Annotated in this window: 52 protein-coding genes and 1 riboswitch (1 of these 53 cut by a window edge); of the genes, 20 read left to right on the plus strand and 32 right to left on the minus strand. The window is 68.7% G+C overall.

What is annotated here, in order from left to right:
- Positions 1-335: 335 nt before the first annotated feature.
- From ACIQ1T_RS15560 to ACIQ1T_RS15570, 3 genes are all read right to left on the minus strand, one after another.
- Positions 336-2,837, minus strand: coding sequence for a TonB-dependent receptor domain-containing protein (locus ACIQ1T_RS15560; protein ID WP_395945460.1), 2,502 nt, complete (start codon positions 2,835-2,837; stop codon positions 336-338).
- 96 nt (positions 2,838-2,933) lie between these two features.
- The gene (locus ACIQ1T_RS15565; RefSeq protein ID WP_395945461.1) at positions 2,934-3,935 is read right to left on the minus strand and encodes a FecR family protein; all 1,002 of its coding nucleotides are present in this window, start codon (positions 3,933-3,935) and stop codon (positions 2,934-2,936) included.
- Positions 3,935-4,498 carry an RNA polymerase sigma factor gene (locus ACIQ1T_RS15570; protein ID WP_395945462.1) on the minus strand — a complete coding sequence of 188 codons (564 nt, stop codon included), beginning with the start codon at positions 4,496-4,498 and terminating at the stop codon, positions 3,935-3,937. The genes ACIQ1T_RS15565 and ACIQ1T_RS15570 overlap by 1 nt, the downstream gene beginning before the upstream one ends.
- Before the next feature lie 321 nt (positions 4,499-4,819).
- Here ACIQ1T_RS15570 and ACIQ1T_RS15575 point away from each other — a divergent pair, with 321 nt between their 5' ends.
- On the plus strand, positions 4,820-5,935 hold the full coding sequence (locus tag ACIQ1T_RS15575) for a glycosyltransferase family 4 protein (protein WP_395945463.1): 1,116 nt from the start codon (positions 4,820-4,822) through the stop codon (positions 5,933-5,935).
- Between the two features lie 146 nt (positions 5,936-6,081).
- Positions 6,082-8,229: a glycogen debranching N-terminal domain-containing protein gene (locus ACIQ1T_RS15580; RefSeq protein WP_395945464.1), complete on the plus strand. Its 2,148-nt coding sequence runs from the start codon at positions 6,082-6,084 to the stop codon at positions 8,227-8,229.
- Positions 8,230-8,270: 41 nt separating this feature from the next.
- On the opposite strand, the gene ACIQ1T_RS15585 is transcribed toward ACIQ1T_RS15580, so the two are convergent.
- The 11 genes from ACIQ1T_RS15585 to ACIQ1T_RS15635 are packed head-to-tail and all read right to left on the minus strand — an operon-like array spanning position 8,271 to position 19,113.
- Positions 8,271-8,765, minus strand: coding sequence for a tyrosine phosphatase family protein (locus tag ACIQ1T_RS15585; RefSeq protein WP_395945465.1), 495 nt, complete (start codon positions 8,763-8,765; stop codon positions 8,271-8,273).
- Positions 8,762-9,529 (minus strand): adenosylcobinamide-GDP ribazoletransferase, encoded by a 768-nt coding sequence (gene cobS / locus ACIQ1T_RS15590; protein WP_395945466.1) that lies wholly within the window; start codon positions 9,527-9,529, stop codon positions 8,762-8,764. Before cobS ends, ACIQ1T_RS15585 begins: the two co-directional genes overlap by 4 nt.
- Position 9,530: 1 nt before the next feature.
- On the minus strand, positions 9,531-10,535 hold the full coding sequence (gene cobT / locus ACIQ1T_RS15595) for a nicotinate-nucleotide--dimethylbenzimidazole phosphoribosyltransferase (protein WP_395945467.1): 1,005 nt from the start codon (positions 10,533-10,535) through the stop codon (positions 9,531-9,533).
- Entirely contained in the window at positions 10,532-12,016 is a 1,485-nt protein-coding gene (locus ACIQ1T_RS15600) for a cobyric acid synthase (RefSeq protein ID WP_395945468.1), read from the minus strand. Before ACIQ1T_RS15600 ends, cobT begins: the two co-directional genes overlap by 4 nt.
- Complete coding sequence (cbiB, locus tag ACIQ1T_RS15605; RefSeq protein ID WP_395945469.1) at positions 12,004-12,930, minus strand: adenosylcobinamide-phosphate synthase CbiB; 927 nt, start codon at positions 12,928-12,930, stop codon at positions 12,004-12,006. The genes ACIQ1T_RS15600 and cbiB overlap by 13 nt, the downstream gene beginning before the upstream one ends.
- Complete coding sequence (locus ACIQ1T_RS15610; RefSeq protein ID WP_395945470.1) at positions 12,923-13,693, minus strand: ABC transporter ATP-binding protein; 771 nt, start codon at positions 13,691-13,693, stop codon at positions 12,923-12,925. Before ACIQ1T_RS15610 ends, cbiB begins: the two co-directional genes overlap by 8 nt.
- The gene (locus tag ACIQ1T_RS15615; RefSeq protein ID WP_395945471.1) at positions 13,690-14,676 is read right to left on the minus strand and encodes a FecCD family ABC transporter permease; all 987 of its coding nucleotides are present in this window, start codon (positions 14,674-14,676) and stop codon (positions 13,690-13,692) included. Before ACIQ1T_RS15615 ends, ACIQ1T_RS15610 begins: the two co-directional genes overlap by 4 nt.
- A complete protein-coding gene (locus ACIQ1T_RS15620; RefSeq protein ID WP_395945472.1) occupies positions 14,673-15,557 on the minus strand; it encodes an ABC transporter substrate-binding protein in 885 nt (294 codons plus the stop codon). The genes ACIQ1T_RS15615 and ACIQ1T_RS15620 overlap by 4 nt, the downstream gene beginning before the upstream one ends.
- Positions 15,554-16,165, minus strand: coding sequence for a cob(I)yrinic acid a,c-diamide adenosyltransferase (gene cobO / locus ACIQ1T_RS15625; protein ID WP_395945473.1), 612 nt, complete (start codon positions 16,163-16,165; stop codon positions 15,554-15,556). The genes ACIQ1T_RS15620 and cobO overlap by 4 nt, the downstream gene beginning before the upstream one ends.
- Positions 16,162-17,139: a threonine-phosphate decarboxylase CobD gene (cobD, locus tag ACIQ1T_RS15630; RefSeq protein WP_395945474.1), complete on the minus strand. Its 978-nt coding sequence runs from the start codon at positions 17,137-17,139 to the stop codon at positions 16,162-16,164. The genes cobO and cobD overlap by 4 nt, the downstream gene beginning before the upstream one ends.
- 6 nt (positions 17,140-17,145) lie before the next feature.
- A complete protein-coding gene (locus ACIQ1T_RS15635; protein ID WP_395945475.1) occupies positions 17,146-19,113 on the minus strand; it encodes a TonB-dependent receptor plug domain-containing protein in 1,968 nt (655 codons plus the stop codon).
- A 150-nt stretch (positions 19,114-19,263) separates the two neighbouring features.
- A riboswitch (cobalamin riboswitch) is annotated at positions 19,264-19,471 on the minus strand.
- Between the two features lie 39 nt (positions 19,472-19,510).
- Here ACIQ1T_RS15635 and cobU point away from each other — a divergent pair.
- From cobU to ACIQ1T_RS15670, 7 genes are all read left to right on the plus strand, one after another.
- Positions 19,511-20,053, plus strand: coding sequence for a bifunctional adenosylcobinamide kinase/adenosylcobinamide-phosphate guanylyltransferase (gene cobU / locus ACIQ1T_RS15640; RefSeq protein WP_395945476.1), 543 nt, complete (start codon positions 19,511-19,513; stop codon positions 20,051-20,053).
- 114 nt (positions 20,054-20,167) lie between these two features.
- On the plus strand, positions 20,168-20,476 hold the full coding sequence (locus ACIQ1T_RS15645) for a hypothetical protein (protein ID WP_395945477.1): 309 nt from the start codon (positions 20,168-20,170) through the stop codon (positions 20,474-20,476).
- Between the two features lie 405 nt (positions 20,477-20,881).
- The gene (locus ACIQ1T_RS15650) at positions 20,882-21,541 is read left to right on the plus strand and encodes a hydrolase (RefSeq protein WP_395945478.1); all 660 of its coding nucleotides are present in this window, start codon (positions 20,882-20,884) and stop codon (positions 21,539-21,541) included.
- A gap of 58 nt (positions 21,542-21,599) precedes the next feature.
- A complete protein-coding gene (locus tag ACIQ1T_RS15655) occupies positions 21,600-21,809 on the plus strand; it encodes a DUF1427 family protein (RefSeq protein ID WP_395945479.1) in 210 nt (69 codons plus the stop codon).
- The gene (locus ACIQ1T_RS15660) at positions 21,806-23,800 is read left to right on the plus strand and encodes an amidohydrolase (protein ID WP_395945480.1); all 1,995 of its coding nucleotides are present in this window, start codon (positions 21,806-21,808) and stop codon (positions 23,798-23,800) included. Before ACIQ1T_RS15655 ends, ACIQ1T_RS15660 begins: the two co-directional genes overlap by 4 nt.
- Positions 23,800-24,225, plus strand: a complete 426-nt coding sequence (locus ACIQ1T_RS15665; protein WP_395945481.1) for a DoxX family protein — start codon at positions 23,800-23,802, stop codon at positions 24,223-24,225. The genes ACIQ1T_RS15660 and ACIQ1T_RS15665 overlap by 1 nt, the downstream gene beginning before the upstream one ends.
- The gene (locus ACIQ1T_RS15670) at positions 24,222-25,808 is read left to right on the plus strand and encodes an MFS transporter (RefSeq protein WP_395945482.1); all 1,587 of its coding nucleotides are present in this window, start codon (positions 24,222-24,224) and stop codon (positions 25,806-25,808) included. Before ACIQ1T_RS15665 ends, ACIQ1T_RS15670 begins: the two co-directional genes overlap by 4 nt.
- Before the next feature lie 3 nt (positions 25,809-25,811).
- Here ACIQ1T_RS15670 and ACIQ1T_RS15675 read toward each other — a convergent pair whose 3' ends face one another.
- Positions 25,812-26,375 (minus strand): helix-turn-helix domain-containing protein, encoded by a 564-nt coding sequence (locus ACIQ1T_RS15675; RefSeq protein ID WP_395945483.1) that lies wholly within the window; start codon positions 26,373-26,375, stop codon positions 25,812-25,814.
- A gap of 197 nt (positions 26,376-26,572) precedes the next feature.
- Here ACIQ1T_RS15675 and ACIQ1T_RS15680 point away from each other — a divergent pair, with 197 nt between their 5' ends.
- Positions 26,573-28,237 (plus strand): FAD-dependent oxidoreductase, encoded by a 1,665-nt coding sequence (locus tag ACIQ1T_RS15680; protein ID WP_395945484.1) that lies wholly within the window; start codon positions 26,573-26,575, stop codon positions 28,235-28,237.
- Between the two features lie 2 nt (positions 28,238-28,239).
- Here the strand turns inward: ACIQ1T_RS15680 and ACIQ1T_RS15685 are convergent, their stop codons facing one another.
- The 3 genes from ACIQ1T_RS15685 to ACIQ1T_RS15695 are packed head-to-tail and all read right to left on the minus strand — an operon-like array spanning position 28,240 to position 29,483.
- Positions 28,240-28,539, minus strand: coding sequence for a UBP-type zinc finger domain-containing protein (locus ACIQ1T_RS15685; protein ID WP_395945485.1), 300 nt, complete (start codon positions 28,537-28,539; stop codon positions 28,240-28,242).
- Between the two features lie 13 nt (positions 28,540-28,552).
- A complete protein-coding gene (locus ACIQ1T_RS15690; protein ID WP_395945486.1) occupies positions 28,553-28,918 on the minus strand; it encodes a response regulator transcription factor in 366 nt (121 codons plus the stop codon).
- 43 nt (positions 28,919-28,961) lie between these two features.
- Positions 28,962-29,483, minus strand: coding sequence for a Dps family protein (locus ACIQ1T_RS15695; RefSeq protein WP_395945487.1), 522 nt, complete (start codon positions 29,481-29,483; stop codon positions 28,962-28,964).
- 185 nt (positions 29,484-29,668) lie between these two features.
- Here ACIQ1T_RS15695 and ACIQ1T_RS15700 point away from each other — a divergent pair, with 185 nt between their 5' ends.
- Positions 29,669-31,600, plus strand: a complete 1,932-nt coding sequence (locus ACIQ1T_RS15700; RefSeq protein WP_395945488.1) for an ATP-binding protein — start codon at positions 29,669-29,671, stop codon at positions 31,598-31,600.
- Here the strand turns inward: ACIQ1T_RS15700 and ACIQ1T_RS15705 are convergent.
- The 3 genes from ACIQ1T_RS15705 to ACIQ1T_RS15715 form a co-directional block, all read right to left on the minus strand.
- Complete coding sequence (locus ACIQ1T_RS15705) at positions 31,597-32,223, minus strand: response regulator transcription factor (protein ID WP_395945489.1); 627 nt, start codon at positions 32,221-32,223, stop codon at positions 31,597-31,599. The genes ACIQ1T_RS15700 and ACIQ1T_RS15705 overlap by 4 nt on opposite strands.
- Before the next feature lie 28 nt (positions 32,224-32,251).
- The gene (locus tag ACIQ1T_RS15710; RefSeq protein WP_395945490.1) at positions 32,252-33,475 is read right to left on the minus strand and encodes an MFS transporter; all 1,224 of its coding nucleotides are present in this window, start codon (positions 33,473-33,475) and stop codon (positions 32,252-32,254) included.
- Positions 33,476-33,585: 110 nt separating this feature from the next.
- On the minus strand, positions 33,586-33,807 hold the full coding sequence (locus tag ACIQ1T_RS15715) for a hypothetical protein (protein WP_395945491.1): 222 nt from the start codon (positions 33,805-33,807) through the stop codon (positions 33,586-33,588).
- Between the two features lie 213 nt (positions 33,808-34,020).
- Between ACIQ1T_RS15715 and ACIQ1T_RS15720 the strand changes: the two genes are divergently transcribed.
- Positions 34,021-35,574 (plus strand): alginate export family protein, encoded by a 1,554-nt coding sequence (locus ACIQ1T_RS15720; RefSeq protein ID WP_395945492.1) that lies wholly within the window; start codon positions 34,021-34,023, stop codon positions 35,572-35,574.
- Positions 35,575-35,773: 199 nt separating this feature from the next.
- Here ACIQ1T_RS15720 and ACIQ1T_RS15725 read toward each other — a convergent pair whose 3' ends face one another.
- Genes ACIQ1T_RS15725 through ACIQ1T_RS15735 form a run of 3 tightly spaced genes read right to left on the minus strand, consistent with a single transcriptional unit; the run spans position 35,774 to position 38,726 of the window.
- Entirely contained in the window at positions 35,774-37,534 is a 1,761-nt protein-coding gene (locus ACIQ1T_RS15725; RefSeq protein ID WP_395945493.1) for a sulfatase, read from the minus strand.
- A gap of 28 nt (positions 37,535-37,562) precedes the next feature.
- The gene (locus ACIQ1T_RS15730; protein ID WP_395945494.1) at positions 37,563-38,528 is read right to left on the minus strand and encodes a formylglycine-generating enzyme family protein; all 966 of its coding nucleotides are present in this window, start codon (positions 38,526-38,528) and stop codon (positions 37,563-37,565) included.
- A 12-nt stretch (positions 38,529-38,540) separates the two neighbouring features.
- Complete coding sequence (locus ACIQ1T_RS15735; protein ID WP_395945495.1) at positions 38,541-38,726, minus strand: hypothetical protein; 186 nt, start codon at positions 38,724-38,726, stop codon at positions 38,541-38,543.
- A 184-nt stretch (positions 38,727-38,910) separates the two neighbouring features.
- Here ACIQ1T_RS15735 and ACIQ1T_RS15740 point away from each other — a divergent pair, with 184 nt between their 5' ends.
- Positions 38,911-39,936 carry a LacI family DNA-binding transcriptional regulator gene (locus tag ACIQ1T_RS15740; protein WP_395945496.1) on the plus strand — a complete coding sequence of 342 codons (1,026 nt, stop codon included), beginning with the start codon at positions 38,911-38,913 and terminating at the stop codon, positions 39,934-39,936.
- On the opposite strand, the gene ACIQ1T_RS15745 is transcribed toward ACIQ1T_RS15740, so the two are convergent.
- The gene (locus tag ACIQ1T_RS15745; protein ID WP_395945497.1) at positions 39,933-41,852 is read right to left on the minus strand and encodes a glycoside hydrolase family 3 protein; all 1,920 of its coding nucleotides are present in this window, start codon (positions 41,850-41,852) and stop codon (positions 39,933-39,935) included. The two genes, ACIQ1T_RS15740 and ACIQ1T_RS15745, sit on opposite strands and share 4 nt — an antisense overlap.
- Before the next feature lie 359 nt (positions 41,853-42,211).
- Between ACIQ1T_RS15745 and ACIQ1T_RS15750 the strand changes: the two genes are divergently transcribed.
- A complete protein-coding gene (locus ACIQ1T_RS15750; protein WP_395945498.1) occupies positions 42,212-42,811 on the plus strand; it encodes a winged helix-turn-helix domain-containing protein in 600 nt (199 codons plus the stop codon).
- Positions 42,812-42,934: 123 nt separating this feature from the next.
- Here ACIQ1T_RS15750 and ACIQ1T_RS15755 read toward each other — a convergent pair whose 3' ends face one another.
- Positions 42,935-43,723: an SDR family oxidoreductase gene (locus tag ACIQ1T_RS15755; RefSeq protein WP_395945499.1), complete on the minus strand. Its 789-nt coding sequence runs from the start codon at positions 43,721-43,723 to the stop codon at positions 42,935-42,937.
- On the minus strand, positions 43,720-44,049 hold the full coding sequence (locus ACIQ1T_RS15760; protein ID WP_395945500.1) for a nuclear transport factor 2 family protein: 330 nt from the start codon (positions 44,047-44,049) through the stop codon (positions 43,720-43,722). Before ACIQ1T_RS15760 ends, ACIQ1T_RS15755 begins: the two co-directional genes overlap by 4 nt.
- Before the next feature lie 126 nt (positions 44,050-44,175).
- Here ACIQ1T_RS15760 and ACIQ1T_RS15765 point away from each other — a divergent pair, with 126 nt between their 5' ends.
- On the plus strand, positions 44,176-45,129 hold the full coding sequence (locus ACIQ1T_RS15765) for a LysR substrate-binding domain-containing protein (RefSeq protein ID WP_395945501.1): 954 nt from the start codon (positions 44,176-44,178) through the stop codon (positions 45,127-45,129).
- 258 nt (positions 45,130-45,387) lie between these two features.
- Here the strand turns inward: ACIQ1T_RS15765 and ACIQ1T_RS15770 are convergent, their stop codons facing one another.
- From ACIQ1T_RS15770 to ACIQ1T_RS15790, 5 genes are all read right to left on the minus strand, one after another.
- Positions 45,388-45,765 carry a DUF1801 domain-containing protein gene (locus ACIQ1T_RS15770; protein WP_395945502.1) on the minus strand — a complete coding sequence of 126 codons (378 nt, stop codon included), beginning with the start codon at positions 45,763-45,765 and terminating at the stop codon, positions 45,388-45,390.
- Positions 45,766-45,998: 233 nt separating this feature from the next.
- Positions 45,999-47,393: a carbohydrate porin gene (locus tag ACIQ1T_RS15775; protein ID WP_395945503.1), complete on the minus strand. Its 1,395-nt coding sequence runs from the start codon at positions 47,391-47,393 to the stop codon at positions 45,999-46,001.
- Positions 47,394-47,448: 55 nt separating this feature from the next.
- Positions 47,449-48,996, minus strand: a complete 1,548-nt coding sequence (locus ACIQ1T_RS15780; protein ID WP_395945504.1) for a NosD domain-containing protein — start codon at positions 48,994-48,996, stop codon at positions 47,449-47,451.
- A gap of 47 nt (positions 48,997-49,043) precedes the next feature.
- The gene (locus ACIQ1T_RS15785; protein WP_395945506.1) at positions 49,044-50,402 is read right to left on the minus strand and encodes an MFS transporter; all 1,359 of its coding nucleotides are present in this window, start codon (positions 50,400-50,402) and stop codon (positions 49,044-49,046) included.
- Between the two features lie 24 nt (positions 50,403-50,426).
- Positions 50,427-51,197 (minus strand): IclR family transcriptional regulator C-terminal domain-containing protein, encoded by a 771-nt coding sequence (locus ACIQ1T_RS15790; protein WP_395945507.1) that lies wholly within the window; start codon positions 51,195-51,197, stop codon positions 50,427-50,429.
- A gap of 202 nt (positions 51,198-51,399) precedes the next feature.
- Here ACIQ1T_RS15790 and ACIQ1T_RS15795 point away from each other — a divergent pair, with 202 nt between their 5' ends.
- The 5 genes in view from ACIQ1T_RS15795 to pcaG are tightly spaced (at most 49 nt apart) and all read left to right on the plus strand, a layout consistent with a single transcriptional unit that may run on beyond the window.
- The gene (locus tag ACIQ1T_RS15795) at positions 51,400-52,155 is read left to right on the plus strand and encodes a CoA transferase subunit A (RefSeq protein WP_395945508.1); all 756 of its coding nucleotides are present in this window, start codon (positions 51,400-51,402) and stop codon (positions 52,153-52,155) included.
- Positions 52,155-52,817 (plus strand): CoA transferase subunit B, encoded by a 663-nt coding sequence (locus ACIQ1T_RS15800; RefSeq protein ID WP_395945509.1) that lies wholly within the window; start codon positions 52,155-52,157, stop codon positions 52,815-52,817. Before ACIQ1T_RS15795 ends, ACIQ1T_RS15800 begins: the two co-directional genes overlap by 1 nt.
- 49 nt (positions 52,818-52,866) lie before the next feature.
- The gene (gene pcaF / locus ACIQ1T_RS15805) at positions 52,867-54,060 is read left to right on the plus strand and encodes a 3-oxoadipyl-CoA thiolase (protein WP_395945510.1); all 1,194 of its coding nucleotides are present in this window, start codon (positions 52,867-52,869) and stop codon (positions 54,058-54,060) included.
- Between the two features lie 2 nt (positions 54,061-54,062).
- Positions 54,063-54,767 (plus strand): protocatechuate 3,4-dioxygenase subunit beta, encoded by a 705-nt coding sequence (gene pcaH, locus ACIQ1T_RS15810; protein ID WP_395945511.1) that lies wholly within the window; start codon positions 54,063-54,065, stop codon positions 54,765-54,767.
- Positions 54,768-54,769: 2 nt separating this feature from the next.
- Positions 54,770-55,393, plus strand: partial view of a protocatechuate 3,4-dioxygenase subunit alpha gene (gene pcaG / locus ACIQ1T_RS15815; protein ID WP_395945512.1) — the 5' portion only. 15 nt of this gene lie beyond the right edge of the window; only the first 624 of its 639 coding nucleotides appear in the window; its start codon is at positions 54,770-54,772; its stop codon lies beyond the right edge, outside the window.

Raw genomic sequence — 55,393 nt, forward strand, 5'->3', positions numbered from 1 at the left:
CGCAGAGGCCTTCCTCTTAACCGTTCGGCGATTCGATTGGAGCGCGGAACCTATTGAAACCAACCCAGGAAAGCAAGAAGTTTTTCAACTCTTTCTTCCCCCGATTTCCCCGGAAACCTCAGTCTCCAGAGCCCTCCGGGCCGGCCCGTTTCCGAGCGAGGCGGCTCTATACGGGCCACCCTTTTTGACCGCAACCGGATTCTGACCAATCAATGAAAAAACTGACGGAACCCGAGTCGACGAACGGCGAAGCCTGTCCTCCGCCCCGTATTTCCGGGCCTTTGGTCCCACACCCGCGCCGCCGCCCCGAAAACCGGACGGCGGCGCAGTCCCGGTCAGAAGGCGTAGCGCAGCCCCACGCCATAGGTCGCCGGGGCGCCGACCAGACGCGAGGCGCCGTTCAGCTCGGGGAAATAGACCTCGTCGGTGATGTTGCGGCCATAGGCGTAGAGCGCCCAGGCGGCCGAGGTCTCCAGCTCGATCCGCGCGTTCAGCAGGGTGTAGGCCTCGGCCGTATTGTTCGGGGCGGCGTTCAGACGGTTGGACTCCTCGCCGTGATGCGAGACCGACAGGCGCGAGTCGAGGCGCCAGCCGTTGTCCAGCACCAGGCCATGGTTGAGCGAGACGGTGGCGGTCACGTCGGGCGCGCCCGGCAGGGGATCGCCGACAGTCGACAGCACCTCGGCGACGCGGGCCGAACTGAACGAGATGATCTCGGTGTCCAGGAAGGCGGCGGCGACATCCAGATCCAGGGTCTGGCGGGCGGTCTCGAACAGGACGGCGTTGACGGCGAACTCTATCCCCTGACTCTCGGCCTCGCCGACATTGGCCCGGCCATTGGTGTCGTTGGCCAGACGAGTCGTCGCCTGCAGTTCCTTGAACCTGTAGCTGAAGGCGTCCAGCGACACCCGCAGGCGAGGCGTGGTCCAGCGCAAGCCGGTCTCATAGGCGGTGACCGTTTCCGAATCGAACGGCAGGGTCTCCGCCTGGGTGAAGATCGAGGTGCCGTCGAAGCCGCCGCCGCGATAGCCGGTTCCCGCCGAGACAAAGACATTCAGGTTCGGGGTGAAGGCGTATCTGGCCGTGCCCCGGCCTGACACATTGTCGTCCTCGAACGACCGGTCCCAGACGAAGGGATTGGTCGTGGCGAAGGTGGTGGTGAAGGTCGAGACGCCCCACGGGTTCAGGTCGTCGTTGCGGCCGCTGAAAGTGGCCTCGTCGCGGGTGTAGCGCAGGCCGCCCGAGAGGGTCAGCTTCTCGGTCAGATCATAGTCGACTTGGCCGAAGACGGCGAAGCTGTTGCGGGTCTGTTTGTGCAGATTGTCGTATTTGGTCCGGGCCGTGTAGCTGGTCCAGTGGGTGTCGAAGTCGATGTCGTCCGAGACGTAGAAGGCGCCCGCGATCCAGTCCAGACGACCGCCGGTGTCGTCGCTGAGACGCATCTCCAGCGAGGTCTGGCTCAGCTTCTCGTCGGCGTCGAAGCGCGAGGCGGGATAGGGCGAGCCGTCGCCATTGCCCTGGACCGAGCGGGTCGTGCCCTGGACGTTGCCGATCACGGCCAGGTTCAGGTTGTCGCCCAGGGCGTGGTTCAGCAGGGCCGAGACGCCATAGATGTCGATGCTCTGGGTGGGATATTCCGACGAATAAAACTCATAGGGATCGTCGTTCTCGCCGGCGTTGGCGATATTGCTGTCCAGGGCGGCGGAGATGCGGTCGTACTGGCGGGTGTCGCCGCGGTCGCGGCTGCCGAACAGTTTGACGGTCAGATTGGTCTCGGGGGCGAGATCCATCGACACGGTGGCGCGGCCGGCGAACAGGTCCTTGTCGCCGAAGCCTTCGCGACGGCCCGGATCGACGATGGCCGGAACCTGGGTCTGGGTCACCCCGCCGATGACCGGCTGGAAGCCCGCCAGATCGCCGGCGCCGGCGCCGGTCATGAAGCCGCCGCCCTGTTCGGCCAGGACGGCGAGGCGCACGCCGACCGTGTCGCTCAGCGGACCGCCGACGGCGGCCTCCATGGCGGCGTAGTCATAGGAGCCGACCTCGATCCGGCCCGAACCCTCGACCGTGTCGCCGGGCCCCTTCGTTATGGCGTTGATCACGCCGGCCGTGGTGTTGCGGCCGTAGAGCGTGCCCTGCGGGCCCTTCAGGATCTCGACCCGGTCCAGATCGAACAGGGGCATGCCGAGATAGGCGTTGGAGGTCTGATAGACGCCGTCCACGTGCAGGGCGACCGACGGGTTGCCGTTGGGCTTGTAGTCGTCGGCGCCGCCGATGCCGCGGATGCTGATCAGGCCGTAGTTGGTGCCGCCGAAGGCGTAGTTGACCGAGACGCCCGGAACCTCGTCGACCAGGCCGACGACGCTGTCGATGCCGCGACGCGCCGCGTCGTCGCCGTCCAGCACGGTCACGGCCAGAGGCACGTCCTGAATCCGCTGGGCGCGCTTCTGGGCGGTGACGATCACCTCGTCGAGAGTGGCGGCGTCGGCGGAGACGGCTCCGGCTTGCGAAACAGAAAAGGTGCGCTCGCCCACCTGGGTCGCCACCAGGCCCGATCCGGCCAGGATCTGGCGCAGGGCCTGGGCGGGCGGCATCATGCCGGCGACGCGGTTGGCGCGCTTGCCGCGCACCAGTTCGGGCGAAAAGACCACCTGGACGTCGGCGGCCCGGGCGAAGCCGGTCAGGGCCGTCTCGAGCGACTGGGCTTCGATGGCGAAGGCGATCGGCGCCGTCGCGCCCTGGGCCAGAACCGGCGTCGCGACCGCGACGGCGGCGACGGCGCAGCAGGCGAGCAGGCCGCGCTTGAAGGCGCCGGCGAACGGCGAGGAATTGGTCATGTGGCAGCCCCGAGGATGGATGGCCGGCGTTCTCGCCGGTTCGCTCTCAGGAACGGAAGCGACCGCGCCACTCCCCACCCCGTCTTGGAAATTTCATCAAGCCGTCTTCGATCCGTCAGGGGCGCTGATGCGCCAGACCCCGTCCGGCCGATGCAGGACCACCAAGCCGAAACCATCCCTCAGCGCCAGGACGAACTCGCGCGATCCGTCATAGCGGAAGGAGCCCGAGATACGGACCTCTCCCGCCCGGTCGTCGGCCAGGGCCAGACGGTCGGACGAATAGAGGTTGAAGGCCTGAACCACCTCGCGCAGCGGGCGGTCGCGCACCACCAGCCGGCCCAGCCGCCAGGCCGTGGCGGCTTCCAGATCCACCGGCTCGATGCGCAGCCCCGCCCCGGCGCCGACCGCCCTCTGGCCCGCCTGCAGTCGGGTCTCGGGCCCGGCGCGACCTTCGGTCAGTTTCAGCCCGCCCGCCTCGACCACGATGTCGGGCCGATCGTCCTTCAGGGTCACCTGGAAACGACCGGCGTCGACGGTCAGGGTCTGATCGCCGGCGCGCACCGAGAACGGCCGCCTGTCCCCCGCCGCGACGTTGAAATAGGCCTGACCGCTGTCCAGCCTGACGCCGCGCCGCCCACGCCCATAGTCCAGTCGGAGCCGCGTCAACGGCGCCAGGGTGACCTCGGACCCGTCCGGCAGGGGCGCCGTCAAACGTTGCCCCGCCTCGGTGGAGATCGTCGCCCGCGCAGGCGAGGAGGCGGTCACGACCCAGACGCCGGCGGCCGCCGCTGCGACGGCGCCGCCCGACAGGCCGAACAGCGCGCGCCGGCGCGTCATCCCATGCGCCCCGGCTCCGCCCCTCAGGGCCGCCGCGCGCAGGGCCAGAACCTCGGGCGCAGCCGCGTCCAGGGCCAGGGCGCGCCAGGCCTCCTGGCACAGGCGATAGGATTCGATGTTGGCGGGATCGGCCTCGATCCAGGCGCGGAAGCCGATCTCGTCTTCCAGGCTGGGCGTCAGGCCGCTGTTCATGCGCGCGAACCAATAGGCGGCGGGATCCGCGTGGTCGTCGTTATCGGCTTGGGGAACGACAGGATGCATCAGTCGGCGGCTTCCAGGTCGAACCTGAGCGCCGACATCGCCCGCACCATATGCTTCTCGACCGCGCTGACGGAAATCCCGAGACGGTCGGCGATCTGGGGATAGGTCAGGCTTTCGAACCGCCGCAGGATGACGATAGTCCGCGCCCGCGGCGGCAGGGCGTCCAGCGCCGCCAGCATCCGGTTCAACCTCTGACGTCCCGCCACGATCCGCTCTGCCCCGGGCGCCTCGCATTCCGCGGCCAGGCCGTCGATATCGACATGGCGTCCTCCGCCCCGCGCCTGTTCGTACCGACCGCGATCGCGCGCGACATTGGCCGCCGCCTCGAAGACATAGCCGTCAACATTGTCCAGCGTCATCAGGTCGCCCCGCCGCAACAGCCGCACGAAAAGATCCTGGACCAGTTCCTCGGCGTCATTCCGCGACGCGGCCCGGCGCATGAAGAAGCGCAACAGCGGCGTCCGCAGTCGGCGGACGAGGGCGGCGAACGCATCGTCGCCCTTGAGGTCGCCCCCGACGGCGGCCCGCATCTTCTCACTGCCCTGGTCCAGCGCATTCGTCACGAAGGCTGCTGATGACCTCGAACCATCACAGGTCCATGTCGATCCGGCGACAATCCGAAGTCTTTCAGGCCGCGACGATGATTTTCAACCTGACCGCGCAGCCGCTCGCGCAAGCTTTCCGATCAATCACTTAGACTGGATGCGTTGTCGTCGCCGGGGGCGGCCGAAGACGGGAAGTGAGCGATTTCGTACAGAGACCGCCGTTTACCTTCGCCGTAAGTCACCGGAACTTTTAAAGAAATCCGCGCCTGCGGCGGAACCTCGCAGTTGCGAGAACATTGATGTGTACGGCCCGGCTCAGCGGGTCGGAGCACACACATCATGAAGATCGCGCAGGTCACCCCGCTTTACGAGGCCGTTCCTCCGAAGCTGTATGGAGGGACTGAGCGCGTCGTCGCTCACCTGACCGACGCCCTGGTCGATCTGGGCCACGACGTCACCCTGTTCGCCAGCGCCGACGCCCAGACCCGGGCGCGCCTGATTCCGGTCCGCGACCAGGCCATCCGCCTGGACCCTGCACCGCTGAAGTCCGACCTCGCCGCCCACCTGTCCATGCTGGGCGAGGTGCTGGACCGGGCCGACGAGTTCGACGTCATCCACTTCCACACCGACATGATCCACTTCCCCCTGTTTCGTCAGTGTGCGGACAAGACCATCACCACCCTGCACGGGCGGCTGGACATGAAGGATCTGCCCGGCGTCTACGCCCGATGGAGCGAATTCGGCCTGATCTCCATCTCGGACGACCAGCGCACGCCGCTGCATTTCGCCAACTGGAAGGCGACCGTTCATCACGGCATGCCCGGCGACCAGTATCGCTTCTCGCCGAAGTCCGAGGGTTACCTCGCCTTCCTGGGCCGCATCTCGCCCGAGAAACGCCCCGACCGCGCCATCGAGATCGCGACGAAGCTGGGCCGTCGACTGAAGATGGCCGCCAAGGTCGACGCCGCCGACAAACGCTATTGGGAAGAGACCATCTGCCCGATGGTTGAGGGCAATCCCCTGATCGAGTTCATCGGCGAGATCGGCGACCATCAGAAGTCAGCCTTCCTGGGCGGCGCCGACGCCCTGCTCTTCCCCATCGACTGGCCAGAGCCCTTCGGACTGGTGATGATCGAGGCCATGGCCTGCGGCACGCCGGTCGTCGCCTTCCGCTGCGGCTCGACGCCCGAGATCATCGAGGACGGCGCCACCGGTTTCCTGGTCGACACGATGGAACAGGCCGTCGCCGCCGCCGACCGCGTCCAACTGCTGGACCGCGAGGCGATCCGCGCCCGATTCGATCTGCGCTTCTCCGCCACCGCCATGGCCCGCCGCTATCTGGACGTCTATGGCGACCTGCTGGCGCGTCGCCCGTTCGCCGAGGCGCCCCTGGCCAATGTGGTCACACCGCTTCGCCCGCTCGACGAGGAACGCAGCTTCGCCCTGATCGGCTAAGCGTCGCCGGGTGCGATTTCCGAAGAAAATCAGGCGGCGGAGGTGAACCCTCCGCCGCCTGCGTCATTGATCTCTCAAGCGGCTCCTGAACGCCGCATTCTGGGCGGATCGTTCGGCCAAGGCCTCAATCGCGGCGGAGAGACCTGATGGACGACGCCTATTCGACCCAACTGACGGCTGGAGAGTCGGTCGAGGCCTCCGGCCTTGAGCAGCTGATGGCGCTGAAGGAGGGCGACACCTTCCTGGTCGCCGACGGCTGGGGCGACATGAGCGGCGGCGCGGACGGCCTGTTCGCCGGCGACACCCGCGTCCTGTCGCGCTGGACCATGACCGTCGGCCTGCTGAAGCCGTCGCGCCTGTCGTCCGGCGTCAGCCAGGACAATGTCTTCTTCTCCTGCCACACCACCAACCGCCCGCTGCCCCCGATGGGCGGCCGTTCCGCGCCGGCGGGCGTGCTGCATATCGAGCGCCGCCGCTTCCTGTGGGGCCGGCGAATGTTCGAGCGCATCCAGATGCTCAATCACGGGGTGGAAGACATACTGCTGCCCCTGGCCTTCGACTTCGGCGCCGACTTCCACGACATCTTCCAGGTCCGCGGCACGCACAGGGCCAAGCGCGGGACCGTCCACACCCCGACCACCGACGGCCGCCGCGTCACCTTCCGCTACACCGGCCTGGACAATGTCGACCGCTCCAGCTGCCTGGCCTTTTCCGAACCGCCCGCCCGGCTGACCGCCCAGCGCGCCGAGTTCATGTTCAGCCTGCCCAAGGGTCGGCAGGTCGATCTGTTCATCGAATGCGGCGTCGATTCCTGCGAGGCCCCCGACGCCCGACGCTGGCGCGAGAACGCCGTCCACGCCCGTCTGGCCATGCGCGCCAAGCGTCGGCGCGGCGCCTCGGTGCGCGGACCGCGCAGCCCTCGGTTCAACGACTGGCTGGACCAGTCGCGCGCCGACATGGCCCTGTTGACCACCGACCTGCCGACCGGCCCCTACCCTTATGCCGGCACGCCCTGGTTCTCGACGCCGTTCGGGCGCGACGGCATCATCTCGGCCTGGCAGATGCTGTGGCTGGATCCGTCCCTGGCCCGGGGCGTCCTGACCTATCTGGCGGCGCGCCAGGCGACCGAGACCTCGCTGTTTCAGGACAGCCAGCCCGGCAAGATCATGCACGAGACGCGCGGCGGCGAGATGTCCGCGCTCGGCGAGGTGCCGTTCGGCCTCTACTACGGCGGGGTCGACACCACCTGCCTGTTCACCGCCCTGGCCGGCGCCTACGCCAGTCGGACCGGCGACCTGGATCTGATCCGCAGGCTGTGGCCGAACCTGATCGCCGCCGCCGACTGGATGCGCGACTATGGCGACTCGAACGGCGACGGGCTGATCGACTACCAGCGCGGCGCCGACACCGGCCTGTCGAACCAGGGCTGGAAGGACTCGGAAGACTCCATCTTCCACGCCGACGGGCGTTTCCCCAAGGGGCCGATCGCCCTGCTGGAGGTCCAGGGCTACGCCTTCGCCGCCTGGAAGGCGCTGGCCGACCTGGGCGAACGGCTGGGCGACGACCGCGCGCCCGAATGGCGCGACCGGGCCGAACAGGTCCGCACCCTGGTCGAGGACAGGTACTGGATGGAGGACGAAGGCTTCTACGCCGTGGCCCTGGACGGCGACGGACAGCAGTGCCGCGCCATCGCTTCCAACGCCGGCCATCTGCTGTTCACCGGCCTGCCCTCGGTCGAGCGCGCCCGGCGGGTGACCAAACGCCTGCTGTCGGCCGAGTTCCGCACCGGCTGGGGCATCCGCACCCTGGAGCTGGGCCAGGCCCGGTTCAATCCGATGAGCTATCACAACGGCTCGGTCTGGCCCCATGACACGGCCATGGCCGCCGCCGGCATGGCCAACTACGGCGAACGGGAGGCCGTGGCCAATATCCTGGCCGAGATCTACGCCGCCGCCGCCCATTTCCACCTGCGCCTGCCCGAGCTGTTCTGCGGTTTCCCGCGCGCTCCGGGCGAGCCGCCCATCGCCTATCCGGTCGCCTGCCTGCCCCAGGCCTGGGCGGCGGGCTCGGTCTTCCTGATGCTGCAGGCGACGCTGGGCCTGTCCATCGACGCCTGGACCGGGACCGTGGACATGGCCGACCCCGTGCTGCCCGGCGGACTGGAACGGCTGAACATCACCGGGCTGGAGGTCAATGGCGCCGTCGTCGACCTGACGATCCGCCATGTGGACGGCCGCGCCGTGGTCATTCCGACCCACCGCCAGGGCAGGGTCGCCGTCCGCACCCTGCGCTGAGACGTCGGGGGCGGACTCGGCGCGCGAGGCGTCCCGGCCCGTCACAGATCGAATGTTGCGCCGGTGAATGTGTCAGCGCCGCGCGCAATGGCGGCGATCGCCGCGACCATGGCGCCCTGTCGTCCCAAGATCTGGTCGGCGAGGGCGACCAGCCGCCGGTTGGGCGTCGCGAACGGCGCGGCGCGGCGCAGTCGCCAGGCCAGGGCTTCCGTCTCGCCCTCGCCCCGGATCATGCAGGCGATGGCGTAGGCGGCGGCGGGCGAACGACTGACGCCCGCCCAGCAATGCACCAGCAAGGGCGCGGTGCGCGGCCAGGCGGCGGCGAACGCCAGCAGGCGCTCCACCTGCTCCTCCGTCACGGGCTGGAGGCCGTCGGCCGGTTCGACGATGTCGTGGAAGTTCAGCGCCAGCCGTTCCAGGGACGACGGCAGATCCGGTTCCGCCGCGCCCGGCGAGGCCAGGCTGACGATATGGGAAGGCCGTCGCGCACGGATCACCGTCTCGACCTCGTGCAAGGGCGAAACGATGAGAATCATCGCGCCAGCAGGGCGGCCACGGCCAGCAGGAAGCCGATCTCGAACGCCTGTTCCGCCGCGCCGAGCGTATCCCCGACCCAGCCGCCGATCAGTCGCCTCGCCAGCACGACCACCACAGATGCGCCCAGCACGCCGCCCGCCAGACCGCCGACTGCAGGCCAGGGAGCGAAGACGACAAGGGGCGCCGTGGCCGCCGCCGCGAACATCATGGCCGCGGCGACTTCCGGCCAGGTCACGCCGTCAGCGACCGGCTTGACCTTGGTCGCGGCCCGGTCTCCGGCATAGGGCGACAACCGCATGGCCAGGACGGCGACGGCCCGCCCCCCGGCGTGGGCGGCGACAAGGGCCAGGCCCGCAAACCAGGGCGACATGGGCTGCAGGGCGCCGACCTTAGCCGCCACGGTCAGGATCAGGGCCAGGGCGCCATAGGTTCCGATCCGGCTGTCCTTCATGATCTCCAGCCGTCGCGACGGCGTCTGGCCTCCGCCCAGTCCATCGGCGGTGTCGGCCAGACCATCCTCATGAAAGGCGCCGGTGACGAGGACGCCGACGGCGACGGCCAGCAACGCGGGCAGCCATCCGGTCCAGATCTGCGACGCACCGACGAAGACGGCGGCCGAGATCAATCCCACCACAGCTCCGACAAGGGGAAAGAAGCGCGCAGATCGCGCGGTCCAGTCCGGCTGGAAGGCCTTCAGCGGCGGCACGGGGACGCGGGTCAGGAACTGGACGGCCGTCAGGAACAGGGCGAGCTGGCGCGGCACGTCAGATCCGCCCCGCCAGCACGTCGTCCAGACTGGCCACATCGGACAACAGGGCCGCCGCCGCCCGCAGCAGGGGTGCGGCCAGCAGGGCGCCGGTTCCCTCCCCCAGCCGTAGATTGAGATCCAGCAGGGGTTCGGCGCCCAAGGCCTTCAGCATCCGGTCGTGCCCCGCCTCTGCCGACCGGTGGGCGAACAGGCAGACGCGGCGCGCCTCGGGCCGCAGCCTCACGGCGGCCAGGGCGGCGGCGGTGCAGATGAAACCGTCGACGATCACCGGCGCATTCCGCTCCGACGCTCCGTGAATCGCCCCGACCATCATGGCGATCTCGTAGCCGCCGAACTGGCGCAGCACCTCCAGCGGGTCGGTCGTGTCGGTCCGGGCGGCGGCGCGGGCCAGCACGGCCCGTTTGCGCGCCAGCCCCTCGGCGTCATGGCCCGTGCCGACGCCGACGCAGTCGTCCAGAGCGGCCGGCGCCAGCCGGTGCATCAGCAGGGCGGCCGAGGCCGTATTGCCGATACCCATCTCGCCCAGGGCCAGCACGTCCGCACCGCGATCCAGCGCGATCCGCGCCTGTTCGGCGCCGCGTGACAGGGCCAGGGCGAGCGCCTCGGCCGTCATGGCCGGCTCGCGCGCGGCGTTGCCTGTGCCCCTGCCCACCTTGGCGTCGACCAGGGCCGGGTGGGACAGGTCCGCGTCCACCCCGGCGTCGATCACCGTCACCTCGGCGCCGACGGCGCGGGCGAAGGCGTTGGCCGTGGCCTTGCCGGCCAGCAGGGTGGCGACCATGGCCTGGGTCACCGACGACGGATAGGCCGAGACCCCGTCCTGGGTCAGGCCGTGATCGCCGGCGAACAGCAGCAGGGCGACACGGTCAGCACGGGGCTGCATCGTCTGCTGGATCAGAGCCATCTGCACGGCCAGATCCTCGATCCGGCCCAGCGAACCGGGCGGCCGGGCCTGGGCGTCCAGATGCGCGCGGACGGCGGCTTCGGTCACGGCGGTCATGGGGTCGGCTCCTTCAGCCCGGCGAGACGCGCCAGGGTCGCGACGTCGAGGCAGGTTTCGAGGACGGCGGCGATCTCGTCCAGCGCCCGGTCGACCTGGAGCGCATGATCCTCGGCGGTCGAGGCGGCGCCCAGGCCGGCCAGCAGATAGGCCCGCGCCGCGCCGCTGTCGAACAGACGGTGGACATAACAGCCGGAGACCCGGCCGTCGGCGGAGACGGCGCCTTCGCCGCTTCCGTCCGCGCGTCGCAACAGGGGGCGGTCCAGACCGACGCCGGTCGTGCGCCCCATATGCATCTCGAACCCCTCATAGGCCGCCCCGTCCAGGGTCTGACCGCTGCAGGGCTCCAGCACCTTGTCGCCGCTCAGGACGGTGTCGATCTCCAGCAGGCCCAGACCCGGCGCCGATCCGGGCTCGCCCTCGATCCCGTCCGGGTTCGAGACAGACCGGCCCAGCATCTGGAAGCCGCCGCAGATCCCCAATACCCGCCCGCCGCGCCTCACATGGGCCAGCAGGTCGATGTCCCAGCCTTGTTCCCGCACGAAGGCCAGATCCGACAGGGTCGCCTTGGAGCCAGGCAGGACGATCAGGTCCGCGTCGCCCGGCAGGGGGTTGCCCGGCGGGACATAGATCAGGTCGACCGAAGGCTCGGCCTGCAACGGATCGAAGTCGTCGAAATTGGCGATATGGCGCAGGATCGGCACGGCGATCCGCACGCGCCGCGCCTCTCCTTCGACGGCGCGATCCAGCACCACCGCATCCTCGGCCGGCAGGCGCCGTGCCGCCGCCAGCCAGGGAACCAGCCCTAGATCCGGCCAGCCGGTGCGCCGTTCGATCTCGCGCCGACCGTCGTCGAACAGGGCCGGATCGCCCCGGAACTTGTTGATGATGAAGCCCTGGATCGCCGCGCCGTCGGTCTCGTCCAGCACAGCTCTGGCGCCGACCAGGGCGGCGATGACATGGCCCCGGTCGATGTCGCCGACCAGGACCACCGGCACCCCGGCGGCCAGGGCGAAACCCATGTTGGCGATGTCGCCCGTCCGCAGATTGATCTCGGCCGGACTGCCCGCCCCCTCGACGATCACCAGATCGGCCTCGGCCTCCAGCCGGCGGAAACTGTCCAGCACCACGTCCAGCAGGGCGGCCTTGCGCGCCTGATAGGCCATGGCCTGATAGCTGGCCTCAACCTGACCGCGCACGACCAGCTGGGCGCCGACGTCGCTCTGCGGCTTCAGCAGGACCGGGTTCATATGCACGGTCAGCGGGGTGCGGCAGGCGATGGCCTGAAGCGCCTGGGCGCGGCCGATCTCGCCGCGTCGCCCGTCCTCGTCGGGTTCGGTGACGGCGGCGTTGTTGCTCATGTTCTGCGGCTTGAACGGCCGCACCACATGGCCGCGATTGGCGAACAGACGGCACAGGCCCGCGACCAGCACCGACTTGCCGACATCCGAGCCGCAGCCCTGGATCATCAGCGCCGCCATGCGCGGCCTCCGACAGCCACGGCGGCCCATAACAGGCCGCAGGCGCGGACATAGACATCCAGCGCGCGACGCAGATCCCCGGCCGTGGGCGCAGGTCCGTCGCCGAAGCTCGGCCGCTCGGTCAGGACGCCGTCATAGGCGACCGGTCCGCCCAGGCGCACGCCCAAGGCCCCTGCCATGGCCGCCTCGGGCCAGCCGGCATTGGGCGAGGCGTGACGGCGGGCGTCGCGATTCATGATCCGCCAGCCTCGACCGCCGGCCGTGGCGATCAGGGCGCCGGCCAGCCGCGCGGGCGTCAGGTTCATCAGGTCGTCGGTGCGGGCGGCGGCCCAGCCGAAGTCCCGCCAGCGCGGCTCCCTATGACCGATCAGACTGTCGGCCGTATTGACCGCCTTGTAGGCGTAGAGGCCCGGCAGACCGGCGACGGCCAGCCAGAAGGCGGGCGCCACGATCCCGTCGTTGAAGCTTTCGGCCAGGCTCTCGATAGCCGCCGCCGCCACGCCCGAGGCGTCCAGAGCGGCGACATCCCGCCCGACGATCCGTCCCACGGCGGTGCGGGCGGCGTCCAGATCCCCGGCCTCCAGCGCGGTCAGGACGGCGGCGACATGGTCGTGCAGACTGCGCTGGGCCAGGCCAAGGGTCGCGGCCAGAACCGGCGCCGGTCCGGGCAGGCGCGAGGCCGCCAGACCGGCTAATACGGCGAGCCCCGCCGTTCCCGCCACGGTCCCCACGCCCGCGATGCGACGCTCCAGCGCCGACCGCTCGGGCCGGTTCAGCCGTCGCTCGGCCGCGTCGATCAGGGCGCCGATCCCCACCACCGGGTGCGGCAGCCGTCGGTGCAGCCGGTCCGGATAGCCGACGGCGGCCTCGGTCGCGAGGGCGGTCAGGGCCAGCCGGGCGTGGCGTCTAAGCACGGCGGATCACATCGACCAGCGGTCCGCCCTCGCCCGGCGTCACCGTCGCCTCGACCCCATAGGCGCGGCGCAGGACATCCGGCGTCAGGGCCGTGGCTGGCGGGTCGTCGGCCAGGACCCCGCCGTCGGCCATGACGATGACGCGATCCGCCATCCGCAGCGCCAGGCTGAGGTCGTGCAGGGTCACCACCACCCCCACGCCGCTGACGGCCAGACGCCGGAACAGGGCGGCGGCGTCCAGCTGGTGCGCCGGGTCCAGCCCGGTCAGGGGCTCGTCCGCCAACAGCCATTCGGGCTCTCCGGCCAGGGCGCGGGCGATCAACACCCGCGCACGCTCGCCGCCGGACAGGGTGTCGACGATCCGGTGTTCGAAGGCTTCGACATTGGCGGCGGCCAGGGCGCGGTCAACGGCGGCCCGGTCCTCGCCCGTCTGGCCCCACGCCCCGACGAAGGGAGTGCGGCCCAGTTCGACCAGGGTCCGCGCCTCGACCGCCCAGGCGATCTCGGGGATCTGGGGCAGGAAGGCCAGACGCCGGGCGCGAGGACGCGGCTTCATCCCCGCCAGCGCCTCTCCGTCCAGGGTCACGGTCCCGGTCGTGGGCGCGCGCAGACCCGCAAGACAGGCCAGCAGGGTGGACTTGCCCGCCCCGTTCGGACCGACGACGGCCGTCACCCGGCCGACCTCGAACGACAGGCCGACGCCCGACAGGATGGGCTTGCGCCCGATGACGACCGACAGGTCCTCGCACGACAGCACGCTCATGCGACGGTCCTCCTCAGACGCAGCAGCAGGACCAGGAAGAAGGGCGCGCCGAGGGCCGCCATGGCGACGCCCAGCTTGACCTCGCCCGCCGCCGGGGTCAGGCGCACCAGCACGTCGCCGGCCATGATGATCACCGCCCCGCCAAGGGCGCTGGGCAGCAGCAGGGCGCCGGGCCGGGCGCCGACCAGGGGCCGCAGCAGGTGGGGCGTCACCAGACCGACGAAGCCGATCACCCCCGTCACCGCCACGCTGGCGCCCGCCGCCAGACCGACGCCCAGGGCCAGCAGCCAGCGGGTGCGGGACATGGAGATCCCCAGCGACCGGGCGCCCGTCTCGCCCAGGGTCAGGGCGTCCAGCGCCCGCCCCAGGGTCAGCAGCAGGCCGCAGCCGACGACGATGAAGGGCGCCGCCATCTGCACCTCCTCGAAGCTGCGGTCGGCCAGAGATCCCATCAGCCAGTCGATGATCTCGTTCACCGCCCAGGGATTGGGGGCCAGCGACAGGGCCAGGGACACGCCGGCCGTGGACAGGATGTTCAGGATCGCGCCCGCCAGGATGAAGGTGACCAGGCTCGACGCCGAACCGGACAGGGCCATCAATACGCCCACCCCGATCAGGGCGCCCGTGATGGCCGCCAGCGGCAGGGCCCAGGGCGCCACGGCGGTCAGGCCGTAATAGAGGGTCAGGACGGCGCCCAGGGCGGCCATGGTCGAGACGCCCAGCACGCCCGGATCGGCCAGGGCGTTGCGGGTGTAGCCCTGCAGGGCCGCGCCCGACAGGCCCAGGGCCGCGCCGACGGCTATGCCCAGAAGGGTGCGCGGCAGACGCAGCTCGAACACGATGGCCCAGCGTGGATCGATGTCGGGCGAGATCCAGGCGCTCCACGGCACCCAGACCTTGCCGGCGACCAGACTGATCCCCGACAGGATCAGCAGCAGGACCAGAAGCCCGGCGTAGAGAAACGGTCGGCTGACAGGTTTCATCGGGATATCGCCAATGCGGTTTCGCGGGCGCTGGACAGGGCCGCCGCCGTCTGGATCAGGACGGGACCGCCGCAGAACAGCAGCCGTTCGGGGAAGGTCGCGCGTTTCATCTGGGCGGCGATGTGGCTGAGGGCCGGATGAGTCATGACCCGCGTCCTCCAGGTCGGCGCGCCGGGGAAGGGCTCGCCGGCCATCAGCAGGTCCGGCGGATCCGCGATGACGAATTCCAGCGGCACGTCCATCGACCGCTTCAATCCATATTTCGCCGCCGCATTCTCCAGGCCCGCGCGCTGCATCATCTCGTCCATCAGGGTGCCGGGACCGGAGGCGAAGCCGCCGGGCATGAAGACCAGGGTCGACAGTTTCGGCGTGCCGGGCCTGGGCGCGGCGGCGGCCAGAGCCGCCTCGATCCGCGCGACCAGGGCTTCGCCGCGTTCCGGATAGCCGACCAGGGCGGCGATCTCGCGCACCTGGGCCAGGCTGTCGGCGACGGTGTCGGGGACGCCGAACAGGGCGGCGGGGATGCCCAGCCGGTCCAGGGCGTTGCGGGTGGCCAGGGACGAATGCCGTCCCGTCAGCACCAGATCGGGCTGGAGAGCGATCACCTCTTCCGCCGTCTCGTAGGTAAAGGGCAGGGTCTTGGCCAAAGCGGCGATGGTCGAGCCGTAGTCCTCGCGGGCGTAGTGGCTCAGGGCCGCGATCTGCGACCGGTCGGCGACCTCGACCAGGATCACGTCAAGACAGGGGTTCAACGACACCACGCGGCGCGGCTTGCCCGCCAGTTTCGGCGACGGCGCGGCGGAAGCGCCCAGCGCAAGGCCCGCAAGCCCGGTCGCCAGACCGCCCGCGACCAGGGCGCGTCGATGCGGGCGGTCGCTCAAAAGTCGATCCCCCGCTGGGCCTTTACGCCCTGTTCGAACGGATGTTTGACCAGGGTCATCTCGGTGACCAGATCGGCGACGGCCAGCAGCTCCGGCTTGGCGTTGCGGCCGGTGACGCAGACGTGCTTGCCCTCGGGCCGCGCGATCAGTCCGGCGACCACCGCGTCGATGTCCAGATAGTCGTAGCGCAGGGCGATGTTCAGCTCGTCCAGCAGCACCAGATCCAGAGACGGGTCGGCGATCATCTCCAGCGAGGTGGCCCAGGCGGCGCAAGCCGCCGCGATGTCCCTCGCACGGTCCTGGGTGTCCCAGGTGAAGCCCTCGCCCATGACCTCGTATCGGACCTGATCAGGGAATTTGCGGAAGAACTGGCGCTCGCCGGTGATCCACTTGCCCTTGATATACTGGACGATCCCGACCTTCTGGCCCCAGCCCAGGGCGCGGGCGACCATGCCGAAACCGGCGGTGGACTTGCCCTTGCCGTCGCCGGTGTTGACGATCAGAAGGCCGAGCTCCTCGGTCTTGGACCGCATCAGTTCGCGCCGCTCGGCCTGCAGCGCCTTCATGGCCTCGGCGTGTTCGGCGTCGGTCTTGGTCTCGTCGGTCATCGCGACATCTCCAGGGCGGTTTTCAGTCGCCGCCATCGCCCGCGCTCCGGCAGGCCGAAACGGATCAGGGCCGGATCATGGGCGAAGGTTCGCACCAGAACCCCCTGCTCCGCCAGCCGTCTCGCACGCCCCGCCGCATCCTCGCATCGGGTCAGGCGGAACAGATCAGTCCCGCCGACGATCTCGAACCCCGTCTCCGTCAACAGGTCGTCCAGCCGCACCGCGTCCCGCGCCAGCCGCGCCCGCGTCCGCTCGGCCCAGGCCGTGTCGGCATAGGCGGCCCGCCCCATGGCGATGGCGTCGGCCCCGACCGGCCAGTCGCCGATCCGACGACGGATCCGCTCGGCCAGGACCAGATCGCAGATGACGAAGCCCAGCCGCACCCCCGGCAGGCCGTAGAATTTGCCGAACGACCGTAGGACGACGGTCCGTCCCGTGGCCAGGGAAGCCGCGCTCAGGCCCGGCGTCACCTCGCCGAAGGATTCGTCGACGATCAGCCAGCGGCCGTTCGCGGCCGAGACCAGATCCGCGCCCGGCGTCGTCGCCCCGTCCGGATTGTTCGGATTGACCACGATCAGGGCCGGCGCCTCGCTGGCGAACAGATCGGCGCGGGCCACAGCCTCGACCGCGAGGCCCGCCCTGCTCCAGGCGTCGGCATGGCTGCCGTAGGTCGGAGACGCCACGGCGACCCGGTCCACGCCCAGCAGATCCGGCAGCAGCCGCAGTCCCGCCTCGGCGCCGGCGACCGCGACCACCTGCTCCGCCCGCACGCCGAAGGTCGAGGCGGCGACGCCTTCCAGCGCCGCCGTATCCGCCGGATCGGGCAGGCGCCGCAGCGCCTGCAGCGACGGCCGCGCCCGGCGCCATCCCTCGGGATTGATCCCGGTCGACAGGTCCAGCCACGGCCGGGGCGCGAGCGGATGCTCGGCCTGGGCCGCGGCCAGTCGCCCGCCGTGAGGAATGGCGCCGCTCATCACGCCCTAGAAGCGCGCGCGCACACCGACGAAGGCGCCGCGACCGGCGACCCCGTAGTCGCGCGTCGTCTCATAGTGTTCGTCGCCGATATTCTCGACGCGGCCATAGACCTCCAGCATCTCGTTAATCGGGTAGGAGGCGCGCAGATCGACCAGGGTGTAGGGCTCCAGACGCGTGGCGTTGGCGGCGTCGTTGAAACTTTCGCCCGCATACTGCACCGCCACCGTCGTCGACAGGCGGAACGGCCAGACATAGGTGGCCGACAGGTTCGCCGTCTCTTCCGGACGACGCGCCAGGCGCTTGCCGAAGTAGATGCCGGCCGACTCGTTGACCGCATCCGTATAGGTGTAGTTGGCCTGCACCTCGACCGGGCCCAACGAAGCGGCGGCCGCCAGTTCGACGCCCTTGGCCCGCGTGCGAGCGGTGTTGTCGTAATAGCCGTAGCGCGGCACGCCATCCACGAAGCACAGCGGAACGGTCGTCGGCGTCTCCGTGCCGGAGCAGGAGACATAATCGATCTGGTTGGTCGTATCCCGGTCGAAATAGGTCGCCGAAACCACCAGGCGATTATCGAACAAGTGCTGTTCGACGCCCGCGTCCCAGGCGTCGGCCTCTTCCGCCTTAAGACCCGTGTTCCCGTATTCGCTGTAGAGCTGATACAGGCTCGGCGCCTTGAACCCTTGGCCGAAGCTGGCGCGCAGCACGGTGGCGCCGTCGTTGAGCGCCCAGGCGGCGGCGGCCTGGAACAGGGTCTTGCCGCCGAAGGTGTCGTGCTCGTCGCGACGCACGCCGCCGGTCAGGGTCAGACCGTCGATGACCTCGCCCTGAACCTGCAGGTAGGCGCCGTCGATGTCGGCCGTGCCTATCGCCGGGATCGGATTGGGATCGTAGTCGGCCGGCGAGGCGGAGCGGAACTCGCTCTTCTCGTGCTCGGCGCCGAAGGTGGCGGTCCAGCCCTTGCGGATGTCGAACACGCCCTGATACTCGTAGCGTTCGTTCTTGCCCTGGGCGTCGAAGGTCAGGGTGGTGACGGGTTGCTCGGGGTTGAAGTTCTGGCGGTCCGTGCGGGTGTAGCCATAACCGATCCGGTTGCTCAGACGGTTGTCGAACAGGCCGAAATTCAGGCCGGCGTAGGCGACCAGATCCTTGGTCTCGGAATACTCACGAGTGTCGCCGAAGGCGTAGGTCGGCGCCGGGAAGCCGTCGATGTCGACGCGCCCGTCGGAATAGACCGAGCGCAGGTCCAGCGAGGCGTTCTCGGTCAGCTTCAGGTTCAGGCTGCCGCTGACGCCGGTGTTCTCGTAGCCGTCCTTCTCGGTCCCGCGCGCATAGGTCGAGAAGCCGTCGGTGGTGAAGTGCGAGGCGGCCAGACGCCAGACGGCGCGTTCGCCCGCGCCGCCGACACCGCCGCGCAGATACTGGGTTCCGCGTTCGCCGACCTCGGCGTCCAGCGAGGCTTCCAGCGGGCGCTTGGGCCGGGCTGTCTGGATATTGATCACGCCGCCGATGGCCTGGCTGCCCCACAGGGTGGACTGGGCGCCGCGCAGCACCTCGATCCGGGCGATGTCGCCGACCAGCAGATTGCCGGGGTTGTAGCCGGATCCGGTCGCCGACGGGTCGTTCAGCTTGACGCCGTCGATGACATAGACGGTCTGGTCCGCCTCGGCGCCGCGAATGCGCAGCGAGGTGGTCGTCCCGATCCCGCCGTTGCTCGACAGGCTGACGCCCGGCGTGCGGACCAGCAGGTCGGCGACGGCGATGGTCTGGCTGGACTGGATGTCGGCCGTCGTCAGGACGGTGACCGACTGGCCGACGCGGTCGGCGGCCTGGGCCGACCGGTTGGCGGTGACGATCACGTCGCCCAGCAGGGCGGGATCGGTCTGATCGACGGGCGTCGCCGTCTCGGCGAGAGCGCCGGTGGCGGTCAGCAGCAGCGCAGCCGTGGCGGCGCTCAGATAAAGTTCGGGTCTCATGGCGGGTCCTATCCCTGGCTCGACAAAGGACCGGCCGCACGACGTCGCAAAGGGACATGGACGCGCCCCGTCGCGACCGCGCGCGAACGCGGCCCAACAGACGTCGTCATTCGGGATACTCCCCGTTCCGCCCGGCACACCACGTCCGCGCGAAGGACGACCACGACGGGCAGGTCTCCTGGCTCGCGGGTCGACGCCGGTGCGGGCCGCCTTCCCAGGTTCTTCGACTTCCGTCGTCGAGACCCAGTGGCTAGTGGTCCGCGGGCTCGCCGCTTACAGTTGCGTGGGCAGCCCAGGTCTTGCACCTGAGTTCCCTATTAATCCCCATTGCTGGGGAACCTGTCGCGACGCGGCCAATAAGTCATAGCGTGGCTGCAGGCAATGGAGCGTGTTTTCAATGGCCACCCTGGTTCTCGGCGGCGCCCGTTCGGGCAAGACGGCCCATGCCCTGGCGCGGGCCGAGGCCCTGGCGGCGAAGGGCGATCTGCGCTTGGTCATGATCGCCACCGCGCAGGCCTTCGACGACGAGATGCGCGACCGGATCGCGCATCACCGGGCGGAGCGTCACCCGGGGTGGACCACCGTCGAGGCGCCGCATGATCTGATCCAGGCCATCGGCGCCCTGGAGCCGGGCGACGTCGCCGTGGTCGATTGCCTGACCCTGTGGCTGAGCAACGCCATGGCGGCGGATCTGGACATCGCAGCCGAGACACAGGCTCTGTGCGCCGCCGTCGTCGCCTGCCCCGCCCGATTGTTTCTTGTGTCCAACGAGGTGGGCTGGGGCATCGTGCCCGACAACCGACTGGCGCGCGAGTTCCGCGACCATGCCGGACGGCTTCACCAGCGCCTGGCCGGCTTGGTCGCCGAGGTCGTCCTCGTCGTCGCCGGCCTGAGCCTCCCGCTGAAATCCGCCGCCGGCGTCGAGCCTGGCGATGATTGAGGCGCGCCTTGGCCATATTGGAGGACGCCTTCGGATGCTTGTAGAGCATCAGTACTCGACGGTGACGCCGTCATCGGCCAAGGTCGCCGAACCCTCTTCAGATGGAGTGTTCAGATGCGCCGAGTGATCGCTTTCGTGGGCCTGAGCCTGTTGTCGGCCTGCGCGACCGCGCCGTCCCGTGAACCGGCCTTCGTCTACCCCGAAGGTCTGAAGATCATGGGCGAGGGCTATCCCTATCCGGGCGGCCCCTGCAGGCTGCTGGGCGAAACCTTCGCCACATCCGAACTTCTGGATGACAGCGCCGACCTGCTGGGCTGTCCCGCAGACGCCATGCAGGATCCGCGCGTCTCGTCGATCGGGCGTGTGGTCGGCCAGTACGAGGGCGTCACCCTCATTTCCGTACCCCGATCAGCGATCAACTGATCTCGCCCATCAGCCGCCGGGCCTGAGCCAGGACCTGTCCAGCGCCCCCTTTGACAGGGCGTAGAGGCCGAGCGTCTGCACCATGTTTCATGACGCGCGCCTGACCTGTCGCGACGCGGCGGACTTTGTCTCGGACAAGGTAGGTCCCGCGACGCCTTGAGCGCGGACCGATTTTTCCGGCGCCGGACGGTCGCCGTCGCGCGCCCCTCCCCAGGCCCCATAGCCTGATCGACGAATCCGCCCATGGCCCGGCCCTATCGTGGCCTGAGCCGCCGCGCGCTCGCGGCTCGCAAACGCCATATATGGAAACCGTGAGTTTACATCGTTTCCATATCGACGGACCTGAAAGCGCGGCACCATCTGCTTACCGACACGCCGCGCCGCGGCAGACAGAAAGGCCGCCCCATGACCGTCACCGCCACCCCGACCGCCGGAAAAGGCTTGCTGAGCCCGACCGACCACACGCTGCTCCTGGTCGATCACCAGTCGCAGATGACGTTCGCCACCGCCTCGATCGACATCGCGATCCTGCGCAACAACACCGCCCTGATCTCGGCCGCCGCACGTGACTTCCAGGTTCCCGCCATCCTGACCACGGTCGCCGAGAAGTCGTTCTCCGGGCCACTGTTCAGCGAGATCAAGGCCGCCTTCCCCGATGAGCCGGTCTATGACCGGACCACGATGAACGCCTGGGAAGACGCCCAGGTGACCGACGCGGTCAATCGCTCGGGCCGGTCGCGCATCGTCATCGCCGGCCTGTGGACCTCGGTCTGCATTGTGGGCCCCACGCTTTCCGCGCTCGACCAGGGCTTTGAGGTCTTCGTCATCACCGACGCCTCCGGCGACGTCTCTGTCGAGGCGCACGAGCGCGCCGTTCAGCGCATGATCCAGGCGGGCGCCCAACCCATCACCTCGCTGCAGTATCTGCTCGAGCTGCAACGCGACTGGGCGCGCGGCGAGACCTACGACACCACCACTGCAGCGGCGCTCCAGTTCGGCGGCGCCTATGGCGTCGGCCTGCAATACGCCCGCGCCATGCTGGGCGAACACGCCCGCGAAGGCTGAGCCCTATGCGGCCGGTCGAGAGACCGGCCGGCCCTCTTGCCGATGGAGACCGCTCGCAATGAAACCCCTGATCATCGCCTTGGCCGTCGGCCTGCTCGTCGGCGCCCTCTATGGTTTGCTGAATGTTCGCTCGCCGGCGCCGCCCTATGTCGCCCTGCTGGGGTTGCTGGGCATATTGCTCGGCGAACAGGGCGTGCAATCGGTTCGGCGCCACCTGAACCCGCCGGCCGTCGCGGTCGTCCCATCCAAGACGGAAGCGCCGCAATGACCCAGACCCGCCGCACCGCCATGACCGCCCTCGGCGCCCTGACCCTGAACGGAATGGGGCTCGCGCCCGCCGCCGCCTTCACCCGGAGCCCTTCGATGACCCCCGACGCGAGCCAAGCCCCCGACCTGATCCTGCACGGCGGCCGCTTCACCACCCTGGACCGATCCAATCCGAACGCCGACGCGGTGGCGGTCAGGGACGGAGTCTTCTCGGCCGTCGGTTCGGCGCGCGAGATCATCCCCACCGCCGGGCCTCAGACCAAGATCATCGACCTGGGCGGCCGTCGCGTGGTGCCGGGCCTGATCGACAGCCACACCCACGTCATCCGCGGCGGCCTGAACTACAATATGGAGCTGCGCTGGGACGGCGTGCCCAGCCTGGCCGACGCCATGGCCATGCTGCGCAAACAGGCCGAAAACACCCCGCCGCCCCAGTGGGTGCGCGTGGTCGGCGGCTTCACCCGCCACCAGTTCGTCGAGAAACGCCTGCCGACCCTGGACGAGATCAACGCCGCCGCGCCCGAGACGCCGGTCTTCATCCTGCATCTCTACGACCGCGCCCTGCTGAACCGCGCCGCCCTGCGCGCCGTCGGCTACACCAAGGACACGCCGAACCCGCCGGGCGGCGAGATCCAGCGCGACGCCTCGGGCGAGCCGACCGGCATGCTGATCGCCCAGCCCAACGCCACCATCCTGTATTCGACCCTGGCCAAGGGTCCGAAACTGCCCGAGGAGTATCAGCTCAACTCGACCCGCCATTTCATGCGCGAGCTGAACCGGCTGGGCGTGACCAGCGTCATCGACGCCGGCGGCGGCTTCCAGAACTATCCTGACGACTACGAGATCATCGAAAAGCTGCACGAGGACGGCCAGCTGACCGTGCGTCTGGCCTACAACCTCTTCACCCAGAAGCCGAAGGAAGAGCTGAACGACTTCAAGACCTGGGGAACCAAGGTCCGGCCGGGCCAGGGCGACGACTATTACCGCCACAACGGCGCCGGCGAGATGCTGGTCTATTCGGCCGCCGATTTCGAGGACTTCCGCCAGCCGCGTCCCGACATGCCCGCCAACATGGAGACCGACCTGGAGCCGGTCGTGCGCCAGCTGGTCGAGCAGCGCTGGCCCTGGCGGATGCACGCCACCTACAACGAGACCATCGACCGCGCCCTGGACGTGTTCGAGAAGGTCAATCAGGACATTCCCTTCGACGGCCTGCACTGGTTCTTCGACCACGCCGAGACCGTCAGCCAGAAGAACATCGACCGGATCGCGGCCCTGGGCGGCGGCATCGCCGTGCAGCACCGGATGATGTACCAGGCCGAGGACTTCGCCGAACGCTACGGCGTCGAGGCCATGGCCGACACCCCGCCGATCTCGAAGATGCTGGCGGCCGGCGTGCCGGTCGGGGCGGGCACCGACGCGACCCGCGTCGCCTCCTACAATCCCTGGGTCTCGCTGAGCTGGCTGGTCACGGGCCGCAGCCTGGGCGGCCTGCGCATGTACCCCGCCGCCCAGCGTCAGGACCGCGAGACGGCCCTGCGCCTGTGGACCGAGGCCAACACCTGGTTCTCCAACGAGGAGGGCAAGAAGGGCGTCATCGCCGAGGGGCGGCTGGCCGATCTGGTCGTGCTGGACCGCGACTATTTCTCGGTCGCCGAGGATCAGATCGTCCATATCGAGAGCGACCTGACCCTGCTGGGCGGCAAGGTGGTCTGGGGATCCGGCGACTTCGCCCGCGAGGCCCCGCCGATCCCGCCGCCGACGCCCGACTGGTCGCCGGTCCGCACCTTCGGCGGCTATCATTCGACCAAGGCCCCAGGCGGAAGTGCAGAACGCACCGGTTTCTTCGCCAGCATCGCCGCCAGCTGCGGCTGCTCCACCGCCTGCGGCGTCCACGGCCACGACCATGCGGCGACCGCCCGGCTTCAGGCGCCGGCGGCCGACGCCAAATCCTTCTGGGGCGCCCTGGGCTGCGCCTGCTGGGCGGTGTGATGATGAACGCGACCTCTTCTCCCCGCCCCATCGCCGCCGTGCTCGACGCCCCCGGCGTCGCCCTGATCGGCCGCATCCTGCTGACCTCGCCCTTCTGGATCAGCGGCGTGCTGAAACTGTTCGACTTCCCCTCGGCGGTCGGCGAGGCCGCCCATTTCGGTCTGCAGCCCGCCGCCCTGGTTGCGGTCGTGATCATCCTGCTGCAGATCGGCGGATCGCTGGCCGTCGTCCTGGGCCGCTGGACCTGGCTGGGCGCCGGCGCCCTGGGCGTCTTCACCGCCCTGGCCAATCTGGTCGGTCACGCCTTCTGGACCCTGGCCGACCCGATGGCCCGCTTCCACGACATGAACGCCTTCACCGCCAATCTGGGCCTGATCGGCGGGCTGATCCTGGCCGCCATACTTGCCGAAAGCCGCCGCCGATGACCGCCCCAGCCTCCACGCCCCCGCGCGCGCCCCTGGCGACGCCTCTGTTCCGCGCCCTGTGGATCGCCACCATCGTCTCCAACATCGGCACCTGGATGAACGACGTCGGTTCGTCCTGGCTGATGACCTCCCTGTCGCCCAGCCCCCTGTGGGTGGCCATGGTCCAGGCGGCGACCACCCTGCCGATGTTCCTGTTCGCCCTGCCCGGCGGGGCGCTGGCCGACGTGGTCGACCGGCGCAAGCTGCTGATCGTCTCCCAGCTGCTGATCCTGATCGGCGCGGCGGCCCTGGCCTCCTCCACCCATCTGGGCCTGACCACGCCCCTGGTCCTGCTGGCCCTGACCGCCGTCATGGGTCTGGGCGCGGCGCTCAGCGCCCCGGCCTTCCAGGCCATCGTGCCCGAACTGGTCGAGAAGCCGGCCCTGGCCGACGCGGTCGCCCTGAACAGTCTGGGCGTCAATATCGCCCGCGCCATCGGCCCGGCCCTGGGCGGAGTGATCGTGGCCATGGCCGGACCGACGGCGGTCTATACGTTGAACGCCGTCTCCATCCTGGCGGTGCTGGGCGTCCTGTTCGCCTGGAAGCGCCAGCCGCGCGTCGCCGCCCTGCCGCCCGAACATTTCCTGGGCGCCCTGCGCGCCGGCTACCGCTACGCCCGCCACGCCCCGGCGCTGCAGCTGGTCCTGCTGCGCTCCATCGCCTTCTTCCTGTTCTCCAGCGCCCTGTGGGCCCTGCTGCCCCTGGTCGGTCGGCGCGAACTGGGGCTGGACGCCGCCGGCTACGGCGCCCTGCTCGGCGCCATGGGCTTCGGCGCCGTCGTCGGCGCCGTGGTCCTGTCGAAACTGCGCAAGATCGTCAGCGCCAACCGCCTGTCCGTAGCGGCGTCATTGGGCTTCGCCGCCGCCACCCTGGCCCTGGCCCATGCGGCGAACGCCTGGATCGCCGGCGCCGTGATGGTGGTCGCCGGACTGGCCTGGATCACCATGCTGTCGGCCCTGAACGTCGCCGCCCAGATGGCCGTGCCCGCCTGGGTCAAGGCCCGCGCCCTGGCCGTCTATCTGCTGGTCTTCCAGGGGGCCATGACGGTCGGCAGCCTCGTCTGGGGCGGGTTGGCCAGCCGGACCGACATCGCCACGGCCCTGACGGTCGCCGCCGTCGCCCTGGTCCTGGCCACAGGCATCGCCCTGCGGTTCCGCCTGCCCGCCGCCAATGCTGTGGACCTGACGCCCTCGGGCCACTGGGCCGAACCGACGGTGACCGGCGAACACGCCGCCGATCGCGGCCCGGTCATGATCTTGGTCGAATATCGGATCGATCCGGCCCAAGTCCCGGCCTTCGTCAAGGCCATCCAGCCCTTCAAGGCCGTGCGCAAGCGCGACGGCGCCCTGACCTGGAACGTCTTCGAGGACGCGGAACAGCCGGGTCTGGTGATCGAAAGCTTCGTCGTCCCCAGCTGGCTGGAGCATCTGCGCCAGCACGAAAGGGTCACCCACGACGACCGCCTGACCCAGGAGCAGATCCGCCGCTTCCACATCGGCGACCGGCCGCCCCTGGTCCGGCACCTGATCGCCCCCGCGAACTGAGCCTCAGGCCGCCATCCGGCGCGTGCGGCGCCACTGGAACGGGGTGACGTCCAGATGGCGGCGGAACAGGCGGGTCAGGTGCGCCTGATCCGCCAGCCCGCAGGCGTCGGCGATCTGGCACAGGCTCTCGTTGGTCTCCAGCATCATGGCTTGGGCCTTCTCCAGCCGACGACGCATGACATAGGCGTGGGGCGTCTCCCCGGTCGTGACCTTGAAGGCGCGGCAGAAATGGCTGGGGCTCAGCCGGGCGCGCCGGGCCAGATCCTCGACCTGGATCCGGTCGTCCAGATTGACCCGGACGAACTCGGCCACCTGTTTCATCTGCCAGGGCGCCAGCCCGCCGCGCGCCGGCTCGACCGCGGGCTCGATGCGACGATCCAGTCCCTCGCCCGACCAGACCGGCAGGCCGCGCAGCAATTGCTGCAGCTGTTCCAGCCCGCGCCGGGCGGCGGCGGCGTTGCGGTCCAGCGCCTCGTCCACCTCGGCCAGGAGGCGCAAGGCCGTCGGCCCCAGATCCTCCAGGCTCGACGTGGTGTTCGAATGGAAGGTTGCGATCGTGTCGGTCATGTCCGCCTCCAGGCTCTTGTCCTGCCGCCAGACTGACGGTTGCGCCGGACGCCCGCCATCACGCCATGGGACGGTCGACTAGGGACTTGGTCCAGCCGACCTAACCTTAGGTATGGGGTGGCGTTGGCGCGGGTTTGGTTCAATCCTGACAGGCCGGGTCCGGCGATGCTGCCGGCCGCGCCTTCAGGAGGATCGCCATGTCATCCGCCGACCCCATGATCACCGACGACCCCTACGCCCGTTCGGCCCAGGTCTATCCCCGGCTGGGCGACGAGATGCTGGGCCGGATCCGCAACTACGGCGAGGAAGAAGCGGCCGCCGCCGGACAGATCCTGTTCCGCCGGGGCGACCGTCGCGCCGACTTCTTCGTCGTGGTCGAGGGCGAGGTCGCCATCCTGCGCCAGGACGACGCCGGCGCCGACGAGACCCTGGTCGTCCACCAGGCGGGCCAGTTCACCGGCGAGCTGGATCAGGTGTCCGAACGCGCCCTGCTGGTCGAGGCGCGAGCCGTGCGCGACGGCCGGGTGATCCGCGTCCATCACAACGACCTGTCGCGCCTGATGTCGTCCGAACCGGACATAGGCGAACTGATCATGCGCGCCTTCATCCTGCGGCGGATGGGCTTCCTCTATCACGGCCAGGCGGGGGTGGTGCTGATCGGCGACCCCAACGACGGCGACGTCCAGCGGCTGCAGCGGTTCATCGTCCGCAACTCCTATCCGCTGCGCACCGTCGATCCGGCTGCGGATCCGGCTGCGGCGGATCTGATGCGGGTGTTCGGCGTGACGGCCGAGGCCCTGCCGGCCGTGATCGCCCCGGACCGGACCGTCCTGTCCAATCCGCCCCTGCCGCTGCTGGCCGACCGGCTGGGCCTGACCGAACCCTTTGATCCCGACCAGGTCTGGGACCTGGTCGTGGTCGGCGCCGGACCCGCCGGTCTGGCGGCCGCCACCTATGGCGCCTCGGAAGGCCTGTCGACGGCGGTGATCGAGGTCCTGGCCCCCGGCGGCCAAGCCGGCACCAGCTCCAAGATCGAAAATTATCTGGGCTTTCCCACCGGCATCTCGGGTCAGGCCCTGGCCGGTCGCGCCCTGGTCCAGGCCCAGAAGTTCGGCACGCGGATGGCCGTGTCCCGCGCCGCCGTCGCCCTGGACTGCGCCGCCCATCCGTTCGCCGTCCGGCTGGAGGACGATCAGGTCGTCCGCGCCCGCGCCGTGGTGGTCGCCACCGGCGCTCGCTATCGCAAGCTGGACGTGCCCGACTACGACCGGTTCGAAGGCCACGGCATCCACTACGCCGCCACCGCCATGGAGGCCAAACTGTGCAGCGGCCTGGACGTTGTCGTGGTCGGCGGCGGCAATTCGGCGGGCCAGGCGGCCATGTACCTGTCCCGCCACGTCGGCCACGTCCACATGCTGGTGCGGGGCGAGGGTCTGGCGGCGACCATGTCCGACTATCTGGTCCAGCGCATCCACCGTTCGCCGCGCATCACCCTGTATCCGCACAGCGAGGTGACGGGGCTGGAGGGCGAGCGCCTGTTGTCCGGCGTGACCTGGACCGAGCGCCGCACGGGCAAGACCACCCATGTCCCCGCCCACGCCCTGTTCGTCATGATCGGCGCCCGACCAAACACAGACTGGGTCGAGGACTGCCTGCCGCTGGACGAGGCCGGCTTCGTCCTGACCGCCATGCCGGCCGAAGACACGCCCGGCGCCTCGCCCTATCAGACCAAGCGGCCGGGCATCTACGCCGTCGGGGACGTGCGCGCGGGTTCGGTCAAACGGGTGGCGGCGGGGGTGGGCGAAGGCTCGGTCGTGGTCCAGGCCATCCACGCCTGGCTGGCGACGCTGGGGCGAGATTAGATTCAGAAGAAGCGCGGGATCGGCCCCGGATGCGGGGTCGGACCGCCGACATCCACCTCGACCTCGTCGACATAGCACCAGCCCCAACCTTCGGGCGGGTCATAACCCTCGATGATCGGATGGGCGGTGGCGCGGAAATGCGCCCGCGCGTGCCGGTTCGGCGAGTCGTCGCAACAGCCGACATGGCCGCACGCCCGGCACAGGCGCAGATGCACCCACCAGCTGCCGGTCTTCAGACATTCCTCGCATCCGGCCGAACCGGGCATGACCCGCTTGATGGTCTTCAGGTGCGAACAGCGCATGATCGGCCTCTCGTCAGGGGTTCAACGCACGCTCCAGGCAGCGTGAAAGATCATCGGCGGAACAGGGTTTTTCAAGATAACCGCCGGCCCCCGCCTCCATCGCCCGCGACCGTGTCGCCGCGTCGGGAAAGGCGGTCATGAAGATGACCGGCAATTCGGGTCGCGCCAACCCGATCTCGCGCTGCAGCGCCAGGCCGTTCATCCCCGGCATCTGCATGTCGGAGATGACGCAGTCCACGCCCGTCATCGGCGCGGCCAGAAAGGCCTCGGCCGAAGCGAAGGCCTGGGCCTGCAACCCCATCGACCGCAACAGGCGGGTCAGGCTGGCGCGGACCATGCCGTCGTCGTCGACGACCGCGATCATGGGAGGCGATTGCATACTGGGCTTTCCGCCCCTCCGATCATTGGAGGGGCAATGGGGATCAGGCGTTGCCGCGACGACCGGTCTCGAACAGGAACCAGACGCGCCGTTCGGTCTCGTCGATCCAGTTCTCCAGCAGGCTGGCGGTGGCGATGTCGCCCTGTTCGTCACAGACGACATGGGCCGCGCGCATCCGCTGGACCAGGTCGGCGTTGTCGTCACGCAACTCGGCCAGCATATCCAACGGATCGACGTAGGGCGCATCATTGTCGAGCACCCTCTGCATCAGGGCGATCTGGCCGATCGACCTCAAGGTCGTGCCGCCCAGCTTGCGAACCCGTTCGGCGATCGGATCGGTCATGGCGATGATCTGGTCGCCCTGATCGTCCAGCATCAGGTGGTAGTCGCGGAAGTGCGGCCCCGACATATGCCAGTGAAAATTCTTGGTCTTCAGATACAGGGCGAAAACGTCGGCCAGCAGCCCGTTCAGGGCGCCGCTGATGTCCAGCACCGCCTCCTTGCTGAGACCGGTCGGGGTGTGCAGCGGGGCGAGGCGGCGGGTTTCGAGAGCTTGGCGGTCCATGACGGGTCCTTCCGGGGCTTTTCCGTTGTCCTGACGCTAGGCGCGCGGCCCGCGCCGCTCTTGCATGGGCGGGGTGGAATTTGGACCTCTGCGCGGGTTTCTCGCCATTGCATCCCGGGCGGCGTTGCCGTGCCGCAAACTCCTGCCTAGCCTGCCCATACCAAGGGATAGGGAGACGACGACCGGTGATCGTGACGGAACAGGACCACGACCGGACGTCGCAACGCGCGGCCCTGCGTCGGTTGCGGATCGTCGGCGCCACGGCCCTGATCGTCGGCATCTTCCTGCTGGACACCTTCACCCCGCTGATCAGCGCGGTCGCCGTCTTCTATGTCGTGCCCCTGCTGATGCTCGGTGACGTGCTGACGTCGCGGGGACTGCGGCTGCTGCTGGGCGGCCTGCTGATCATGACCACCTTCAGCCTGCTGTTCGATCACGGCCCCGCGCCCGAGTTCGCCACCCTGCTGCGCTACTGCGTCAGCGTCGCCGCCGTCAGCATCACCGGCTTCCTGGTCATCAAGGCGATGCGCGACCGCCAGGCCCTGCAGGATCAGGCCGCCCTGCTGGAGGTGACCCACGACGCCATCTTCACCCGCGGCCTCGAAGGCGCGATCCTGTACTGGAATTCCGGAGCGGAACATCTCTACGGCTGGACCCGGCGCGAGGCGGCGGGCCAGGCTCCCCACAGCCTTCTCCAGACCGAATTCCCTGAGCCGCTGGAGACGATCAACGCAAAACTGCGCGCGCACGGTCTGTGGGAAGGGGAGCTGGTCCATCGCCGCAAGGACGGCAGCCGCCTGGTCGTTCTCAGCCGCTGGAGCCTGACCGCCTCCCGCGCCGGCCGGCCCGCCGTGGTTCTGGAGACCAATACGGACATCACCGCCAGCAAGGACGTCGAGATCGCCCTGCGCGCCAGCGAGATCCGTTACCGCAACATCTTCAACACCCTGGCGGTCGGCATCTGGGAGCACGACTTCCGACCGCTGCGCGCGGCCCTGACCGAGCTGAAGGCGCGCGACATAGGCGACCTGCGCGACTGGCTGAACCGCAACCCGGACTTCGTCGCCCAGGCCCGGACCCTGATCCCGATCACCGACGTCAACGAGACGGCGCTGAAGCTGATGGACGTGGACAGCAAGGCCGCCTTCTTCAACAGCCTGGACGAACTGCTGCCGGCGCGCGAAGGCACCTTCGTCGACTTCCTGGTCGCCTTCGACGAGCGGCGTCCCTACTACCAGGCCGAGACCGAGGTGCGGAACCGGCGCGGCGACCTGATCCCCATCATCGTCGCCATCACCCTGCCCGTCCCCGACGGCGACGACGGTCGGGTCCAGGCCGTGGTGCTGAACATCGCCGAACGCCGCCGCCTGCAACGGGCCTTCGACCACGCCAAGGCCGAAGCCGAACAGGCCCTGCGCGCCGCCGCCATGGGCGAGATGTCGGCCTCCATAGCCCATGAGGTGAACCAGCCCCTCGCCGCCATCATGACCTCGTCCGAGGCGGCCCTGCGCTGGATGAACCGCGAACCGCCCGACCTGGCCGAAACGCGCGAGGCCCTGGCGGACGTGCTCGACGCCACTCGCCACGCCACCGGCGTCGTCAAACGGGTCCGCAAACTGGTCAGCCGCGCCCGCCCCGAGACCGAGCGGATCGCCGTCGATCAGTTGGCCGGCGATGCGCTGCGTCTGGTCGCCCACGATCTCGAACGGTCCGGCGTCGTCCTGCGCGCCGATCTCGCCGCGCCCGAGGCCCATGTCCGCGCGGACCGGGTGCTGCTGCAGCAGGTGCTGGTCAATCTGGTGACCAACGCCGCCCAGGCCATGACCGCCGCCGCAACCGTCAGCCCCAGGATCGAGGTGCGCACAGGCCTGTCCGACGGACGCGTCACCGTCGACATCATCGACAACGGCCCGGGCTTCGACGCCGACAGCGCCAAACGCGCCTTCGAACCCTTCTTCACGACCAAGTCCGAAGGCATGGGCCTGGGCCTGGCCATCTGCCGCTCGACCATAGAGGCCCATGACGGCGCCATCGCCATCGTCTCGGAACCCGGCGCGGGCGCGCGGCTGTCGATCGTGCTGCCGCTGCTCGAAGCGGCGCCGGCCGCCGTCGTCTAGGCCTGCGGCTCCAGCGCCTGCGACAGCCGCACCAGATCGGCGACCGTATGGACCGCCAGCTTGCGCATCAGGCTGGACCTGTGAAGCTTGACCGTGACCTCGCTCAGCCCCAGTTCGGCCGCCGCCTGCTTGTTCATCAGTCCACTGACGACCAGGCCCATCACCTGACGTTCGCGCGGGGTCAGCTGGGCGTAGCGCGCCTCGGCTCCGGCCCGTTCGTCGGCCCTGGCGCGGGTCTGGCGGTCCTGTTCCAGCGCCTCGTTGACGGCGTCGATCAGATCCTGGTCGCGGAAGGGTTTGGTCAGGAAGTCGACCGCCCCGGCCTTCATCGCCCGGACCGACATGGGCACGTCGCCGTGGCCCGTGATCAGGATGACCGGCGTGGTCGAACCCTGGGCCGTCAGGGCCTTCTGGAAGTCCAGGCCGCTGACGCCCGGCATCCGCACATCGGTGACGATGCAACTGACCGTCTCGGGCGGCTCATCCGCCAGAAAGGCCGTCGCCGACTCGTGCAGCCGGACAGCCAGACCGATGGAGCGGAACAGGGAATCAAGGGCGCGGCGCACCATCGGATCGTCGTCGATCACGATCACCACCGGGGTTGCTGTCTCCGTCGCCGTCACACGCGCCTCCCTGCCGTCGCGCACCTGACTAGGACAGGCGTGCGGGCTCTGGCAATCGCCGTCGGATCAGAAGGCTGCGGCCCTGCAGGATTGTGGCGACCGCCGCCGCCGCGACGCCCAGGGCCACCACCCCGGTCCAGCCCGCCCGCCCCCAGGCCAGGGTCGCCAGGGCCGATCCCGCCGCGCCGCCCAGGAACATCGCCCCCATGAACAGGGTGTTCAGCCGCCCCCGCGCCTCGGGCCGCAGGGCGTAGACGACGTGCTGGTTCGAGACCAGGGCGCTCTGGACCGCGAAGTCCAGCACGACCACCCCGACCACCAGACCGGCGATCGAGGTCCAGACGCCGAACAGAATCCACGAAATCAGGGTCAGCGCGGCCCCCAGGGCGATCACGGCGTGCGGTCCACGCCGGTCCGCCACCCGTCCGGCGATCGGCGCCGCGACGATCCCTATGGCCCCCACCACGCCGAACAGGCCCGCCACGTCGGCCCCCAGGCCGAAGCGCGGCTCCTGCAGCCGCAGGGCCAGTATGGTCCAGAAGGCGGCGAAGGCGCCGAACAGCAGGGCCTGGGTCGCCGCCGCCAGCCTCAAGGCCGGAAACTCCCGCCACAGATCGACCAGGCTCCGCATCAGGGCCGGATAGGTCAGCGGACTGTCCGGCCGGCTGGTCGGCAGCATGAGCCACATCAGCCCGCCCGCCGCCAGGGCTAGGGGCGCGCCCAGCCAGAACATCTCGCGCCAGCCCGCGTGCTCGCCGACGAACCCGGCCAGGGTCCGGCTCAGCAGAATGCCGCACAGGACGCCGGACATCACCGTCCCGACCACGGCGCCGCGCTTCTCCGGCGCCGCAAGATGGGCCGCCAAAGGCACGATCTGCTGCGCCACCGTCGCCGTCACCCCGACCACCAGCGAGGCCGCGATCACCAGGCCCGCCCCCGGCGCCACCGCCGTCGCCGCCAGGGCCAGGGCCAGGACCGCGAACTGGATCACGATCAGCCGCCGACGCTCGACCAGATCGCCCAGAGGCAACAGGAGGAACAGGCCCAGGGCGTACCCCAGCTGGGTCGCCGTCGGCACGAACCGCGTCGCCTCGCCGGGCAGATCCCGCTCCATCAACCCCAGCATCGGCTGGTTGTAATAGATGTTCGCCACCGCCGTCCCGGCCGCCAGGGCCATGGCGAAAATCAGGGAACGGCTCAGGGCCGGCTGAGGTCGCGCCGTCGTCGGGTTGGGGGTCATTGATCTGGTCATCCGTCGTTTCCAACCGATTGTCGGGCTTGGAGAAGCGGCCTGTCTTGCCTCTCCCTGCTCCAATCGCCGAGCGCCTCCGCCAGGCGCGGCATCCGACGGGCGAATCGGATCTAGGCGGACGCCATCCAGTCGCCCGGGCGCCAGCCGCTCAGAAACGCCTCGACCGCGACACGGACGGGACCGCTGATCGCGCGCCGCCCCGTTTCCATTTCGCGGACCCGCGCCGCCGCTTTCTCGGGCGTGCCCGCGAGACGCAGCGCGCGCGCCATCTGACCTTCATCCCAGCCCAGAATCGTCCTCGCGGCTCTGAGTTCGTCGGACGGCGCCGCCATCTTGTCTTCTCCGTGGGGGCCGGCGCATCGCGCAGGCGCAAATAGAAACGGCGACCCTCGAAGGGCCGCCCCCGGCCGGACGCGCCGGCGTGTGATTCCGGTCATGAGGCGGCGCCGCTCGACGCCGCACCCGTTGACTGGGGTCAGGCCCATAGCGTAGTTTAACGCTAAATTATAGCGATAAACCGTCGCTGCCCTGGGGAGGGGACCTTAATGATGAAGACTCCGAAGCGCGCCTCTCGGCGCTCGATGTACGCCTCCGGATTCGGAAGCCTGGCCTCCGCCGTCTGCCTCTCGGCCGCGCCTTTCGACCAGGCGGAAGCCCAGACCCTTCCCGACACCGCCTCCCCCACCACGTCCGCGTCGACAGACACCGCCGCCGCCGATGGAGCGCCCCCCCGCGCCGCAGCAACGGCGCGCGCCCTGCCCCCGGCCCAGCACAAGGGCGGCCGCGCCGGCGGATTCCAGAACATCCGCTCGAATGACAGTTTTCCACGCCCCGCAGCCGCCGACGCCCCCTGGCAGGAGCGCGCCAAACATGTCGCGCTGACGGGCGACGGCCGGATCTGGGTCACATTTTCCGGCGAAGAGCGAATGCTGATGCAGGCCTTCGACCGCCCGTCGATCGGCGTCGCCCCGACCAACAGCGTCCTGTCCTACCAGTTCCGCCACCAATATGGCGCGGATCTGCACCTCGGCGAAAACCTGCGTGTCTTCGGTCAGATCGTCAGCGGCCAGGTGACCGGCGACAACTACAAGTCCCCGATCTTCGGCCGCCAGCAGAATGCGGCGGAGCTCGGACAGGCCTTCGTCGAATACAGCCATGCCGTCGAGGGTGGACGCGCCGGTGTGATCGTGGGCCGTCAGCAGACCCACCTCGGCTCAGGTCCGCTCGTCTCCGCCCAGGCGATCCACAACATCCAGCGCAATTTCGACGGGGTGCGGGCCTATTACGCCGCCAAGACCTTCCGGTTCGACGCCTTCGCCTATCGCCCCCTGATCCACGAACGCGGCGCCTTCGACGACACGACCGACGACACCACGGCGATCTGGGGCGCCTATGCCGCCTTCGCCCTGCCGCGCACCACCGACACCGCTCTCAACTTCGACGCCTATTATGTCGGCTATCGCGACGAGGAGAGCCCACTTCTCCGCACGACGAGCATTGCAGACAGCAACTTCTTCGGGGTGCGGCTGCATGGGCAGGCCTATGGCGCACAGATCGACACCAACTGGATTCTGCAGACCGGAGACGTCGGTCCGCGCGAGATCGAAGCCTGGTCCATGATCAGCAGCCTGCGCTACGTCGTGCCCGACGCGCCGCGGAACCTGACCCTGAGTCTCGTCTCCGACGTGGCCTCCGGCGGATCGCGCGAAGGTGACGTCATCCGCACCTTCGACCCCCTGTACGGCGTCCAGCGTCACGCCAATTTCGCCAACTCCCTCGGCTTCACCAACTTTGTGGATGTGGGCGGCGGATTCAGCTTCGACCTGACCGAGAAGCTGGAAATAGGCGCGTCCCTGCGCGCCTTCTGGCGCTATTCGATCGAGGACGGCTACGCCCTCGGCTACTCGACCGCAGTCAACAATCGCAAGACCGACGCTCGGTTCATCGGCGTCATGCCGGGATTGAACGCCCGCTACGCGCTCGACAAACATGTGTCGCTGCAGGGCTCGATCAGCCCGCTTTTGACCTCGGACGGCTACAAGGCGGTCGGTCAGGACGACATGCAGTCGTACCAGATGGAACTGCTCTATATCTGGTGAGCAGGATCCGAGAGCGACGACGACCGATCAAGATCAGGCGTCAGCGCCCGCGTATCGCTCCAGACTGCGACGAACGGATTCTCGTCCTCGCTGACGAGCGTCGAACCCTGCCGGGCCGTTCCATGACCGCCGATGGTCAGGCGGGGAACCGCCGCCCTGCCCGTCGGGGGCGGAACGGCGGTTCGGCACGCGCCCGTCTTTACCGATCGCCGTCCGCCCGCGCCGCTGCGGGAGCCGGGGCCGGGGCGGCTGGAGAGGCCGCCGCCCGGTTAGGGAAATAGGCGCGGCCGGCGGCGTCAGCCTCATCCTTGGCCGGAGCGTCCGGGAACAGACCATTCATCCGGCCGGGCCGGTTGGGCGTGACATACCATTCGGCCGGGAAGTCGGCGGCGCGCGCGCCGTTTACGTCACGATCCACCAGACCCTCGCTGGTCCGTTCGGTGTAGGGGATGACGTGCTCGCCGCCCGTCGTGGCCAGCGAGGCGTGCAGGGCGTGACGCAGTTCGCGCTTGATCCCCACATAGGCCGGGTCATTGACGAGATTGTTCATCTCGTCCGGATCCTTGGACAGGTCGTACACTTCCTCGATGTCCCAGACGCCGTGATACTGGATGTATTTCACCCCGTTGCGGGTGATGGAGAAGGTCGTCGGCGTCTGGGGGAAGGTCCATTCCCAATAGTATTCATAGACGAAGTCGTCGGTCTGCCAGGCCTGGGCCGTGACCTCGCCTTCGACCAGCGGCAGGAAGCTCTTGCCCTCCATCTGGCTGGGCTCGGCGACGCCCGCGGCGTCCAGGAAGGTGGGCGCCAGATCCATGTTGCGCACCACGGCCGGATTGACCGTCCCGGCCGGAACATGGCCGGGCGCATAGACCACCATCGGCACGCGGACCGACGGCTGATAGGCGTTGCGCTTGTCGATCAGCCCGTGGTCGCCGAACATGAAGCCATTGTCGCTGTAGAAGACGATCATGGTGTTCTGCTCGAGCCCGTTGGCGCGCAGATACTGAAGGATGCGCCCCAGGCTGTCGTCGATGGGCGTCAGGGTGCGATAGATGTCGCGCACCTGCTCACGAAGATCGCGATCGGTGTGATAGGGGAAGTCGGCGCCGTGCCAGCTGTTGCGCTGGTTCTGGACCCAGACCGGCTTGCCGCGATTGTTCTCGGGCGTGTTCGCCATTGAGGCCGGCAGGGTGATCTCCAGATCGCTGTACTGATCCGCATAGCGCTCGGGCGGCTTGGCGTCCGAGTGGACGGCCTTGTGCGACAGATACAGGAAGAAGGGCTTGGTGGAATCGCGTCCGTGCTCCAGCCAGTCCATCGCATAGTCGGTCAGTTCGTCGGTGATATAGCCCTTCTGCTGGGTGGGTGCGCCGTCGACGTTCAGCATCTGACGCCGACCGGCCGCGACCTGTGCGGGCGGGATCGCATCGGTGGGGAAATAGGCGCCCTGCCCCTTGAAGCTGACCCAGCGATCAAAGCCCGGACGCGGCGTGTCGGTGTCATTGCCCATATGCCACTTGCCGAAGAAGCCGGTCTGATAGCCGGCCTGCTGCAGATAGCTGGGGAAGAAGACCAGCCCCTCCTCGGAGGAGTGATTATTGTCGATGACGCGGTGATTGCGCGGCGACTGGCCGGTCAGGATAGTTGCACGGCTGGGCGAGCACAGCGACGAGGTCACCACGGCGTTGGGGAAATAGGCGCCGTTCCGCGCCAGATAGTCGATGTTGGGCGTCTGCAGGCCGGGCGTCAGGAAGCCCATGGCGTCGAAACGAAGATCGTCGACCAGAACGAAGATCATGTTCATCGGCTGGGCCTGAGCCGCCGGCGCCGCGACAGGGGCGGCGACGGGGGCGGCGACAGGGCCGGCCGCCGAGGCGGTCTGGGCCAGCGCCGGTTGCGCCACAAGGCAGGAGGCCGCGAGCAGGAGGGCGCGCAGGCTTTTCAGGGTCGGTTTCATGCGCGAACGCTCCGTTTCGTCTTGAAGGTCAGGCTGCGCGAATGACGCAGCGGAATCCGATGTGGGTGGTGGCGGAATCGATCGGCTGCGGATGGCGCGCAGCCGGTCGGTAGCGACGGCAGTAGCTGTCGGCGCACAGATGAGACCCGCCCTTCAGGACGCGGCGGCCGATGCGATGCCCGGGGGCGGCCGGATCGTAGCTGGCGTCCTGTCGCGGACCTCGGGGATTGAGCGGCGCGCAGCACGGCGACTTGGCGGCGGGCGCCGCCGTGGCGGCGTACCAGTCGGCCGTCCACTCCCAGACATTGCCGATCATGTCGAACAGGCCGTAGCCGTTGGCGGGATAGGAGCGGACCGGCGCCGTGGTCTTCAGCCCCTCCGGCGCCTGGTTGTCGTGCGGGAAGGCGCCGTCCCAGTATTTGGCCAGGCGAACCCCGCCCGGCGCCAGTTCGTCGCCCCAGGCGTAGTCGGCCCCGTCAAGACCGCCGCGCGCCGCATATTCCCACTCGGCCTCGGTCGGCAGACTCTTGCCGGCCCAGACCGCATAGGCCTTGGCGTCGCCGAAGGCGACATGGACCACGGGGTGATCTTCCAGCCCCTCGATCGAACTGTCCGCCCCCTGGGGATGACGCCAGTCGGCGCCCAGCCTGAACGCCCACCACTGCAGGGCGTCGTTCAGAGGCGTCGGCCCGGCCGGCGGCGAAAAGACCAGGGATCCGGGCTGGGCCAGGGCCGGGTCCATACCCGGATAATCGGCCGGGTCAGGCGCGATCTCAGCCAGGGTGACATAGCCGGTGGCGGCGACGAAGGCGGCGAAGTCGCGATTGGAGACCGGCGTCTCGTCGATCCAGAAACCATCCACCTTCACCGGTCGAACCGGCGTTTCGTCGGCGTAGAAGGTGTCGTTGCCCATCAGGAAGCGACCGCCCTCGATCCGGCGCATGCCGGCGAAGCGATCGTGCGTCGGACGCCTTGGTTTCTGCCGGGACGACATGGCGAGGCTCCGCTAGCGGCCTGCGGCCGACGGCGCAGCGATCGGCGGGTCGGCGTATTGCCGCGCCTCGCGCCGCCACGGGGCCTTCGACGCGGTCCGCTTGCCCAGGTCGCGCGCCGACAGGTCGGACAGCCTTCGACGGTCGGGTCGTGCGGCTGCTCGCACGCCCAGATCTTGGCTCAGAAGCATCTGAATCACGGGAAACCCTCCAAGCCGATCTAAGGTCGGTTTATCGCTAAAATGCATGGCTGGTTTCACTTGTCAAACGAACCGCGTCATGTGCGACATTGACGCCCGCACCGCCAAGCCTCACGTCAGGCGTGCAAAACACCAGAGGCGGAACTTGGCGAGAGCGCAGAGGAAATCGACCCGGGCGGTCACCATGCAGGACGTCGCCGCCCAGGCCGGCGTTTCTGTGATGACCGTGTCCAACGTCCTGACCGGCAAGAAGCTGGTGGCCGATTCGACCCGCGCCTCGGTGATGCAGGCGATTGAATCACTTCACTATGTGCCGAACATCGCCGCGCGCAGTCTCGCCAGCGCTGCGCCCGAAAGGATCGGGGTCCACTTCCGCAACACCGAGAACGCCTTTCTCAGCGCCATGGTCATCGGCGCGGTCGACGCCACCTCGCAGATGGGCGCTCAGATGCTGGTCGGGCGCTGGGATCTGGAAGGCGACTCGTCGGCCATGAATGTCCTGCGCCAACTGGTGCGCAGCGGCGCCCAGGGCGTCCTGATCGCTCCGCCCTTCTGCGAGATGCTGACGGAGGAGGACCTGGCCGAGTTCGAGGGCGTGGCCCTGATCGGGCTTTCGGCCGGAGACGCCCTGCCCCGCCTGCCCAGCGTCCGGATCGACGACCAGCGCGCCGCCTTCGACATGACCCAACGCCTCATCGCCCTGGGGCATCGCCGCATCGGCTTCATCACGGGCGCGCCCCATCACCTCAGCAGCGGCACGCGACTGGCCGGGTACCGCCAGGCGCTGCAGGCGGCCGGATTGAACTTCAGCCCCGGCCTCGTCGCCGACGGCGACCTGACCTTCGATTCCGGCCTCGTCGCCATGGCGCGCCTGCTTGACGGCCCCCTGCGTCCGACCGCCGTCCTGGCCTCGAACGACGACATGGCGGCCGCCGCCATGGCCGTGGCCCAGCGCGCCGGCCTGCGGGCGCCCGACGACATTTCCGTAGCCGGTTTCGACGACAGCCCCCTGGCGGTCCGGGTCGAGCCCAAACTGACCTCCGTCCGCCAGCCCGTCTCCGCCATGGCGGACCAGGCGGTGCGATTGCTGATCGAGGCCGTCCGTCACCCCGAGGGCGCGCGGCCCGTCGCCGGACAGCCGGCCATCACCCATCTGGTCGAGCACCGGCTGATCGAGCGCGGCTCGACCGGCACGGCCCCCACGGTCTAGTTGACGCCCAATCCGTATCCATAGGGATACAGCGGAGCGGCGCTGTCGTCCGGCCGGGCCGGATCCTGCGCCTCGACCGCCGCCATGCTGGACGGCAGTTCGAACGGCAGACGCCCCTCGGCCTTCGCCTGCCCCGTCGCCACGTCCAGAACCGCAGCATCGCTGGCCCCGAAGGTCGCGATCAGCACATCGGCCTTGTCGCGGACATTGGTCAGGATCGCCGGTCTGTCCAGGTTGATGGCCACCACACTGCGCCTGGCGGCGCGCGCCTGTTTGATCGCCTCATAGTCGGCGTCGCCGTCGCGGAAATCGAGACGCCCCTCGTTCTGGCGCGATCCGAAGAAGTGGTGCGGATGCAGTCGATCGAACGGGGCGTTGACCCGCAGGATCGCCAGATCGGCCTCGGCCGGGTTGTCGACCACAGTCCAGCCGTGACGATGGGCGTCCTCGGGATCGACATTGTACAGCCACACGGTGCGGACGCCCTCGGCCGTCAGAGGCTTGCCGCCGTCTTCCAGGATCACCTGGGCCTTGCGTTGGGCCAGGTCGGCCTGGGCCTGTGCAGCCGGATCTCCGACCACCTGTTCCGCGGCCTCCGGGTTGACATAGGGATTGTCGAACAGACCCAGTTCGAACTTCAGCCGCATGATGTGGCGCACGGCCTCGTCCAGGCGCGCCGCCGGGACGTCCCCGGCCTGCACCGCCTGAAGCAGCATGGCGCCGTCGTTGACCCCGCCGAACTGATCGATGCCTGCAGCGACGCCCTTGGCGAACCGCTGCGGCTGGGTCAGCGTCTCAACGCCCCAGGGCATGCCGATGTCCTTGGCCTCTTGCGGATGGTCGGAGGTCGGCGCCGTGCAGGCGCTGTTACAGTCCTTGGTGATGGCCCAGTCGGACAACACCAGACCCTTGAATCCCTTATGGCCGCGCAGCAGATCGGTCAGAACCTGTTTGTTGAACCCAGCCGCGACCGGCTCCAGCGGCTTGCCATCCAGGCTGACGCCTTCAAGGATCGGATAGGTCGGCATCACGCCCGTGACCTGGGCCGCAAAGGCGCCGTCGAAGGCGGCCACATGCTGGGCGAAGCTGGCGTCATCCAGACGCGCGACCCGGCCATAGACATTGTGGCCGTCGAACCCTTCGGGCTCGGCGCCGTAGCCGACCCAGTGTTTTACGATGGTGGCGACACCGTCCTGGCGGACGCCGTCGACGCCGCCCTGAAAGCCCTCGACATAGGCGCCCGCCATCCGCGACACGGCGGCGGGATTGGAGCCGAAGGTCGCCGTTCCGCGCGGCCAGCGCGGCTCGCTGGCCAGGTCAGCCTGGGGCGACAGGGCCATGTGGATGCCCACGGCCCGGTATTCTCGGCGGGCGACATCGCCGAAACGCCGCACCAGATCCGCGTCGCCCGTCGCCGCCAGTCCCAGGGTCTCGGGCCATAGCGAGAAACCACCGCCGGCGGTGCTGGCGCCCAGGACAGCCTGGAAGTGGTTGCGCGGGTCGGTGCTGATCGTCACCGGCACGCCCAGCCGGGTCTTTTCGGCCAGGCGCTGGATCGCATTGTTCTGCTCGGCCAGCCGGCGAGGCGCGACCACCAGGCGGGTGATGAAGCTGTTGAGGTGACGCTCGCCGATCATGGTCTCGACCTGGGCCAGATCATAGATCGTGCCGCCGTGGCCCAGTTCGTCACCCGCCGGCAGGCTGCCGTGCATCATGGCGCCGACCTTCTCTTCCAGCGTCATCTGGGCCAGCAGATCGTCGACGCGGTCGTCGATCGACCGCGTCGCGTCCTCGTACACGTCCTTGCGGCCATTATGGTTCAGGTCGCGATACTCCGCCTGAGACAGGCCGCCTGCGCTCAAGGGCGCGCACCCCGTCAGGACGAGAAGGGCGGACAGACAGACTTGAAGCTTCATGTGTTTCTTCCCTCAGGTCGCGACCATCCGTCGCTTGTTAGTTTAGCGCTATAACCGTAAGTGACCTTTCGTCCAATGGCTGCAGACGGGGCGTCATGACGCACGCGGGGATCTGGCCCGGCCACGAAGAGAGAACAGCGGTTTCGGCGCCAGGCCATTCAGCGTCTGGTCAGTCAGCGTCTGGTCAGTCAGCGTCTGGCCAGCCAGGGGCGAGCCAGCCAGGGTCGGGCCAGTCGGCTTCGGCCTCGCCCATCCTGCCGACGGATCGACGGCACGAGGGGCGACACCTGCTTCTGCTGGACCCCGACCTCACCCGCCGCAACACCTCTTGTCTCGCCCTGCGTTCCGCCGGCCTGCGCGTGACCGCCCCGGACGCCGAGGTCGCGATCGGCGCGCTTCTGCGGGGACTGGAGTTCGACGCAATCATCTTCCAGGCGACCGGCGCGGATGCGCGCTGGTCCGGCGCGGCCGCCCGGGCGAACGCCGGCCAGCCCGTCCAGATCACGCCGCTTCTGGCCCTTGGCGCGCCGCCCCTGCAGGGCCTCGCGCCCCATCGCCGGATTCACCGCCTGCCTCACCCGACGCAGCTCTATCGCGTCGTGAGCCGGTTCATGGACCGCACGGTGCTGAAGCCGCATGCGCCGGCCCAGGTCCGGCTCGGCGCGGCGGTCTTCGATCTGTCCAGTCTCAGCCTCACCGTCGGGGGCGTCGACACCGCTCTCAGCCAGACAGAAGGCCTGCTCCTGCGCAGCCTCGCCCTGAACGCCTATACGCCCATGCCGAGGAAACGGCTCCGGCCGGATCATCCTGACGGACGCGGCGTGGATGTGGCGATACATCGGCTGAGACGTCGGCTCGGAGACGATCCGGTCGATCCCAAATATCTCAAGACGGTTCGCGGCAAGGGCTATCTGCTGTTGCCGGACCCCCTTCACGATCTGCGCCCCACCTCGCGCTGACGCCTTCACGGCGCGCCAGCGAACAATGCCGCGCAGACGAGCCGCGACACTTGCGGCCGCCCCGCAAATCTCATGGCCGTCCTCATGTGCGTAGAGCCAGCTCCAAGCGGTCTCGAAACCGAGCTACACCGTCGGCACCGTGCCTCCGTCGACGACGATTTCGGACCCATGGATCGAACTGGCGCGATCCGAGGCCAGGAAGGCTATGGCCTCGGCGACCTCGCGGGGCTCGGCGCCGCGGCCGATGGAAATGCCGCCCAGGCCCGCCAGGACCAGCTGGCGCGCGTCCTCGATCGTGCCGCCGTTGGCGGCCTGGATGCGCTTGAGAAACCCATCGGTCCCCTCGGTCATGATCCAGCCCGGAGAGACGGCGTTCACACGCACGCCCTTGGGCCCCAGCTCCTTGGAGATGGACTTGCTGTAGGTCCGCAGCGCGGCCTTGGCGGCGGCGTAGGCTGTGGTCGCATCCGGCAAAGGCAGGACCGACTGGATGGAGGTCACATGCACCACCGCGCCCGAGCCCCGTTTGATCATCTGCGGGATCAGGAGGCGATCAAGCCGCACCGTCGCCAGCAGGTTCAGGTTCAGTTCGGACAGCCAGTGCTCGTCCGTCAGGGCGGCGAAACCGCCACCCGGCGCCGAAGAGCCTCCGATCACCTGGACCAGGATGTCGACGCCGCCCAAACGGTCGACTGCAGCCTTGGCGAGGGCTTCGCCGCCCTCGGCCGTCGTCAGATCGGCCTGCACGAAAATGACGCCGTCGATGGGCTCGAGCATTCCGCGGGCGGAGGTGATGACCTGGGCGCCGCCGGCGAGAAAGCGGTCCACGGTGGCGCGACCCAGGCCCTTGGTGCCGCCGCTGATGAGCACGCGCTTGTTCGCGAACTCGGTGGGGTGAGGCAGGATGCTCATGCCGTGATCTCCAGGGCCTTGATGACATCGCCGTCGAGGTCGAAGCGGTAGGTGAAGCGGATCGGGCTGCCCTTGAAGTCGCCGTGGGCGGGGCCTTCGACCACGACCTGACCCTGCTCATGCCGGAATGTGTCCGGTGTGAAGACCGCCTTGTAGGCGGCCGCTGCATGCTCGAGCATGCCGCGGATCTCGGCGTGGCCTTCAAAGCGTCCGCCGTCGTCCAGGACGACCGCATCGGCGGCGAATGGCCTCATCATGCCGTCGACATCCAGCCGGGCGTTGGCCTCGACATAGGCGGAGATCGGGGAGGGAAGTTCGAGGGACATTGTCTTTCCTGCTGGCTGGGTCGGCAGCCGGGGCGGCTGTCGCTGCGATTGCCAGTCAAGGTAGCGGTGGACATGCCTGGCGATAATCGGGATGATCGAGAACGCGTCATCACGAAAATCAGGACAATGGCGGCTAACACCCTGACAGAACTGGAGGCGGTTCTCACAGTCGCCCGGCTGGGAAAGTTCCGCGCGGCCGCCCTTGAGCTGGGGGTTTCAACGACCGCGCTGAGCAATGCGGTCGGAAAGCTGGAGCGCACGCTGGGCGTAAGACTGTTCAACCGCACGACCCGAAGCGTCTCCCTGACGGAGGCGGGTCAGCAGTTCGTGGCGCAGGTCGCTCCCGCCGTGCGGGAGATCCACGCGGCGATGGACACCGTCCGAGGTCGACAGGCCACGCCTTCGGGCACCTTACGCATCAACGCCTTTCCAACGGCGGCGCGGGAAATATTCTCCCGGCTCGTCCTGCCCTTCCTGCAAGAGCACCCGCAGGTGCACATCGACATCGTCACCGAAGGTCGTCTGGTGGATATCGTCGCGGGCGGTTTCGACTTCGGCGTCCGTGGCGCCGACCATGTACCGGTCGACATGATTGCGCTTCCCCTGGGATTGGCGCGGCGCAATGTCGTGGTGGGCTCGCCGGGCTATCTGAAAGCGCGCGGCATGCCCCTGATCCCCCAGGACCTCGCCGGACATTCCTGCCTGCGCGTGCGACTGCCCAATGGCGCCATCCATCGCTGGCCGTTCGAGAAGGAGGGGCGGACGGTCCTTATCGATGTCGAAGGCGCGATGACCCTCGACGAAGCGAGCCTCGCCCGCGCCGCGGCCCTGGCCTCCGTCGGCCTCACCCTGGCCATGGAGTCCAATGTACGGGACGACATCGAGGCTGGCCGACTGGTTCGCGTGCTTGAGGACTGGACCCCGACCCTGCCGCCGCTCAGCCTCTATTATCCGAGCCGACGCAACCCGACGGCCGCGTTCAAGGCGTTCGTCGACTTCGCCCGCAGGCATGGCGGGGCTGACGGCGAGGCAAGGTCAGTGATGGATCGAAACACCCCTGATGTTGAAGATCAGGGCTGAATGTCGGGAAGCAAGCGCCAACAGGATGCCGGGTAACGGCGCAAGCCGGCGCCTCGGCTCAGTCCTGGGAGGTTGCAACGAGAGCGAACACGCCCTGTTCGGGCGCGGCTCCGACCAGGTAACCGGCTTTCGACCTTCCCTCCATCCAGGGTGGAGTTCGCACTCATCGAGCCACGCTGGCCCCTGTCCTCTCCGTGGCGCTGCATCCGTGTGGCCAAGCGGCCGATCTCGGGGATGACGTCCATACCGCTTGCGGCGCTAGGCGGCGGCTTCGACCCATCTTGAGCACAGGGCGGTCAGGGCGACTTCGCGCATCCGGATATCTTCGAGATCACGAAACACGACCACGCCCCGGTCCAAGGAGGGCCACTGCGCGACCGAGTCATGATCTACCGCAGTCAGATCGACCGACGCGCGCGTCTTGGCGCCGCAGTGTAGGACCAGGCGAGCGCCGCCCTTGCGGTCGAGACCCAGAGTGATGCGGTCCTGACCGTCGACCGCGAAGCTCGGGGCGTTCCATTTGATCGTCTCCACCGCAGTCGGCACGGCGTTCCGGACGACCGTTCTGAGCGCGTCGATCAACTGGCGGGCGTCGTCTGCGAGGCCGTCCAGATAGGTTTCCGTCCCTGAGGTCATCTGCCGCTCCATGGATCAGTGAATGTCCGGCTTCCGGCGTATCGACAATGCCGGTCGGCAGCGCAAAACAGCTCCCGGCTCCGCGAGACCTGAGCAGGTCTTAGCCCTTTCCGAGCAGGTGTCAGGTGTTTTCGACAAAAGATTGCCAGGACCACTCAACCCTGCTCGGCGTCGCCACTCAGAAAAGAGACATCAGACATTCAGCCGATCAGACGCATAGTCTGACAACCTTCCTACAGCGCAACCCTGACCGTAAGGCCGCCGACCCAGGCGTCAGGCAGGGTTCCCGTGGCGCCCGGCCGGTCAATGAATTGGATATTGGGGCGCACCACCAGCCAGCCGTTGGCCTGGATGGCGTAGAAGGCCTCGACATTGGTTTCCTCGGTCGGAACCAGGACCGACTGACCCAGGCTGATCCGGTCGCGCTGGGCGTCCTGATAACGGTCGTTGACGCCGAGGTAGGTCACCGCCGCGCCCGCCATATCCTTGGGCCGCGACCTGAACGGCGCACGCCGCACCAGGCCGGCGCTGTAATAGCTCTCGTAACGCGCCGTATTCTTGTCGAAGGCGTAGGCGTTGGCGAAGACGGTCAGCGAGGCCGGACCGTCGCGCCACACCATCTGCTCGGCCATGGCCCACAGGCCCCAGCGGCTGTCGCGGATCGCCGGGCTGGTCCCGTTCAGCACATAGGAGCCGCCGGTCACGTCCGACCAGGCGTCGGCCCGCTCCGTCGTCTCCTGATAGCCGCCGACGTGATAGAGTCCCGGCAGGCCCGCAACGCCCCAGCCGTCTCCATGGGCGTCCGGCTTGGCCCAGGCGACCTCGCCCGCATACATGGCGCCGTCGCTGTCCGGCTTCAGGTTCCAGCCGTCGCCGTGAACGGCGCGACGCGGATTGACCTCATAGACGCCGCCGACGACGGTCCAGTCCTTCGCTGGGCGCACCCGCAGGCGCGCGCCCCAGCGCGGCACCGGATAGCCCGAGAAGCCCGCATTGATGATCAGGGCCGGCGAACGCGGGCAGATCGAGAAGCTCTGGAACAGGCAGTTCAGGCTGGACGAGGCCATGTCGTCGCCGGCGTGGGTCAGGCCGAACTTGAAGTTGACCTTGTCGCCCGCGAAGGCCTGGGCGTAGGTGACCTCGGCCGGGCGCAGGTCCATGCCGGCGCCGTAGAGCTGCTGGACGTTGAACAGGTTGCCGATGCTGTCCTGGGTGACGCTGTTGCCGTCGCGGTATTCGAAGGCGACGTTGAACGTCCCGCCCTGGATCAGACCCATCTTGCCCAGGTCGAAGACGCTGCGGACATTGACCTCGTGGGTGATGGCGGCGTCGCCGGCCTTGCCGCGTCCGCCGTCGTTCAGCAGCATGGCGCTTTCGGAGGCGTAGTTGGCGGTGACGGTGATCCCGTCATCCTTCAATCGCGTCCGCAGTCCGCCCCAGTCGCCCGTCAGATAGGCGCGCGGCGCGGGCTGGGCCGCAGGCGCGGCCGAGGGGGCGGCGGCCTGCAAGGGCGTCGCCAGATCGGCGGCGACGACGGATTCGGCGGGGGTTTCGGCCACAGGCTCAGCCAGGGCGGGGCCCGCAAGGGCGAAGGCGGCGACGGCCGTCATCAGGAAGGTTTTGGACATAGGGGTTCCTCCGCGGGCGTTCGGCCCGCGCTGAAAGACTGGAAAGACGCCCGGCTCAGCGGCCGGCGCGAACGGGGGCGCTGAACGGCGACGAGGCGCCGGCGGCGGTGGTGACGGTGGCGGTGACGGCGTCTCCGGCGGCGGTCGTCGCGACCTGGCCCGAGAAGTCCGCACGACCCTGTGCATCGGTCGCCGCGACGATCGAACCCAGATGGCGTTCGCCCTCGGTCGTCCCCGGCTTGCCGGCGAAGACCTCGACCGTCAGACGGGTCGAGGCCGGGCCGGTCGCCTGACCCGCGACGGTCAGGGTCGAGCCCGAACGGCGCACGCTGGTCACGGTCGGGGCGACCTGGCCCAGTTCCGGCGCGGCCTGACAGCCGGCCTTGGTGTTCTCGGTCGAGCAGATGTGAGGGGCGGTGGTGCGATCCTGCACCACGCCCATGCCGCGCGACCCGACATATTCGAGATGCTCCAGACCCGGCAGGCCGAAGACGATACCGCCGCGGGGAATGGTCTCGCTGCAGCTGCCGCCGGCCGAGCAGCGCAGGATCGGCTTGCCGTTGTCGGCCAGAATATTCTGGCTGATGCGGTTGGCGGTGTGGGCGACCTCGGGCCGCACCGCAATGCCGACGCCGTTCTCGCGGATATCATTGCCGTCGATCATGTTCGAGGCGCCGGTGACGCTGACGCCGAAGGCGTTGCCGCGGAAGAGATTGGCGCCGATGTAGTTGCGGGCGCCCCAGTTCAACTGCAGGCCGTCGGTATAGTTCAGGAAGCGGTTGCGCACGACGGCGTTGTCGTTGCCCCACAGGATCTCGATACCCTGCGACGGCTCCAGATTGTCCTCGCCCGCGTCGAACACATTGTCCGCGATCAGGTTGAAGGCGGCGCCGCGCGTCAGCTCCAGCCCGTCGCCGTTCTCGTAGAAGCTGTTGCGCAGCACCTTGTTGTCATTGGTGGTGTCCGAGGTCGAACCGCCCGAGCCGTTGTCGCCCGAGAACATCACCCCCGCTCCGCCGATGTTCCGCACGAAACGGTTGTCGGCGATGACGTTGTTGGACGAGCGCAGCACCAGCACGCCGATGCAGAAGTTGCGGACCTCCAGCCCCGTCAGGCTGACGCCCCTGGTGTCGATCAGGGCCAGGCCGGGGAAGGCGGTCGTGCGGACGTTGGTGCCGTATTGCCCGTCCACAGCGCCGGGGCAGGATTTCAGATCTCGGGCCAGATAGCCCGAACCGTCGATGGCGGTGTAGCGGCCGTCCTGGCGCCAGGCCATGCCCTCGATGGCGACCGGCCCCTTGATCGGCGGCAGCGGCGACTTCAGCACGATGGCGGCTTCGCCCGTCGCCGGCGCGGCGATCTCGATCCGGTATTTGCCCGGATCGGTATTGTTGGTCTCGACCGCCCAGCGCAGCGAACCGGGCTGACTGTCGTCGTCGTAGCGGTCGACGGTCAGGGTGGTCAGTTGCACGGTCGGAGCGGCGGGGCCGCCGGCGGCGACGGCCGCGATGGGCTGGCCTGCGGGCGGCGGAGTCTGGGCCAGGGCCGGCAGGGCGAGGACGGTGATGGCGGCGGTCGTCGCCAGAAGCATCTTGGTGTTCATGGGTGTCCCTAAGGTTCTCTTTGATGACCCGCGTCTTGGCGCGCGGTTCAGGCTTTGACGGTCGCGGCGGAGGCCGCGCCGATGGGTTTGACGTGGCGGCGGATCAGGGCCAGGGCCAGGAAGACGACGCCCATGGTCACGGCGATGGCGCCGAAATAGGTGGCGCCCCCGCCGGCGACGACGGCCGCCCCGATGAAGGAGCTGACGATGGCGCCCAGCCGCCCTACGGCGGCGGTCGCGCCGACGCCGGTGGCGCGGATGGCGGTCGGATAGACTTGGGCCGCCAGGGCGTAGAGGGTCGTCTGGGCGCCGTTGATAAAGGCGCCGGCGACGGCCAGTTCGATCATCAGACGCAGGCCGCCCTGCCCGCCGTCCAGCGGCGTCTGGGTCAGGATCAGACAGCCCAGGACAGAGCCGCCGGCCATGACCAGCATCGACACACGCGAGCCGAACTTCAGGATGGCGAACCCGCCCAGCACGGCCCCGACGACGCCGCCGATGTTGAAAGCGGCCAGCCCGGTGGAGGAGACGCTGAGGTCATGGCCTGTCGAGGCCAGCAGCGTCGGCGCCCAGCTGAAGACGATATAGGTCGACAGGATGCAGAAGAAGAAGGCGACCCACAGGGCGATGGTGTCGATGCGGAAGTCGCGGTCGAACAGACGCAGGACCGAGGCCTTGGCGGCGTTCGGCTCCTGCGGATCGACATAGACGGCGTCCGGATGGACATGGCCCATCCGCGCCATGGTCCTGACCAGTTCGGCCTGACGCTGCAGGCGGGCGGCCAGGAAGCGCGGCGATTCCGGCAGGAATTTCCACAGGCCCACGGCCAGCAGCAGGGGGGCGACGCCGCCGCCCAGGAACAGGGCGCGCCAGCCCAGGGTCGGCAGGACTTGGGCGGCGATCAGCCCGCCGATCACCCCGCCCAGCGGGATGCAGACGATGCCCAGGGTGATGGCCGCGCTGCGACGGCGCGTCGGCGAGAATTCGGCGATCAGGGTGGTGGCGTTGGGCATGGCCGCGCCCAGGCCGAAGCCGGCGATGGTGCGACAGATCCCCAGCATGACGACGTCGGGGCTGAAGGCCGAGATCATGGTGGCGATCCCGAACATCAGCACGGCGCCGATCAGGGTCGGCTTGCGGCCCAGCCGGTCGCCCAGCACCCCGCCCAGAGCCGTGCCGATGGCCATGCCCAGGAAGCCGATGGCGAAGATCGGGGCGAAGGCGGCGCGCGACACGCCCCATTCCTTGATCAGGGCGGGAATGGCGAAGCCCAGCACCTGGTTGTCGAATCCGTCCAGCACGACGGCCAAGGCCACCATGACCAGGACGGACTTCTGGAAACCGCTCCAGGGGCCGTCGTCCAGAAGGGGGCCGATCTGCACGGCCGACTTGGTCGCATCACTCATGTCGATAATCCTCTGGTCGGCGTCTCAGGGCACCAGGCCGATACGGTCGGCGGCGCTCTGGAGCACGGGAAGCACGGTGGTCTTCAGCTCTTCCGGGGTGCGGCGGCTGGCGTGGCTGGAGACGTTGATGGCGGCGACGACCCGGCCCGCGCGGTTGCGCAGCGGCACGGCGATCGACAGCAGGCCGATCTCCAGTTCCTGGTCGGTGATGGCGTAGCCCTGCTGGGCCACGGTCTTCAGCAGGGCGCGTAGATCGGCGGGGTCGGTGATGGTGTTGTCGGTCAGGCGCGGGAACGGCCCCTTGCCCAGACGCCGATCCAGATCCGCCTGCGGCAGGTCGGCCAGCATGACCCGGCCCATAGAGCTGAACAGGGCCGGAAGGCGGCTGCCGACGTGCAGGCCCACGGTCATGATCCGGTTGGCGGCGACCCGGCTGACATAGACGATCTCGTCCCCGTCCAGCACGCTGGCCGAGCAGCTCTCGCCGATCTGGCGCACCACTTCGGTCAGTTCGGTCTGAGCCTGATCCCAGAAAGACAGGGTCGACAGATAGGCGAAGCCCAGTTCCAGCACCCGCGGGGTCAGCCAGAACAGCTTGCCGTTCGTGCCGGCGTAGCCGTCCTCGACCAGGGTCAGCAGGAAGCGACGGGCGGCGGCGCGGGTCAGGCCCGTGCGCTCGGCCACCTCGGTCAGGGTCATCTTCGGCGCATCGGCGGTAAAGGCGCGCAGGACGTCCAGTCCTCGCGACAGCGCCTGCACATAGTCTTTGCGCGCTTGCTTGACGGTCTCGGTCAAAATCTTCTCTCCCAGCTTCGCCTCGATCGCTTCTTTTTGTGCGCGATACGAACATTTGTTCGCTTTTCTTGACGTCGGCGCACAATGGACCTTATTTCGAGTTCGACCGCAAGAGGGCGCGAAGAACCTTCGAGGACGAGGAAGCGAACACGATGATGTTTCGAGAATTTCAGCCCACGACCCCATCCGACGCGTTCAACGCATGGATGTCGGACCGCGCAACCGAAAGGACCGCCGCCTGATGGCGACCAAGATTTACGCCTCTCCCGAGGCCGCGCTCGAGGGCGTGCTGTTCGACGGAATGACGATCATGTCGGGCGGCTTCGGCCTGTCGGGCAATCCCGAATCCCTGATCCCGCAGATCCGCGCCAGCGGCGTCAAAGGCCTGACCGTCATCTCCAACAACGCCGGCGCCGACGGCTTCGGCCTGTGGACCCTGCTGGAGACGCGCCAGATCGCCAAGATGATCTCGTCCTACGTCGGCGAGAACAAGCTGTTCGAGAGCCAGTATCTGTCCGGCGAGCTGGAGCTGGAGCTCAATCCGCAGGGCACCCTGGCCGAACGGATCCGCGCCGGCGGCGCGGGCATTCCCGCCTTCTACACCCCCACGGGCGTCGGCACCGTCGTCGCCGAGGGCAAGCCGGTCGAGACCTTCGAGGGTCGCGAATACGTCCGCGAGACCTGGCTGCGCGCCGACCTGTCGATCGTGAAGGCCTGGAAGGCGGACCCGGAAGGCAACCTCGTCTTCCGCAAGACCGCCCGCAACTTCAATCCGGTCATGGCCACGGCCGGCAAGATCACCGTCGTCGAGGTCGAGGAACTGGTCGAGGCCGGCGCCCTGGACGCCGACGCCATCCACACGCCGGGCATCTTCGTCGACCGGATCATCGTCTCGACGATCAACGAGAAGAAGATCGAGAAACTGACCACCCGCCCGCGCACCGAAGGAGCCGCCTGATGGCCCAAGCCTCTAAAGGATGGACACGCGAACAGATGGCCGAGCGCGCGGCGCTGGAGTTGCAGGACGGCTTCTACGTCAATCTGGGCATCGGCATCCCGACCCTGGTGGCCAACCACATCCCCGAGGGGATGCAGGTCACGCTGCAATCCGAGAACGGAATGCTGGGCATGGGCCCCTTCCCCTATGAGGGCGAGGCCGATCCCGACCTGATCAACGCCGGCAAACAGACCATCACCGAACTGCCGACCTCCAGCTTCTTCGACAGCGCGACCAGTTTCGCCATGATCCGCGGCGGTCATGTCGACCTGACCATCCTGGGCTCGATGGAATGCGCCGAGAACGGCGACATCGCCAACTGGACCATCCCCGGCAAGATGCTGAAGGGCATGGGCGGCGCCATGGACCTGGTCGCCGGCGTCCGGCGCGTGGTCGTCATCATGGATCACGCCAACAAATACGGCGAATCCAAGCTGCTGAAGCGCTGCAAGCTGCCGCTGACCGGGGCGGGCGTGGTCGACCGGATCATCACCGATCTGGGCGTCTTCGACGTCAAGGCGGACGGCTCGGGCCTGACCCTGGTCGAACTGGCGCCGGAGGTCGAGCTGGCCGAGGTGATCGCCAAGACCGAGGCCACCCTGGATACGGGAGCCTTCCAATGATCGCCCTCAAGCAGCAAGCCGTCGCGCGGCGAGCGATAGGGAAGACAAAATGACCGACGCCTTCATCTGCGACGCGGCGCGCACCCCCATCGGCAAATACATCGGCTCCCTGGCCCACGTCCGCACGGACGACCTGGCCGCCGTGCCGCTGAAGGCCCTGATGGATCGCAACAACGTCGATCCGGCCGCCATCGACGAGGTCTTCTACGGCTGCGCCAACCAGGCGGGCGAGGACAACCGCGACGTGGCCCGGATGGCCTCGCTGCTGGCGGGTCTGCCGGTCAGCGTGCCGGGCGTCACCCTGAACCGCCTGTGCGCCTCGGGCGCCGACGCTGTCGGCGCCGCGGCCCGCGCGATCAAGACCGGCGAGGCCGAACTGACCATCGCCGGCGGCGTGGAGTCGATGACCCGCGCGCCCCTGGTCATGGCCAAGGCGACCTCCGCCTTCCAGCGCGGCGCCCAGATCGAGGACACGGTCGTCGGCTGGCGGTTCGTCAATCCGATCATGAAGTCCCTCTACGGCGCGGCCTCCATGCCCGAGACCGGCGAGAACGTCGCCGACCGCTACAAGGTCAGCCGCGAGGACCAGGACCGTTTCGGCCTGTGGAGCCAGGAGAAGGCCGCCGCCGCCAAAGCCTTCCACGCCGAGGAGATCGTACCGGTCGAGGCCAGGGACGCCAAGGGCAAGCCCTTCGTCTTCGACGCCGACGAATATCCGCGCGAGACCTCGCTGGAGCTGATGGCCAGGCTGAAGCCGGTCGTCCGCCCGGACGGCACGGTGACCGCCGGCAACGCCTCGGGCATCAACGACGGCGCCGCCGCCCTGTTCATCGCCTCGAAGGACGCGGCGCTCGCGCAGGGCCTGACGCCCCGCGCCCGCATCCTGGGCTTCGCCTCGGCGGGCGTGGAGCCGGACATCATGGGCGTCGGCCCCATCTATTCGACGCGCAAGCTGCTGGACCGGCTGAACCTGACCATGGCTGATTTCGATCTGATCGAGTTCAACGAGGCCTTCGCCAGCCAGGTCATCGCCTCGATGCGCGAACTGGGCGTCGATCCGTTCGACAGTCGGATCAATCCGCACGGCGGCGGCATCGCCCTGGGCCACCCGCTGGGCATGACCGGCGCGCGCCTGTCACTGACCGCGGCCCACGCCCTGGAGAAGATCGACGGTCGCCTGGCTCTGATCACCATGTGCGTCGGCGTCGGCCAGGGCGTATCCATCGTCATCGAGAGGGTCTGATCATGGCCGATGTCATCGAATACTACCGCGAAGAGGACGGCGGCCATCCCGCCTCCCTGTCGCCCGGCTATCGTTCGACGGTCGCCCGCTCGCCGCGCCGCCCCCTGATCCACATGCCCCACACCCTGACCGAGGTCACGGGGCCGAAGGGCGTCTGGGACCAGCTGATGGGTCCGGCGGTCATGGACCTGACGAAACAGCACAAGGCCGAACCCCTGGGCCAGCGGATCATCGTCTCCGGCCGGGTGCTGGACGAGAACGGCCGCCCCGTGCCCAACACCGTCGTCGAGGTGTGGCAGGCCAACGCCGCCGGCCGCTACATCCACAAGAAGGACCAGTGGAACGCCCCGCTGGACCCCAACTTCACCGGCGCCGGCCATGTCGTCACCGACGACCAGGGCCGCTATCGTTTCGTCACCATCAAGCCCGGCGCCTATCCGTGGAAGAACCACCCGAACGCCTGGCGTCCGGAGCATATCCACTTCTCCCTGCTGGGCCCGGCCTTCGCGACGCGTCTGGTGACCCAGATGTATTTCCCCGGCGACCCGCTGATCGCCATCGACCCCATCTGCCAGGCCATTCCGGCGGCGGCGGTCGAGCGTCTGGTGTCGCGCTTCGACATCGAGACGACCGAAGATCACTACGCCCTCAGCTACATCTTCGACATCGTCCTGCGTGGACGCCACGCCACCCCGATGGAGGCCTGAGCATGGCCGGACAAACTCCCTGGCAGACGGTCGGCCCCTATTTCCACTACGGGCTGGCGTGGAAGGGCGGCGCGGATCTGATCGCGGTCGGCGACGACCTGGGCGCGCGGATGGACCTGATCCCCGAGGGCCACTACGTCCTCAATCCGAACGAAACGCATCGCGGCAAGGTCGCGGGCGAGCCCGTCGAGATTTCCGGCGTGGTCTACGACGCCGACGGCGCGCCCGTCGCCGACGCCATGATCGAGATCTGGCAGGCCAACGCCGCCGGCCGCTACGCCGATCCGCAGGACGACCGGACCGAACTGGCGCTGGACGACGGCTTCATCGGCTTTGGCCGTTCGGCGACCGACGAGGACGGTCTCTATCGTTTCCGCACCGTGAAGCCCGGACGCGTGCCCGGTCCCGGAAACAGCCTGCAGGCGCCGCATATCGCCGTCGGGGTCCAGGCGCGCGGCGTGATCAAACGCCTGTGCACCCGCCTGTATTTCTCGGACGAGGCCTCGAACGCCGAGGATCCGATCCTGGCCCTGGTTCCCGAGGATCGCCGCGCCACCCTGATCGCCACGCCGGTCGACGGCGGCTATCGGCTGGACATCCATCTGCAGGGGGCCGACGAAACGGTC

The organism is Brevundimonas sp. (assembly GCF_044336875.1).
Classification (GTDB): domain Bacteria; phylum Pseudomonadota; class Alphaproteobacteria; order Caulobacterales; family Caulobacteraceae; genus Brevundimonas.

Excerpts from the sequence above, each read along its gene's own strand:
- ACIQ1T_RS15755 (WP_395945499.1), bottom strand. The coding sequence starts at position 43,723 with ATGAGCATCCTGCCTCACCCCACCGAGTTCGCGAACAAGCGCGTGCTC.
- ACIQ1T_RS15785 (WP_395945506.1), bottom strand. The coding sequence starts at position 50,402 with ATGAGTGATGCGACCAAGTCGGCCGTGCAGATCGGCCCCCTTCTGGAC.
- ACIQ1T_RS15795 (WP_395945508.1), top strand. The coding sequence starts at position 51,400 with ATGGATGTCGGACCGCGCAACCGAAAGGACCGCCGCCTGATGGCGACC.
- ACIQ1T_RS15770 (WP_395945502.1), bottom strand. The coding sequence starts at position 45,765 with ATGACCTCAGGGACGGAAACCTATCTGGACGGCCTCGCAGACGACGCC.
- ACIQ1T_RS15710 (WP_395945490.1), bottom strand. The coding sequence starts at position 33,475 with ATGACCAGATCAATGACCCCCAACCCGACGACGGCGCGACCTCAGCCG.
- pcaH (WP_395945511.1), top strand. The coding sequence starts at position 54,063 with ATGGCCGATGTCATCGAATACTACCGCGAAGAGGACGGCGGCCATCCC.
- ACIQ1T_RS15635 (WP_395945475.1), bottom strand. The coding sequence starts at position 19,113 with ATGAGACCCGAACTTTATCTGAGCGCCGCCACGGCTGCGCTGCTGCTG.
- pcaF (WP_395945510.1), top strand. The coding sequence starts at position 52,867 with ATGACCGACGCCTTCATCTGCGACGCGGCGCGCACCCCCATCGGCAAA.
- ACIQ1T_RS15610 (WP_395945470.1), bottom strand. The coding sequence starts at position 13,693 with ATGAGCGTGCTGTCGTGCGAGGACCTGTCGGTCGTCATCGGGCGCAAG.
- ACIQ1T_RS15690 (WP_395945486.1), bottom strand. The coding sequence starts at position 28,918 with ATGCAATCGCCTCCCATGATCGCGGTCGTCGACGACGACGGCATGGTC.
- ACIQ1T_RS15685 (WP_395945485.1), bottom strand. The coding sequence starts at position 28,539 with ATGCGCTGTTCGCACCTGAAGACCATCAAGCGGGTCATGCCCGGTTCG.
- ACIQ1T_RS15760 (WP_395945500.1), bottom strand. The coding sequence starts at position 44,049 with ATGTCCCTCGAACTTCCCTCCCCGATCTCCGCCTATGTCGAGGCCAAC.
- ACIQ1T_RS15650 (WP_395945478.1), top strand. The coding sequence starts at position 20,882 with ATGACCGTCACCGCCACCCCGACCGCCGGAAAAGGCTTGCTGAGCCCG.
- ACIQ1T_RS15645 (WP_395945477.1), top strand. The coding sequence starts at position 20,168 with ATGCGCCGAGTGATCGCTTTCGTGGGCCTGAGCCTGTTGTCGGCCTGC.
- ACIQ1T_RS15575 (WP_395945463.1), top strand. The coding sequence starts at position 4,820 with ATGAAGATCGCGCAGGTCACCCCGCTTTACGAGGCCGTTCCTCCGAAG.
- ACIQ1T_RS15585 (WP_395945465.1), bottom strand. The coding sequence starts at position 8,765 with ATGATTCTCATCGTTTCGCCCTTGCACGAGGTCGAGACGGTGATCCGT.
- ACIQ1T_RS15740 (WP_395945496.1), top strand. The coding sequence starts at position 38,911 with ATGCAGGACGTCGCCGCCCAGGCCGGCGTTTCTGTGATGACCGTGTCC.
- ACIQ1T_RS15660 (WP_395945480.1), top strand. The coding sequence starts at position 21,806 with ATGACCCAGACCCGCCGCACCGCCATGACCGCCCTCGGCGCCCTGACC.
- cobD (WP_395945474.1), bottom strand. The coding sequence starts at position 17,139 with ATGAGCGGCGCCATTCCTCACGGCGGGCGACTGGCCGCGGCCCAGGCC.
- ACIQ1T_RS15765 (WP_395945501.1), top strand. The coding sequence starts at position 44,176 with ATGGCGGCTAACACCCTGACAGAACTGGAGGCGGTTCTCACAGTCGCC.
- cobO (WP_395945473.1), bottom strand. The coding sequence starts at position 16,165 with ATGACCGACGAGACCAAGACCGACGCCGAACACGCCGAGGCCATGAAG.
- ACIQ1T_RS15715 (WP_395945491.1), bottom strand. The coding sequence starts at position 33,807 with ATGGCGGCGCCGTCCGACGAACTCAGAGCCGCGAGGACGATTCTGGGC.
- ACIQ1T_RS15745 (WP_395945497.1), bottom strand. The coding sequence starts at position 41,852 with ATGAAGCTTCAAGTCTGTCTGTCCGCCCTTCTCGTCCTGACGGGGTGC.
- ACIQ1T_RS15670 (WP_395945482.1), top strand. The coding sequence starts at position 24,222 with ATGACCGCCCCAGCCTCCACGCCCCCGCGCGCGCCCCTGGCGACGCCT.
- ACIQ1T_RS15775 (WP_395945503.1), bottom strand. The coding sequence starts at position 47,393 with ATGTCCAAAACCTTCCTGATGACGGCCGTCGCCGCCTTCGCCCTTGCG.
- cobU (WP_395945476.1), top strand. The coding sequence starts at position 19,511 with ATGGCCACCCTGGTTCTCGGCGGCGCCCGTTCGGGCAAGACGGCCCAT.
- ACIQ1T_RS15675 (WP_395945483.1), bottom strand. The coding sequence starts at position 26,375 with ATGACCGACACGATCGCAACCTTCCATTCGAACACCACGTCGAGCCTG.
- cobT (WP_395945467.1), bottom strand. The coding sequence starts at position 10,535 with ATGACCGCCGTGACCGAAGCCGCCGTCCGCGCGCATCTGGACGCCCAG.
- ACIQ1T_RS15565 (WP_395945461.1), bottom strand. The coding sequence starts at position 3,935 with ATGCATCCTGTCGTTCCCCAAGCCGATAACGACGACCACGCGGATCCC.
- ACIQ1T_RS15780 (WP_395945504.1), bottom strand. The coding sequence starts at position 48,996 with ATGAACACCAAGATGCTTCTGGCGACGACCGCCGCCATCACCGTCCTC.
- ACIQ1T_RS15665 (WP_395945481.1), top strand. The coding sequence starts at position 23,800 with ATGATGAACGCGACCTCTTCTCCCCGCCCCATCGCCGCCGTGCTCGAC.
- ACIQ1T_RS15725 (WP_395945493.1), bottom strand. The coding sequence starts at position 37,534 with ATGAAACCGACCCTGAAAAGCCTGCGCGCCCTCCTGCTCGCGGCCTCC.
- ACIQ1T_RS15730 (WP_395945494.1), bottom strand. The coding sequence starts at position 38,528 with ATGTCGTCCCGGCAGAAACCAAGGCGTCCGACGCACGATCGCTTCGCC.
- ACIQ1T_RS15560 (WP_395945460.1), bottom strand. The coding sequence starts at position 2,837 with ATGACCAATTCCTCGCCGTTCGCCGGCGCCTTCAAGCGCGGCCTGCTC.
- ACIQ1T_RS15720 (WP_395945492.1), top strand. The coding sequence starts at position 34,021 with ATGATGAAGACTCCGAAGCGCGCCTCTCGGCGCTCGATGTACGCCTCC.
- ACIQ1T_RS15655 (WP_395945479.1), top strand. The coding sequence starts at position 21,600 with ATGAAACCCCTGATCATCGCCTTGGCCGTCGGCCTGCTCGTCGGCGCC.
- ACIQ1T_RS15800 (WP_395945509.1), top strand. The coding sequence starts at position 52,155 with ATGGCCCAAGCCTCTAAAGGATGGACACGCGAACAGATGGCCGAGCGC.
- ACIQ1T_RS15600 (WP_395945468.1), bottom strand. The coding sequence starts at position 12,016 with ATGGCGGCGCTGATGATCCAGGGCTGCGGCTCGGATGTCGGCAAGTCG.
- ACIQ1T_RS15695 (WP_395945487.1), bottom strand. The coding sequence starts at position 29,483 with ATGGACCGCCAAGCTCTCGAAACCCGCCGCCTCGCCCCGCTGCACACC.
- ACIQ1T_RS15680 (WP_395945484.1), top strand. The coding sequence starts at position 26,573 with ATGTCATCCGCCGACCCCATGATCACCGACGACCCCTACGCCCGTTCG.
- ACIQ1T_RS15580 (WP_395945464.1), top strand. The coding sequence starts at position 6,082 with ATGGACGACGCCTATTCGACCCAACTGACGGCTGGAGAGTCGGTCGAG.
- ACIQ1T_RS15615 (WP_395945471.1), bottom strand. The coding sequence starts at position 14,676 with ATGAAACCTGTCAGCCGACCGTTTCTCTACGCCGGGCTTCTGGTCCTG.